The sequence below is a fragment of the Mesorhizobium sp. M0047 genome (assembly GCF_040323315.1).
GTDB lineage: Bacteria > Pseudomonadota > Alphaproteobacteria > Rhizobiales > Rhizobiaceae > Mesorhizobium.
The window spans coordinates 57,672-115,342 of record NZ_JAMYUW010000003.1; the positions used below are offsets into that span (position 1 = coordinate 57,672).

Annotated in this window: 49 protein-coding genes and 1 pseudogene (1 of these 50 only partly in view); 17 read left to right on the top strand and 33 right to left on the bottom strand. The window is 58.7% G+C overall.

What is annotated here, in order from left to right; genetic code table 11:
• Nucleotides 1–47: 47 nt before the first annotated feature.
• The 4 genes from NKJ89_RS03555 to NKJ89_RS03570 form a co-directional block, all read right to left on the bottom strand.
• The gene (locus tag NKJ89_RS03555; RefSeq protein WP_352599916.1) at nt 48–2,201 is read right to left on the bottom strand and encodes a caspase family protein; all 2,154 of its coding nucleotides are present in this window, start codon (nt 2,199–2,201) and stop codon (nt 48–50) included.
• 9 nt (nt 2,202–2,210) lie between these two features.
• On the bottom strand, nt 2,211–5,753 hold the full coding sequence (locus tag NKJ89_RS03560; protein WP_352599918.1) for a ComEC/Rec2 family competence protein: 3,543 nt from the start codon (nt 5,751–5,753) through the stop codon (nt 2,211–2,213).
• A gap of 3 nt (nt 5,754–5,756) precedes the next feature.
• Entirely contained in the window at nt 5,757–6,878 is a 1,122-nt protein-coding gene (locus NKJ89_RS03565) for a patatin-like phospholipase family protein (protein ID WP_352599920.1), read from the bottom strand.
• A 107-nt stretch (nt 6,879–6,985) separates the two neighbouring features.
• Entirely contained in the window at nt 6,986–7,678 is a 693-nt protein-coding gene (locus tag NKJ89_RS03570; RefSeq protein WP_352599922.1) for a hypothetical protein, read from the bottom strand.
• Between the two features lie 1,625 nt (nt 7,679–9,303).
• Between NKJ89_RS03570 and NKJ89_RS03575 the strand changes: the two genes are divergently transcribed.
• Nucleotides 9,304–10,995: a phospholipase D-like domain-containing protein gene (locus tag NKJ89_RS03575; RefSeq protein ID WP_352599924.1), complete on the top strand. Its 1,692-nt coding sequence runs from the start codon at nt 9,304–9,306 to the stop codon at nt 10,993–10,995.
• On the opposite strand, the gene gloA2 is transcribed toward NKJ89_RS03575, so the two are convergent.
• The 5 genes from gloA2 to NKJ89_RS03600 all read right to left on the bottom strand — a co-directional run bounded on the left by gloA2 (nt 10,992) and on the right by NKJ89_RS03600 (nt 16,455).
• A complete protein-coding gene (gloA2, locus tag NKJ89_RS03580; RefSeq protein ID WP_352599926.1) occupies nt 10,992–11,408 on the bottom strand; it encodes an SMU1112c/YaeR family gloxylase I-like metalloprotein in 417 nt (138 codons plus the stop codon). The two genes, NKJ89_RS03575 and gloA2, sit on opposite strands and share 4 nt — an antisense overlap.
• Nucleotides 11,409–11,941: 533 nt before the next feature.
• On the bottom strand, nt 11,942–14,299 hold the full coding sequence (locus tag NKJ89_RS03585) for a hypothetical protein (RefSeq protein ID WP_352599928.1): 2,358 nt from the start codon (nt 14,297–14,299) through the stop codon (nt 11,942–11,944).
• 92 nt (nt 14,300–14,391) lie between these two features.
• Nucleotides 14,392–14,625, bottom strand: a complete 234-nt coding sequence (ligD, locus tag NKJ89_RS03590) for a non-homologous end-joining DNA ligase LigD (protein WP_352600315.1) — start codon at nt 14,623–14,625, stop codon at nt 14,392–14,394.
• A gap of 232 nt (nt 14,626–14,857) precedes the next feature.
• Nucleotides 14,858–16,093: a LysR substrate-binding domain-containing protein gene (locus tag NKJ89_RS03595; protein WP_352599930.1), complete on the bottom strand. Its 1,236-nt coding sequence runs from the start codon at nt 16,091–16,093 to the stop codon at nt 14,858–14,860.
• 146 nt (nt 16,094–16,239) lie between these two features.
• Entirely contained in the window at nt 16,240–16,455 is a 216-nt protein-coding gene (locus tag NKJ89_RS03600) for a tautomerase family protein (protein WP_352599932.1), read from the bottom strand.
• Between the two features lie 281 nt (nt 16,456–16,736).
• Here NKJ89_RS03600 and NKJ89_RS03605 point away from each other — a divergent pair, with 281 nt between their 5' ends.
• Nucleotides 16,737–17,627 carry a LysR family transcriptional regulator gene (locus tag NKJ89_RS03605; protein ID WP_352599934.1) on the top strand — a complete coding sequence of 297 codons (891 nt, stop codon included), beginning with the start codon at nt 16,737–16,739 and terminating at the stop codon, nt 17,625–17,627.
• A gap of 142 nt (nt 17,628–17,769) precedes the next feature.
• On the opposite strand, the gene NKJ89_RS03610 is transcribed toward NKJ89_RS03605, so the two are convergent.
• The 14 genes and pseudogenes from NKJ89_RS03610 to NKJ89_RS03675 form a co-directional block, all read right to left on the bottom strand.
• Nucleotides 17,770–18,126 (bottom strand): putative quinol monooxygenase, encoded by a 357-nt coding sequence (locus NKJ89_RS03610; protein ID WP_352599936.1) that lies wholly within the window; start codon nt 18,124–18,126, stop codon nt 17,770–17,772.
• A 225-nt stretch (nt 18,127–18,351) separates the two neighbouring features.
• On the bottom strand, nt 18,352–19,563 hold the full coding sequence (locus NKJ89_RS03615; RefSeq protein WP_352599938.1) for a substrate-binding domain-containing protein: 1,212 nt from the start codon (nt 19,561–19,563) through the stop codon (nt 18,352–18,354).
• 73 nt (nt 19,564–19,636) lie between these two features.
• Nucleotides 19,637–20,605: an ABC transporter permease gene (locus NKJ89_RS03620; protein WP_352599940.1), complete on the bottom strand. Its 969-nt coding sequence runs from the start codon at nt 20,603–20,605 to the stop codon at nt 19,637–19,639.
• Between the two features lie 13 nt (nt 20,606–20,618).
• Nucleotides 20,619–22,271, bottom strand: coding sequence for a sugar ABC transporter ATP-binding protein (locus tag NKJ89_RS03625; RefSeq protein WP_352599942.1), 1,653 nt, complete (start codon nt 22,269–22,271; stop codon nt 20,619–20,621).
• 277 nt (nt 22,272–22,548) lie between these two features.
• Complete coding sequence (locus NKJ89_RS03630) at nt 22,549–23,982, bottom strand: aldehyde dehydrogenase family protein (RefSeq protein ID WP_352599944.1); 1,434 nt, start codon at nt 23,980–23,982, stop codon at nt 22,549–22,551.
• Nucleotides 23,983–24,192: 210 nt separating this feature from the next.
• Nucleotides 24,193–24,894 (bottom strand): class II aldolase/adducin family protein, encoded by a 702-nt coding sequence (locus NKJ89_RS03635; RefSeq protein ID WP_352599946.1) that lies wholly within the window; start codon nt 24,892–24,894, stop codon nt 24,193–24,195.
• 51 nt (nt 24,895–24,945) lie between these two features.
• On the bottom strand, nt 24,946–26,418 hold the full coding sequence (locus NKJ89_RS03640) for an aldehyde dehydrogenase family protein (protein WP_352599948.1): 1,473 nt from the start codon (nt 26,416–26,418) through the stop codon (nt 24,946–24,948).
• A gap of 135 nt (nt 26,419–26,553) precedes the next feature.
• Nucleotides 26,554–27,462 (bottom strand): NAD(P)-dependent oxidoreductase, encoded by a 909-nt coding sequence (locus tag NKJ89_RS03645; RefSeq protein WP_352599950.1) that lies wholly within the window; start codon nt 27,460–27,462, stop codon nt 26,554–26,556.
• Entirely contained in the window at nt 27,443–28,495 is a 1,053-nt protein-coding gene (locus NKJ89_RS03650; RefSeq protein ID WP_352599952.1) for a 4-oxalomesaconate tautomerase, read from the bottom strand. Before NKJ89_RS03650 ends, NKJ89_RS03645 begins: the two co-directional genes overlap by 20 nt.
• Nucleotides 28,488–29,162 carry a 4-carboxy-4-hydroxy-2-oxoadipate aldolase/oxaloacetate decarboxylase gene (locus NKJ89_RS03655; protein WP_352599954.1) on the bottom strand — a complete coding sequence of 225 codons (675 nt, stop codon included), beginning with the start codon at nt 29,160–29,162 and terminating at the stop codon, nt 28,488–28,490. The genes NKJ89_RS03650 and NKJ89_RS03655 overlap by 8 nt, the downstream gene beginning before the upstream one ends.
• Nucleotides 29,162–29,890 carry a PIG-L deacetylase family protein gene (locus NKJ89_RS03660; RefSeq protein ID WP_352599956.1) on the bottom strand — a complete coding sequence of 243 codons (729 nt, stop codon included), beginning with the start codon at nt 29,888–29,890 and terminating at the stop codon, nt 29,162–29,164. Before NKJ89_RS03660 ends, NKJ89_RS03655 begins: the two co-directional genes overlap by 1 nt.
• Nucleotides 29,887–30,858, bottom strand: coding sequence for a VOC family protein (locus tag NKJ89_RS03665; protein WP_352599958.1), 972 nt, complete (start codon nt 30,856–30,858; stop codon nt 29,887–29,889). Before NKJ89_RS03665 ends, NKJ89_RS03660 begins: the two co-directional genes overlap by 4 nt.
• A 299-nt stretch (nt 30,859–31,157) precedes the next feature.
• Nucleotides 31,158–31,343: pseudogene (gene ligD, locus NKJ89_RS03670) on the bottom strand (non-homologous end-joining DNA ligase LigD); the annotation flags it as partial.
• 16 nt (nt 31,344–31,359) lie between these two features.
• Nucleotides 31,360–31,947 (bottom strand): RBBP9/YdeN family alpha/beta hydrolase, encoded by a 588-nt coding sequence (locus NKJ89_RS03675; RefSeq protein ID WP_352599960.1) that lies wholly within the window; start codon nt 31,945–31,947, stop codon nt 31,360–31,362.
• A 164-nt stretch (nt 31,948–32,111) separates the two neighbouring features.
• On the opposite strand from NKJ89_RS03675, the gene NKJ89_RS03680 reads away from it, so the two are divergent.
• From NKJ89_RS03680 to NKJ89_RS03740, 13 genes are all read left to right on the top strand, one after another.
• Entirely contained in the window at nt 32,112–32,300 is a 189-nt protein-coding gene (locus NKJ89_RS03680; protein ID WP_352599963.1) for a hypothetical protein, read from the top strand.
• Between the two features lie 308 nt (nt 32,301–32,608).
• The gene (locus NKJ89_RS03685) at nt 32,609–33,262 is read left to right on the top strand and encodes a GntR family transcriptional regulator (protein WP_352599965.1); all 654 of its coding nucleotides are present in this window, start codon (nt 32,609–32,611) and stop codon (nt 33,260–33,262) included.
• Between the two features lie 210 nt (nt 33,263–33,472).
• Complete coding sequence (locus NKJ89_RS03690) at nt 33,473–34,234, top strand: SDR family oxidoreductase (protein WP_352599967.1); 762 nt, start codon at nt 33,473–33,475, stop codon at nt 34,232–34,234.
• A 33-nt stretch (nt 34,235–34,267) separates the two neighbouring features.
• On the top strand, nt 34,268–35,584 hold the full coding sequence (locus tag NKJ89_RS03695) for a 4Fe-4S dicluster domain-containing protein (protein WP_352599969.1): 1,317 nt from the start codon (nt 34,268–34,270) through the stop codon (nt 35,582–35,584).
• A gap of 13 nt (nt 35,585–35,597) precedes the next feature.
• Entirely contained in the window at nt 35,598–35,921 is a 324-nt protein-coding gene (locus NKJ89_RS03700) for a 2Fe-2S iron-sulfur cluster-binding protein (protein WP_352599971.1), read from the top strand.
• A gap of 27 nt (nt 35,922–35,948) precedes the next feature.
• On the top strand, nt 35,949–37,157 hold the full coding sequence (locus tag NKJ89_RS03705; protein ID WP_352599973.1) for an NAD(P)/FAD-dependent oxidoreductase: 1,209 nt from the start codon (nt 35,949–35,951) through the stop codon (nt 37,155–37,157).
• Nucleotides 37,158–37,178: 21 nt separating this feature from the next.
• Nucleotides 37,179–38,054: a dihydrodipicolinate synthase family protein gene (locus NKJ89_RS03710; protein WP_352599975.1), complete on the top strand. Its 876-nt coding sequence runs from the start codon at nt 37,179–37,181 to the stop codon at nt 38,052–38,054.
• A 185-nt stretch (nt 38,055–38,239) separates the two neighbouring features.
• Entirely contained in the window at nt 38,240–39,553 is a 1,314-nt protein-coding gene (locus NKJ89_RS03715; RefSeq protein ID WP_352599977.1) for an MFS transporter, read from the top strand.
• An 85-nt stretch (nt 39,554–39,638) separates the two neighbouring features.
• On the top strand, nt 39,639–40,553 hold the full coding sequence (locus NKJ89_RS03720; protein WP_352599979.1) for a phytanoyl-CoA dioxygenase family protein: 915 nt from the start codon (nt 39,639–39,641) through the stop codon (nt 40,551–40,553).
• A gap of 134 nt (nt 40,554–40,687) precedes the next feature.
• Nucleotides 40,688–41,410: an amino acid ABC transporter ATP-binding protein gene (locus NKJ89_RS03725; RefSeq protein ID WP_352600317.1), complete on the top strand. Its 723-nt coding sequence runs from the start codon at nt 40,688–40,690 to the stop codon at nt 41,408–41,410.
• A 23-nt stretch (nt 41,411–41,433) separates the two neighbouring features.
• Nucleotides 41,434–42,123 carry an amino acid ABC transporter permease gene (locus NKJ89_RS03730; protein WP_352599981.1) on the top strand — a complete coding sequence of 230 codons (690 nt, stop codon included), beginning with the start codon at nt 41,434–41,436 and terminating at the stop codon, nt 42,121–42,123.
• 39 nt (nt 42,124–42,162) lie between these two features.
• Nucleotides 42,163–43,005: a substrate-binding periplasmic protein gene (locus NKJ89_RS03735; protein WP_352599983.1), complete on the top strand. Its 843-nt coding sequence runs from the start codon at nt 42,163–42,165 to the stop codon at nt 43,003–43,005.
• Between the two features lie 88 nt (nt 43,006–43,093).
• Nucleotides 43,094–44,257 (top strand): M20 aminoacylase family protein, encoded by a 1,164-nt coding sequence (locus tag NKJ89_RS03740; RefSeq protein WP_502904082.1) that lies wholly within the window; start codon nt 43,094–43,096, stop codon nt 44,255–44,257.
• Between the two features lie 252 nt (nt 44,258–44,509).
• Here NKJ89_RS03740 and NKJ89_RS03745 read toward each other — a convergent pair whose 3' ends face one another.
• Nucleotides 44,510–44,845 carry an EthD domain-containing protein gene (locus tag NKJ89_RS03745; RefSeq protein WP_352599987.1) on the bottom strand — a complete coding sequence of 112 codons (336 nt, stop codon included), beginning with the start codon at nt 44,843–44,845 and terminating at the stop codon, nt 44,510–44,512.
• A gap of 111 nt (nt 44,846–44,956) precedes the next feature.
• Between NKJ89_RS03745 and NKJ89_RS03750 the strand changes: the two genes are divergently transcribed.
• Complete coding sequence (locus NKJ89_RS03750) at nt 44,957–45,868, top strand: AraC family transcriptional regulator (RefSeq protein WP_352599989.1); 912 nt, start codon at nt 44,957–44,959, stop codon at nt 45,866–45,868.
• A gap of 170 nt (nt 45,869–46,038) precedes the next feature.
• Here the strand turns inward: NKJ89_RS03750 and NKJ89_RS03755 are convergent, their stop codons facing one another.
• From NKJ89_RS03755 to hisD, 4 genes are read right to left on the bottom strand one after another with little or no spacing between them, the layout of a single operon-like run.
• A complete protein-coding gene (locus NKJ89_RS03755; RefSeq protein WP_352599991.1) occupies nt 46,039–47,541 on the bottom strand; it encodes an NAD(P)(+) transhydrogenase (Re/Si-specific) subunit beta in 1,503 nt (500 codons plus the stop codon).
• A gap of 9 nt (nt 47,542–47,550) precedes the next feature.
• Nucleotides 47,551–49,125, bottom strand: coding sequence for a Re/Si-specific NAD(P)(+) transhydrogenase subunit alpha (locus NKJ89_RS03760; protein WP_352600319.1), 1,575 nt, complete (start codon nt 49,123–49,125; stop codon nt 47,551–47,553).
• A 20-nt stretch (nt 49,126–49,145) separates the two neighbouring features.
• A complete protein-coding gene (locus NKJ89_RS03765) occupies nt 49,146–49,916 on the bottom strand; it encodes an SDR family NAD(P)-dependent oxidoreductase (protein WP_352599993.1) in 771 nt (256 codons plus the stop codon).
• Nucleotides 49,917–49,956: 40 nt separating this feature from the next.
• Nucleotides 49,957–51,267 carry a histidinol dehydrogenase gene (gene hisD, locus NKJ89_RS03770; RefSeq protein WP_352599995.1) on the bottom strand — a complete coding sequence of 437 codons (1,311 nt, stop codon included), beginning with the start codon at nt 51,265–51,267 and terminating at the stop codon, nt 49,957–49,959.
• 133 nt (nt 51,268–51,400) lie between these two features.
• Here hisD and NKJ89_RS03775 point away from each other — a divergent pair, with 133 nt between their 5' ends.
• On the top strand, nt 51,401–52,342 hold the full coding sequence (locus tag NKJ89_RS03775) for a LacI family DNA-binding transcriptional regulator (protein ID WP_502904078.1): 942 nt from the start codon (nt 51,401–51,403) through the stop codon (nt 52,340–52,342).
• A gap of 226 nt (nt 52,343–52,568) precedes the next feature.
• Here the strand turns inward: NKJ89_RS03775 and NKJ89_RS03780 are convergent, their stop codons facing one another.
• The 5 genes in view from NKJ89_RS03780 to NKJ89_RS03800 are tightly spaced (at most 57 nt apart) and all read right to left on the bottom strand, a layout consistent with a single transcriptional unit that may run on beyond the window.
• Nucleotides 52,569–52,988: a VOC family protein gene (locus tag NKJ89_RS03780; RefSeq protein WP_352599999.1), complete on the bottom strand. Its 420-nt coding sequence runs from the start codon at nt 52,986–52,988 to the stop codon at nt 52,569–52,571.
• 11 nt (nt 52,989–52,999) lie between these two features.
• On the bottom strand, nt 53,000–54,004 hold the full coding sequence (locus NKJ89_RS03785; protein ID WP_352600001.1) for an ABC transporter permease: 1,005 nt from the start codon (nt 54,002–54,004) through the stop codon (nt 53,000–53,002).
• Nucleotides 53,991–55,517 (bottom strand): sugar ABC transporter ATP-binding protein, encoded by a 1,527-nt coding sequence (locus NKJ89_RS03790; RefSeq protein WP_352600003.1) that lies wholly within the window; start codon nt 55,515–55,517, stop codon nt 53,991–53,993. Before NKJ89_RS03790 ends, NKJ89_RS03785 begins: the two co-directional genes overlap by 14 nt.
• Before the next feature lie 57 nt (nt 55,518–55,574).
• Nucleotides 55,575–56,642: a sugar ABC transporter substrate-binding protein gene (locus NKJ89_RS03795; RefSeq protein WP_352600005.1), complete on the bottom strand. Its 1,068-nt coding sequence runs from the start codon at nt 56,640–56,642 to the stop codon at nt 55,575–55,577.
• Nucleotides 56,642–57,671: the 3' portion of a sugar ABC transporter substrate-binding protein gene (locus NKJ89_RS03800; RefSeq protein WP_352600007.1), read on the bottom strand. 44 nt of this gene lie beyond the right edge of the window; 1,030 of the gene's 1,074 nt are visible here — the last part of the coding sequence; its start codon lies off the right edge, out of view; its stop codon occupies nt 56,642–56,644. The genes NKJ89_RS03795 and NKJ89_RS03800 overlap by 1 nt, the downstream gene beginning before the upstream one ends.

Here is a 57,671-nt window from a genome sequence, read left to right on the forward strand (position 1 = left end):
AGGCGTGCGCAACATTGATTATCAATCTGTCCTTGGCATTGAGTAGATTATTGGGTTTGAGGCGTGGCCGGAAAGGGTGACCCGAACTCGCTGGCCGCTTCCGCGAACCAGGAATCCGCCCAACCGCCGGCTTTCAGTACCGAGCCGTCCGCTCCCAGATCATCACGGAACACGCAGGGCGACTGGCGCTTGGCCGTCGGGTTGCCGCGTGCGGCGGCGCAAGCCGGCTGCGACGGATGGCAAGCCACCAGATAGCGTGTGTCCGCGCTCTTCAATGGATCATATTCCTGATAGCACCACGCGTATTGCGGCCTCTGATCGACCCAAAGAGCCAGCGGCGTCGAGATATAGATGTCGAGTTGCGACCCGGCGCCGATTGATGCATTGGGCCTGGGTATGAGAGTCAGACCCTGCACAGCGAGATCGTCCGACAACGCCACCACGTCCGGGCCGGCTTGCCTCTGATTTCCATAGCGGATTTCATTAAGGCCGGCCGCGCCGCCGTCGCGCTGCACACCGCCCAGATTCCAGCCGAACGACACCAGCCTGTCCATGATCGCCCGCGCGTTGCCGCGCTGGAAGTCGCCGGCGAACTGAAGCGTGACCGGGGTCGCCGGCCGCGATCCAAAGCCCAGATTGCGTTTGAGCAGGTCGAGAGCCTGGCGAGCCGCGATTTGCTTGGTGGTGAATTCCGCATCGAAATCAGCCGCGGCCAAACGAGCCGTTTTGGCTTGCTGGGCAAATGTCGAATTGGACCAGAGCGTCTGCGGCAAGGCGGCGAGCATCGATATCAGCCGTTGCTGAGCGGGCAGATCGAGCCCAGCACAGACGAGTGTCCTTATCGGATCGCCGGGGCGCAACACTGGAGCAGGGGCATGACAACTGTCCGGCACCGGATCGTTGGGGCCGACTTGCAGAACATGAAACTGCGCCATCGCTGCCAGCGTATCAATCACGTCGCGCTTGAAATTGTCAGGCGCAGCGCCGCCAACGAACACGGCAACATCATGTTGCAGACCCTGAGCCCAGTCATCCGGCGAATCGATCTGCGCGACCAGCTTTTGCGAAACTTCGGCATAGTTTGGGGGCGGCACGAAAGGCAATTTAGACAGCAGCGCGCTGAACTGATCCGGGAAAGCGAATATTGCCGCCACAACAACGACCGCCAAGATTGCCGACAGCACGATTCCGATGCGCTTGGCGTCCCACACCCGGGGTGGATATTTGGGCAGATCGACAATGTCCGTTTCGGTTGGGCGCGGGGGCAAAGGCTCTTTTTCCGCTTTTGCTATTCCAGCGCCGACAGGATCGATGACAGCCCCACCCGTTATCGCGCGGTCGCCCGCATGCCCTGTTTGCCCATTCACCGGCGGTGGCGAACGTGCCGCCTCAGCCACAATCTGTGCGAGCTTCGGCGGTGGCAAAATCGCTGCCTCGCTAAGCAGAGCTGATGGCAAAGGGTTGAAACTGAACCTTCTGCTCAGCGACGAATTACACCAGGGAAGCTGCTGGTTGTCCGTCGCGGCCAAAACCGCTGATGTGACATCGGTCATGATGTCGTTGATCGACATTCCAGGTGATTCGATATGATCGAGAAGTGCGGCCGTGAAAGGGCTGTGCCCACCTTCACCGTCCAATGCGACAGTGCCGGGCGCCGTTGCGAAGGCAATGAAAGAGCCTTGCGTGATTTCCATCCTGGCCAGGCCGCGGGTGACGCCGAGACTCTTTGTCTTACCGGGCTGGCCCCGGTAGAGCGACCGCACGAACGGATTGTCGCGACAGCAATCGAGCAGAAGAATGCTGATCTTTGCCCTTTGGTCCATCATATCGAGCTGGTCCTGGAGCTTGATCGTCTGCCGGTTGAGCTGACCTTCGTTGTCCAGCTCCGCGTCCACCGGAACCAGGTAATTCTCGCCGTTCACCTGTAGCCCATGGCCTGCATAGAAAAGGAGTGCCGCATCCGCACCTTTGATCCTTTCCGCGAAGACACTGATCTTCTCGTCCATTCCGCTGACGGTTAGATCCAGCCCTTCGATCACCTCGAAGTGCAGCTCCGTCAACACCTTGACGATGGCGCGCGCATCCTTGGGCGGATTGGTCAGCGTGGAAGCATTCAAATAGCCACCATTGCCGATCACCAGCGCAACGCGCCGTTCCTGCGCCGCGTCTGCCTTGGCTTTCCCTGCTTCCTGTATAGGCACCTGGGTCCCTCAGATGTCGAATTCTAGGCCAGTTTTCCCTGCCTCGGGAAACAGACACTCGTAGTTCCAGCACTTCTTCAGCTCGGCGTCATCCCATTGGTTCGTGCTGTTTTGCCGGAAATTGAAGATCAGCGTCTTTTTGCGTTCTGGATCGGCCTTCAGGATGCGCGCGATGGTTTCCGCGTGCGGATGACCGTGCCGCGAGCCGTCGGTGGAAAAGGCAAAACGCGTGCAGTCGATGATGTTCAGAAGCGATGGCGAGGTGTTGGCCCTGCTGCCATGGTGGGAGACCTTCAGGCAGTCGAGCCTGTAGCGATCCGTTTCGGAGGCTCCCAACTTGCGAAGCGAGGCTTCGACGATGTCGGGATGGGAATCCGCCCCCATCAGCACGCGCTTACCGCCAAATTCCGCGACGAAGGTTATGCTGGTCCCGTTCGGCTTCGTGGTGTCGATGGCGAACTTCCGGGCCGCTAGGTCGTCGACATTGAGACTTCCAAGATGTTCCCGCCCCTCAACCAGCGCAGCGGTCAACTCGTCCGGATCGACGGTTCGCAGACCAGCCTTCTCCAGTTCAGCGTCCCAGACCGGAAGAAGCTGCGATAGTTTCATATCGGATGGCGACAGTATAGTTAGCTTGAGACCGCCTTCGAACGTCAGTGGCGCACCCGCTTCGGGACTGTCGAGCGAAACGATGCCGCTCGCGAATTGCGCGTTCCACGGCCATTTGCTCGTTACAATGCCGGCGGTCACCTTCTCGGCCTGGGCGGCGCCCAGAAACTCTCGGTCCAGCGGTGCGCTTCGGATCTTGGCATCGACTAACTGCGCATGCGCGTTGAACCAGACATTCTTGGCCTTGATGGGCAGCGTTTCTTCCTGAAAAAGCGGCACCGCGCCTTCGATGTGGTCGGCGTCGATATGGCTGATGGTGAAAAGTTCGAAACTGCCTATTTTCTCAAGCAGCGGCTTTAGCGCCCGGTAGTCACCGGTGCGTCCGACATCGACGAGCGCGTGATGCAGAGTGTCTTTGCCCCATGTGAGCATCAGCGCGTCGCCTTCGGAGGCCGGATGCATGGCGAGCTTGAACGTCGGCAAGATCTTCTCCTCATCGTCAAGGCGGATGACCGTGAAGGCGCGCGCCGGGTCGACGCGGTTGGCGAGCTGGCGGGCGGCCTTGCGTCGCCCAGCGAGTTCGGCATCTTCACCCGCGATGCTTTCTAGCCCACGGGCCAGCCATTCGACCGACAGCGAATAGATCGGCACACCTCGATCAAAGCCCTCGAACAGCCATTTTTTCGCTTCGGCGATCTCCTCGGCATTGCGCGCGCGCACCAGCAGCCGGCGGCCGAGGATGATCGGGCCATCGGGAATGCCGGGAAACCAATTGGCCAGGTTCCTGAGCCACGGATCCCACCGCTTCTCGACATCGGTACTGGACGTTGCTACAGCCACCAGGGCGCCTGCCAGTGCTGCCAGGGGATTCGTTCGCTTGCCGGACATCGCGTCCACTGCCTTGTCGGTCAACCCGCTGTCGAGCAGTTTGTCGGCAGTAATCATGTCGCGCGAGGCTATGAAGCCAAGCAGGCCCCCCCAGATCCGGTCCTCGACGATGACGGTGCTCAGCATCGCCTCGCTCGACGCCGCCCTGTCCACGATGAGATAGGGGTTCCAACCACCCTTCGAATAAAGGCCATCAAAGCCCAAGCTTGGAATCACGGCAAATTCCTGACGCTTTGCCACTTTGATCAACGCAAACAGCGGACGATCTTCTGCCCATCTTCCACCTGACTTGAACCGCACCTGGACATTGTCTTGGATGCCGAGCCGCATCACTCGCCCATCGTCACCGCCATTGGCCATCTCCAGCCGCGGCTCCACCACCCGTCGCTTTAGAAGGTTGATTTCGACGTGCGAGAAGACATTGGCCGCGACCGGAGCAAATTCCGGCGCGCTTTGCGTGGCGGTCTCCGTTGGAAACAAACTCTCAAGGGCTTCTGTTTCCTTCCCATGCGCCAGCGTTAGGACTGCACTAACCCCGCCCATGGCTCCGGATACAATCGCCGGTGCCAGCCATTCCTGCGGCGAGGTCTGCATGGAAAACTCGACCCTCAGGATCACGTCCTTGGCCAGTTTGACATCTTTCGTCTGCGTGTGGCCGTCCGGGGTGCGAAGCACGATCGTATAGTCGCCGTCCTGAACCTCCAGCGACGCTTCTCCGCCAATTGGAACGGTGAGCTGCTTGACCGGCTTTTTCGCCTCGCCGCGCCAGATAATATCGGCGACACCCCCGGCCACGATTTGTACCGTGCTATTCAAAGCGATGACGAGTTCTCCCCGCGTTATCAGGCTGCGTCCGACGTCCAGCTGGCCAATCACGGTTCCGGCCGCCTGAGGTGCCTTCCTCAACTCAAGGAATATCGCCGGCGCATAGGCTCTCCTTTTCGCACTGCCGGCAGCCTCACCGTTCCTGACAGCCGTGGCCTGAACGTCCGCCAATATCGGCACCGTCATCATCCGATATGGCGATTCACTCTCCTCGCCTTGGATAGTGGCGCCTTTTCCAGGATCGGCGGTAACGGTGATTACGCTGTCCGGCCATTCCGCCGGATCCTTAAAAGAGACAAAAACCGGCACCTGCTGCTTTTCGCCGGCAAAGGTGATGTCAAAAGAACCGGCCATTTTCCCGCCCGGTGTCTGTGCCCTCTCGTCCTGCCGGCGGTGCAGCGCAAGCAGGCTGTCGATCTTGTCGACAAGTGTTCCAGGTCGCACCGGCCAGCCGTCCTCGGCGGGATCGCTCGCGACGCCGTCGAGCGCGTTGATCAAGGCATCGGCGAAAAGCGTGGTCTTGTTGGTGCGCCCCGTCGCAACCTCACCGAGCGAGGTGGCTGCGATCACCCACTGCTTTCTGGGTTCGCCGTGGTCGTCCTCGGACCGGCTCAGAGAAATCAGCTTGGTACCCAGTTCTTCATCCCAGGGCAGGCGCATTCCTGTCGGAACACGACAGCAGTCGAAGAGCAGGAGCTGAGCGATAGGTGTCGCATTCTCGAGCGCCCCGGCGAGTTGTTCGATCTTCGACATGCCCGAGGTTTTGTCGAGGTCATCGAGACCATAGTCCTCGAGCAGGAAAGCGGTCTGATTCCTGAAGCTCTCTCCATGGCTGGTGACATAGAGGATGGCGAGATTGTCCTTGTTCGTATTGATGCGTCTCACCCAGGCCTTCACGGCCTCGGCAACCTCCTTGAACGTCGCTCTCGGAACCTCGCCGCCGGCATAGGACGCCAGCCCTGTGCCGCCGTCTGCTTCGGCCTCCGACAGCAGGATGGCGACGCTACCGAGGGGACACTCATCGTTCCGGTAGCGGGCGTTCGCTCCATCGACAAACCAGTCGGCAATGGCACGGGCGGAGACCGTCGTGCTGGTGAGCATACCCAGCTTCGACGACTGATAGGCACCGACGCCAACAATCAGCACATGGGCAGCCGGGTAAGCCGCTCTCGCAGCGTCGAGGTAGACAAGGCCAGTTTTGCGGAGCGGATCACCGGGTGGAAGCAGCATCGATCACGCCAGCGCAAACTTGGGAAAGGGAAATTTCTTCGGCGCAGGCGCCGCCGTGGTCACATAGCTGCGCATGGCCACGTCCATCATCAGCCAACCCCAGTTGATCAGTTGTGCCTGTTCCTGGTCGGAAAAGGGGTCGAGCCGGGTGCGCATGCGCGCAAGCCGTCCGGTCAACGCTGGATCGGCTTGCAGGACCTGAACGGCGGGATATTCTGTTGGATTGCAGTCGATGCCGCTGAAGGCCGGCACGCGCTGCTCAGCCGCGCATTCTGCGAACAGAAGCCGCTTGCGCAATGCCCGCGCCTGATCGGTGGCGATATCGAGCGCCCGCAGAGCCTGCTTGGGCCAGAATGCCGTAGCTGTTTCTTCGGTGCCGAAGGGAGCACCTGCGTCGCTGACGATGACCGGGTTGAAATCGTCCACCGTTTCCAGCCCGAGATTGTCGTAAGCACCGCCGTCCGTGAGCGAAAGGGTACGTGTGTAAGTTGAATCGCCGTAATGCACGGCTCCCTTCCGTTTCACCCAGCTCTTGGCATCCACCGTGATTTCGACCGGCGACAGGACAGGTGGAAATGCGCTGGAAGCCGCGACGGCCACGGCAAGCCGCACCTTCGGCCTGACGATCTCCCCGATGCTGAAATCGGCCAGCCGTACCTTCATCAGCCGAACCAGACGGCCGGTCTGCAGATTGGTGGCGTTGAACACGAATTGCGGCGTGTCGGGCAGATCCTGCAAAGTGATGCCCTTGAACATCTCGTCATACGCGTCAGCTAACACATCTCCGATTGACTTGCCGGGAAGCACCGTACCCCAGCCGACTGCCATGGTGTCGAGGGACCGACGGCAGAAGATCCGCAGCGGCGCGATGACTTCCGTATCGAGATTGGTAACGACTCCCTTCTCGACGTTGAGGCGTGGCCATGCGGCCGCCAGCATGCCGCTGGCGATCGAACCACCGGAGACGCTGGATATTCGGGTGACTTTGGACAGGTAGCCGAGTTCATTGAGCCGCATGAGCGCACCGCAATGATAGAGTGTTGCCCTAAATCCGCCGCCCGAAAGCGCCAGCGCCGGTGTCTTTCTGTCGACCGACTCCGCTTCGGCCTTGACGTTTTTCGCCACGTTCTCGTCTCCATTTCGATCGCTCCGCTCGTCAGCGCTTTAGCGGCCAGGCTCGCGAAGCTTCAGGACATTGAAGGCGAATGCCACGACTGCCGGCGGGGCGGTCCTCACCAAAGCCCCTTCGTGGCCTTCAGATTGGTGTCGATATGTTCGCCGTAGAAGACACCTTGGGCGTCCTTGTAGCCCTGCTTGAACTTCTTGGTGACCATGTTCTTCTTGGTTCTCGACGCTCCCTGGTTGTAAGCGATGGCCACATAAACGCTTTCATCATACGTCAAATTCTTCTTGCCCGCCCCATAGAGGGCTTTCGTCTGCGCTGTCAGCTCCGACATCCCCCTGCTGAGTGTGCCTTTCCAAGTCGCCCACTTCTCTTCGAGGAAATAGTCCTTGTCGCCGTCGAAAAACTGGATGTCGTACTGAAACATCCCGAATCCATGGCAGAACTTGCTGGGATTCTTCACGACGGTCTTGAAACCGGAATTGACTGCGGCGATGCGCACCAGCGCGGCGCGCGCGACCTTGAACATCTCCTTGCCTTTGACGTGGCTTTCCAGGTCGGTTCGGTTTTTCGGCCAGGCAGAAGCACGCTTGGGAAAGTCGAGCGTATCCCCAACGCACACGGCAAGCACCTCCTCCGGTTTTGCCGTTTTGTACATTTTCGCCCAGATGTAGAAGGTCTCCTGGATGCCGATAGAGATGAGAAGGTTCTTGGTTATCGGTGTTCCGGCCACCGCAGCATCGATGTCCGTACCGAAGTTCTTGTTCATCCAGATCATTGCATCCTGCATAGCACTGGTCATCACTGCCTCCTCAGTTAGCAAGCGTCACAATTCACACTGACATCGAAGATCGCGCGCGTGGCAAAGCTGGGTGTTTGTACGATTTCGGAACCCGCTCGGTGACGGTGCCGGCCAATGCGGGATCTGTCCGTTGTCCAGCAGGCCCCGCGCAGCGATAGGCATCCATTCCATAACGCGTTGGCACACCCCCGCCCCCATAGCTGCCAAGTCGGCGCACTTAGTTCGTTTTGTGCAGATGCTCGAAAACCCCAAAAGTAAGTGCACCATTCATCATGGAAAGCAAGAAAATACCAACTTTTATATTTTCTGACCGATTCCCCCCTCTCTATAAGTCCTCTCTATAAGTCCTCTCCATGGCAATCCATTTCGCTATCTTTCGCGGGAAATCCGATAAGGAACGGTCGGGCGAAGGGCAATTACGGTTGCGGCAGTGTTGGCGCTCGCAAACGTACCGTGCACAACGTCGCAAAAAGAGCTCCGAGCCAAAGAACCACCTTGTTATCCAAACCTCAGTTCTTTTGCGGGCATGCTTAGCCGAGGCAAGTTGCTGCCGACTAGGGAGGCGTAGTTCCACATGTCCGCTACCGCTCAGAGCCAGCTCCAGCTACCACAACCGCCAAGGCCGCTCCGAGCGTCACCGGCTGGACCGCCAACGCAAGGTGCCAACTGAGTCAACGGGAACGCTGTCGCCTACGCATCAATAGTAGCGAACGCTCAGCCATCGGCGACTATAGCGACTGGATCCACATCACCGACCAGGCATTTCCAACCTGTCCGTCCCGCAAGACCCCTTCAAGGTGGCAACGAAGATCGACGTCTACCGGAAATTCCAGATGAACGGCGGGAACGGGCAGCTCTTCAAAGAGCTCACCGGCGGCGAGATCCAGGCCTTCTCTGACGACCACCTCTGACTACTTGGCGCACTGCATGACGGCAGGTTGGTTCTCCCCCTGAACCCGCCGACGGGAAACATTGAGAGCCCGTTCGTTGAAGCTCTGATCGCGGAAAAACCAACCGCGCGGAAGCTGATGCCCACTTTAAGCGTCATATCGCGCCCGTGAGCTTCATGGCCGCTGTTTTCGGGTCGCCGAAGAAGATCGGATCAACGTGTTTCATAATGCGGCGCTTACGTCGAAGAAATTCCGCGTGTTCTCGATTGGGCTCGCGAGCGAGAGTCCTAGCTTCGGAAATGCCTATAGCAGGCCTTTCGCCTGGCGCAGCCGAAATCGGCCCGGAGAGGTGATGGTCGCCAAGCCATCCTTTGCTGCAATTTGGCCGGCGACGGCTGGGGGCTTTTGTCAGAGCTGGCGATCCTCTGCCCAAGTGAGTGAAGAAACTGACTGCGAGGCTCCCCACTGTTTCCATTCAACTGCTCCTCCTTAGTCGGCGCAGCGAATTGCTCTACAAATGGGCTGAACGGAATTATTAGAATTTCATCTTGGCGTGGAGCGGCACTTATACCCGCCCGGAACAGTTGAGTGACACACACATACCCTCAAATGTATAACGCGACTTCAATGCCAACTTGCCTCGTGCAGCATATACTTTATTGGTGCAATGAACACCGATTGCACTTTTCGATGAAACAAGTCACCATGCTCACGGCAGGCTGAGGGGAGACGGCCATGGCGAATGATTTCCAGGCGATAGGTGGCAATGCCAATGCGGCATTCACGCTCAAGATTCATCGGGGCGAGAGAATGGCCCTCGTAGCCATGAACTGGCGAAACGGGAAGCCACCGACCAATTTCGTTGGATTTGCGATTCAGTACCAGGCGCCGGGCGCACCCAAGCCGTCGACCGTCTACAATCGCCTAAATTTCGAAGGGTCACCAAACCCCGAAGGATACAAGAGCTTCCCGACCACCAAGGCGCCGATTCAGAAATTCAGGTGGGTGGTTTTCCCTCACGACGATCCGCAGCCTGGCCCGTACGCGTTTACAGTCATGCCAATGTTCATGGATCCGGCCGGAGCCATTGCTCAGGGAGAAGCCCAAACCGCGGCGATCGATCTCGGCAAAGAGACCTATCCTGGCCAGATCAATGTGGCTTTCACCAGGGGCTATGTCGCCTCGCAATCATTCGTTGATAAGTATCAGGAAGGCGGCTCTCTCAAAACCCTCCTGCCCGCCCGAGTCGATCAGGGCACCACATTCGTTCCGACACATCCAAAAGCGACCGAGGCCTACGAGTGGATGGGCCTGGAAGCCCGAAAAGAGATATTTGCCCTGCTGGATGCGGCCGTTGCTGATCCCGCCGCCAAGGTCAGCATGGTCGCCTACGACATGAGTGAAAGTGAGATTATGGACCGCCTGCTGGCGCTTGGCCCGCGCCTCAGGATCATCATCGACGACAGCGACAAGCATGGCCTGAAGACCAGCGGCGAGACGCAGTCTGAGACTCTGCTAATCGCCTCCGCCGGAGCAGCCAACGTCAAGCGCGAGCACATGGGCGGCCTGCAGCACAATAAGATGATTGTCGTCGACGCGGCGGTGCCACGCGCCGTGTGTGGTTCGACCAACTTCAGCTGGCGCGGGCTCTACGTCCAATCAAACAATGCCTTGCTACTCACGGGAGCTCAAGCGGTGGCTCCGCTCAAGGCTGCATTCGAAGCTTATTGGAAAAAGGATGAGTTCGCCAATGGCCCCTCTCCCGACTGGCATTCTCTCGGCCTGGCGGGAATTGATGCCAACATCACCTTTTCGCCTCATGATAAGGCCCGCGCGCGCCTGGCCGAAATCGGCAAGGATGTCGAAAAGGCTCAATCGTGCCTTCTGTATTCACTGGCCTTCCTGAGCATTACGCCTGGTGCAGTAACCGATGCGGTGGAAGCCGCCACCAACAGCCCGATATTCACCTACGGCATTTCCGACAAGAACACCGGTGTCGTCGTCCACAAGCCCAATGGCAACACGGCTCCGGTCTACTTCGCTCGCCTCAACAAGAACGTGCCGACGCCGTTTAAGGTCGAGCCTTCCAGCGGAATCGGACCAAACCTGCACCACAAATTTGTGGTGATTGACTTCAACACGGCCGATGCCCGGGTCTGGACTGGATCGTACAACTTCAGCGGCGCCGCCGACCTCCAAAATGGAGAAAACCTGTTGCTCATACGCGATCGAAAAATCGCAACATCTTACATGGTGGAGAGGCTGCGCATCTTTGATGAGTATCATTTCCGCGTGACCCAGGATGACGCGGCAAAAGCCAAAAAGACCCTGTCTCTACAAAAGCCGCCGATCGCCGGAGAAGACCCTTGGTGGACCGCAGATTACACAGATCAGGTCAAGATCCGCGATCGTGAGTTGTTCGCTTAGACTCCCCGCGAAAGCGGCAAAACCGTTCCTTGTGGCACTTCATAGAGCTCCAGCGGCAATCCATCTGGGTCCCTGAAAAAGGTAAACCGTTGGTCTGTATACGGATCGATCCGGATTGGCTCAACGGCAACGTCGGCGGCTTCCAGCCGCGCAATTACGGGATCGAGACTTACCACGGCAAATGCCAGATGTCTCAGGCCTGTCGCCTCTGGATGGGATGGCCGCATCGCTGGTGCGGGGAAGGAGAACAATTCCAGTTGGACCGATCCGATCCGCAGATCCGCCTTCCATGACTGCCGCTCCTCCCGATAGACTTCCCGGATCAGATCGAGGCCGAGGAGCTCGACATAGAACCGTCGCGACCGGTCATAGTCGGTGCAGATGAGCGCGACGTGGTGAATGGCGTTCAGCATGCTGCTAACTCTATAGGCAAGCCGCGCTTACCGGCCAAGGTCACCAGCGGGTACGGGGTCACTTTGTTTATGTCACCGTTCGCAAGGCCCGCGTCCTCCATACGGATTGCGCGCAATCGGTCACATAAAGTTGCCGCCAGACGGCAATCAAATGCGCCGATGTGGCCGGCCCTGAGATAGACTGCTTCGTAAGCCATTGACGACTAATGATTCTGTTAGTCGCTGAGGGATTAACGTGATGCCCAGGCGGCCCTCAGCCCTGGATGTCGATCTGGGTCGATTTGCAGCACATCGGATGCCCGCAATTGACGTGCATGGTTTCGCGGGCGACGAAGGTGTCGGCAATACTCTCCAGCCTACATGACGGAGATCGCTTCAGCGTGTTAAATCACCCGTTCGAAGTTTCTAGAGCGTCAGATTCAGTCTAAATCGGAGGACAACGAATTGCCAGAGCTAGCCGAGCAGCGACCCCCTCACAATTCACGACTGAGCCCCATCTCAGTGTGAAATTACTCTTTCACGCTGATGCTGTTTTACGCGGCCTGCCAAACTTGGTTCAAAATCCGCGCGGCGAGCGCAGCCTTGTCTTGCGGCAAGAAACGACCGTAGTGGTGCGCCACCATGTCGGGTGTGTCCTGAATCGCGTAGCTTGCCTGCTCATATGACCCGGTCTGCTTCAGGATGTGCGTTGCCAGCACGTCACGAACATTGTGCGGGCCGTGAGGGAGAAGGCCGGCGATCGCGCCGCGCTGCGTATATGGATTGTAGATGCCATATCGCTGAATAGTCAGGCGCCATGCCTCATAGAACGTGTTTCGATCGTATGCGGCGTCCTTGCTGGTCGCCTTCACCGTTTTGATAAAGAAGGTCCCGGGGTCTTCGGCTCCTCCAAGCAGCACTCCGCGATGGCGGTCGATATACGCCTCGATGTGCTCGTAGAGACCGCCCAGGTTCGGCAGCACGAGCCGAAATGGCTTGCTCCCGAAAAAGGATGAGTTCGCGTTCTTGAAAGCGACTGAAGGAATTAGGACCTCCCAGCCCTTTTCGCGTTCGCTCCAGCGGAGTTCACCGCGCTTCATGTCGGCAAGCTGGCGCTCAGACCGCGGCAGTCTCCCGCGTTCACTGACCATCAGCTGACGCAGGTTCTTCTGCCGCAACCCAAGATGCAGCCCGAACCGAAGCATCAGGAACGAGCGGACTGCCTCGGCGGCAGGACGGCGATGAATGCGTTCATCTGGCATGAGCCGCAGTATCTCTTCGGTAATCTTTCGATACTCGCCCACTGGGCTATCGGCCTCCAGCACAGGCATGATTGGTTCAAACGGATCACGATGCACGCGCGCGATCCGCTGAATCTCCTTCACGCGGGAGGACGCATGCTTGAAGTAGACATCGCAGGCGTCCTCCCAGTCATCGCGGGCGCGGTCAATGTCGGTCTGTGAAACCAGTCCTGCGATGGGTCGGACTCGCGACGCCAATTGAGGTTGCTGCCTCAGCCAGCCCGTCTCCTTGCGGGTGAGCGCGAGGGAAATTCGCAGCATGTCCACCTCCCATGTAGTGTAGAACCCGCGCCGCCTCTCGCGCCATTGCACGTACCAGTCCCAGACGGAAGGGAATACGAGCAGGCCGAAGGTCAAATGCTGCGTTGGCACGCCGTAGCCGCGTACTGGTCGGCGCGGATGCGCAGCCACCGCACCGAACATCAAACCGAGGTGCTCGACCTTCTGCGATGCTGTCTCCTCGCCCCAAACACCGTTGCGCTGCAGACCGAACGCAGTGAGTGTCGCAGTCTTGAAGCGGATCAGATCCGCCATTTCCATGGCAAGCGCAGGAGGGGCGTCTATGACGCCTGACATAAGATCGGGGTCGGTGAACAAAGCCCCATCGTCATGCTGATCGCTTCGAACTCGATAGCCGTCATTCGCAGCATCTGACTGACCATATGTGATACCTGGGAAACGAATGGCGTAACGCTGTTTCAGCGCAGCCGCCTGGAATCTCCGGTAGTCCGTTGACCCACTGATAATCACACGCCGAACCCATTCCAGGATCTCCTCCTGTTCCTCGGGCGAACGCGTGTTGAAATTGTCAGGCAAATGCCACGCAAGCCGACGGCGTTCAGCCGAGCCGATGTCATCGAGGATGTGGCCGGAGGCGGAACGCGTCTGAAGCGGGAGTTTCGCTTTAAAATACCCTGCCGAAAGACGATAACGGCGCTCGATCCGAGCTAGCACTTCCATGCTCGCCACGCTGCGCGGCGATTTTGATCCCTGCAGCCAATGACGAATTGTGGAGCGGTCGAAACTCTCGTCGTCTCGGACAACAGCTCGATGGAGGTGCCAATAGCTGTCGCCGTGACGGCGCATCTGGAAATCCAGCGCCGTCTGAAAGGTCGGTGGATCAAACCGTTCCTCGAAAAGAGGCGCCGGGAACTCCTCGATATCGCGCGGTTTGATGCCGGGCTTCTGCCGGGCCACTGCCGCCATGGCCCCTGGCTGGTCGACGTTTCTGTCGCGGCTTGCTGTGGACGCCTTCGTAGGTGTGAACTGTGGGCGGCCTCGCTGGGGACGTTCCGTTTTGGCATTGCGGGAACCGCCGACGGTCGCCCGCATCGGCGAAGCGTTCGTGTTTCGAACGATTGCATCAAGCGCCCGCTCGATTGCAACTTTGGCAGTTCGCATCGCGCTGTCGTCGAGGCCGCATTGAAAGCTGATTTCTTGCCAATCATAGCCGCGGAGTTTTCGGGGCGGAGTTTGAGCGCTGGAGATGAGCTGGAGTAGAAACTCTCTGACGCGCGCGCTTTCTTGAGGAGGGAGCACAGGGTCAAGACGGAGACGGCAGAAATCAGAGATTTTTCGGGAGAGCAGTCTGGTATGCGAATTTTCAGTCATGCGGGTAGGCTATGTGGTTTGTCGGGTCGGCGGCGAAGGAGTACGCGCACATACCCGATTCTTGTCGCTTGGGAGACTCGACGGAATGACGCCTAACAGAAATGTCGCAACCTGTTGAAATGAGCTGAATCGAAACACCCGCCGGGCTGCGCCCGTGGCGAGAACGCGCCGACCGCAGTGTTGCCGCGCCCATCGCGAAGATAGTCAATGAAGATGCGGCCCTTTCGGGCTGCCGGCGCGGCGGACAGCAGATAACGATCAGGATGCGCTTCGGCGAGCCGATTGGCGAAAGGCCGGGCAAGGAGCCGGGCATTGTCGCGCGTGATCTTCGCCCCCGAGCGGGGCCATCAGGTGAATGCCTTTGCCATCGGTCACCTTCGGCCAGCCCTTAGCCACTGCCAGCGGCCCCGCCCTATAAGAGACCGACTGTGAACTGGTCGGGATCATCATGCACCGAGCGACGCCTCACGGTCAGTTCGCGCTGGCCTCCGTTGGACTTGCCACTCGAGAGGCGATCCATCCACCATTGTGAACTTGGCACATGTATCAAGACAGCGCTCAGTTTCGCCGCCGAGAATTGAAGCTGGCCACGCGCGTATCCTTCGACTGGGATGCGGAGAAACTCACCGATTTCAACGCGGAAAGAAAATTTCGCTGCGGCTCAGTTGGCGACCATTGCTTGCGTGTCGATACTCCAATGGTGCGTCTTGTCTCCTCAAGCTCGATATCCAGCACCGACAACTGACCCGTGAACTGTTCGAATTCGATTTGATGGGCCGACAACAATGCCAGCATATCTGAGTTCAGCAGGAGGCTGCGGCTCGTGATCTGACATCCCACTTCCAATATATTTCTTGGCTGCTGTATGCCCCTGGTCTGAAACATCTTTTCGAAGAGATGACGAGCCGGCGATCCATCTCGACTAACAATCCAAGGATATTCAACGGTGTCGCCTATCGAAACGTTTCCGCGCTTACACAGCGGATGGCCGCTACGAGCGACAATGGAAAGCGGAAGCTCGATGAGCCCGACGCAATCAAACTCATCCTCCCGATGCTGATGCCGCAGTGCCCCGACCATGAGATCGATCTCTCCGGTCCGCAACTGTTGTAGCAGATCGTCGTAGGCGCCATCGGCAATGATCACTTCCAAGTTGGGAAAGGATCTCAGCGTCAGCAAAACCGCGTCGGGTATGAGTTGTGCCCGAGCGAAGGGCATCGACCCGATACGGAGCGTCCCGCCACGAGTACCGCACCCAATGGCGATTTCGTCGGTGCCAAGCTCCAGTTCGCGGATCGCGAGGCCGATCGAAGTCGCGAAACGTGTTCCCGCGTCGGTAAACAGAATTCCTGTGGAAGTCCGATGCATCAGCAGGCACCCGATGGTGAGTTCGAGCGCCCGGATCGTACGCTTGAGCGAAGTTGCGGAAACGCCAAGGGCAGCCGAGCTCGATTCCCACTCCCGGGTTTTTGAAAGAGAGGCGAGCGCAATGAACTGAACAGAGGATATCTGGTAGAAATGATCGGCCGAGAACGAGTCGGGCCTTGCCGACCAATAGCCACGTTCCAGCTCGCCGATTGCTCGATTGACGCGATCGATCAACTTTGACCCGGCCGACGTCGGAAGCATACCTCCTCGATGGCGCACAAAAAGCTCCTCGTCGCACCATTCCTCCACGCATGCGATGGCCTGTGAGACAGCTGGCTGAGTAACGAACAATTCGCATGCCGCCCGGTTGACGCTTTGCAAGCGCGCAACTGCGCTAACGGCCCGCAGATGCCGGATATTGGGCATGCTATTCGCTCTCATCTGCCACCCCATCCTCGGAGGACCGTTCGAACTTCGGTAAGGAGCCTGCTTGGTATCGCCCCGCGTGAGCGCAGGGCGATACCTCGGTGTGGTGCGCCAAAGCAGGGAGCCGCGGCTGCATGAACGTTGGATCAATCAGGCTTCGCCCGATATGCGTCTGGCAGGATCATGACCTCGTCAGCACGGGTGTAGCCGCCGTCTTTGACTTCCTCGATGAGAACCATCGTGAAAGGGCGTGCCCCTTCGCCGAAATAGCCTACGAAGAGCTCGGTGACGGAATGGGCCAGTTCGGCTTTCTGCTTTCTGTTCAGCGCGGCTTCGGGGAGTTTGATATTTGCAAAGGGCATCGAGAATTCCTTTTGTCATTCCTATATTTGCTTCGACTGATCATTGAAGGATTGCCTGTGACGCCCCCCAGGTGCGACACGTTGCGTCAAACCCAAGGGCTCGTGAGCAAAGCCAGCTGATGTCGCATTGACGCTGGCTATTCCACTTCGTTCGCATTTGTGGCGTCTTGGGTCGGGGTGTCGACTTCTCCTTCAATGCCTGAATGTGATAGCCGATAAACGCGCGCCGATAATCCAGCCGCCTTTGCATTCACTGTTTAATGGGTGCTAACAATGACCGCATGGATCACCTTGATAGTATGCGCTTGTTTGTGAGGGTTGTTGATCGTCGTTCGTTCACGATGGCGGCGTCAGACCTCGGAATTCCGCGCTCGACGACAACTGTAGTGATCCGCGAACTTGAGCGGCATTTGAATTGCCGACTCCTCAATCGAACAACGCGCGTCGTTAGTCCGACCGTTGATGGCCAAATATACTATGGACACTGCGTCGCTGTGCTTGCGAGCATAGACGAAGCCGAAGCCAGTTTTCGCAATCCTCAACCGAGCGGTTTGTTACGGATTGACGCCCACGGAATGCTGACCCGCACGTTTCTGCTGCCGAAACTGTCGGAGTTTCTTGCCCGTTATCCGCAGATCGACCTGGACATCGGTCAGGGCGACCGTTTGGTTGACTTGGCGCGTGAGGGAATTGACTGTGCTATTCGTGTCGGCGAGCTAACCGACAGCACGCTAATCAAACGCCCTCTGGCAAGCATTCCGGAGATCACCTGCGCCAGTCCGGCTTATCTGGCTCGACACGGCACGCCGCAAAGTCCGGATGAGTTGAACTCTCACCAGATGATTGGTTTCATTTCCTCACGGACGGGGACCATGATGCCACTCGAGTTTCGGGTCGGCGGCAAGACGATGAAAACAACTCTCCCGAGCCGCGTGACCGTCAACGACTCAGATACATCAGCCGAATTGGCTCGTCTTGGCTTCGGTCTCGTGCAGGCGCCGCTTTATCGCTTCTCAAAGGACCTGGTCAATGGCACGCTGGTGGAGGTGCTAAAGCCGTACAGGCCTACGGAAACCATCGTGTCGGCTATCTATCCGCAAGCGCGTCAGACCTCACCCCGCTTGAGGGTGTTCCTCGATTGGACAAGCAAGGTGTTCAGCAAGATTGGCTAGACAGATTGCTTGTGAATGCCGCGGCCACACCCTTGCCGGAAATTTCTGAGCCGCAAGCGTCGCTCGCCAGGCCACTGCCCGCCCACAAGCAGGCGAGCGACCGGAGGCGCAGACGAACTGACCAGCAGGGGCGACTTTCGATTCAGGCGTGCATGGCGCCGCACGGGCTCAGAAACACCATTTCATTGTCCATGGCCAAATAGGGCTGCAGGGCAATGAGAAGGGTTCGGATATAGGGCGTCGCGAGATGTGCCAAAAACGCGTCGCGGTTTTTGTAGACTTCGTAGAAGTGGAAGATGCCGGGATTAACAATGTCGCGATTGAGTTGGTAGAACACGCAACCTGGTTCTGCTCGCGTTGGTTCAACGACCGACATCAGCAGCCTTTCAAGGGCGTTCTCCATTCCCGCCACGGCATGCAGTTTGACAATAAGCGCATATCCCTGTGCCCCCCAGGGGGAAGCCTGCGGAAATTGTGAATCAACAACTCTGGTACTCATGCCGTCCTCACTTACTGTGTGTTTTTGAGCTAACAATCGTGCTCGTTTCAATCCGTATTTGATCGCTTTGCCGCCCCGGTGAAGGATTTGATAAAAGGTCTCCGAACGAGCCTTTCGCCATGATGCGGACGGTGCAAATGTGTGGTCAATTTCATCTGGAATTGAATTTTCCTCACGCCGGGAAATCAAAGGGCATGGCACTTGTTATGTGCCATGCCCTCCAGATCAACGAGCCCACATTTTTTTGTATTGGTCTCTATAGTTGTTGCTTGGATCGTAGACTCCCTTGTCACCACCTTCGACACCAACGTTCTCGGCCGTAACGAGGTGAGGATAGGAAACGAAGCTGCTCGGTTCCTTGCCGTTCAGGGCTCGCACGATTTCGTCCGCAATCTGCCAACCATGGGCCTGCAGCGGTTCGGCCACTGTCGCTATCTGATGTTCGTGGTTGCGGATCCGGTCAAAGGCGGCCGGGCTGCCGTCGCCAGCCGCAATCATGTAGGGTGCAGCATCGGGCTCGACGCCGACGGCGCTGAGTGCTGGAATAGCCGCATCCCAGTACAGATCGTTGATCGAAAGCATGTATGTCAGCTTGCTGCCGAGCTTTTGATAATCGGCGACCGCGACAGCGCCCATACGCTGCTGAATTTCCTCAAACGGGAAATTGTTAATCGCCAGGATCGCGGCCTTGGAGCTTTGCTTGATGACATTTCCCATCGCGTCTTCCTTGATGCGGCACAACGCGAATTGATCGCCGCAACTAACAAGCGAGACGGCGGCCGCTCCTTTGCTTGCCACAAGGGCGCAGGAGGCCGCGACCTTAGCAATTTCAACCGGATCACTGCTGATATTGGTGAACAGCCCCGGATATTTCGACTGAAAACCGGAGGCTTCGCCCGTATGGTTTCCGACAACGATGATCCCCGCAGCCTTCGCTTCATCAATCAGTTGACCCGCTGATTTCGGCTCATAGCTGCTGACGACTATAGCTTTCGGCGAAAGGGCGATGGCTTGGGACAGGGCGTCCAGATTGGTGCTGGGAGAATTTTGACCGTCGATCAGCTTGACGTCCCAGCCGAGCGCGGCGGCCGCTTCCTTCAAGCCGTCATACACCCCGATATCGCCGGGATTGTTCGCGTTGGAGGCGATATAGACGATCTTGACGTCTTTCGGCGCTGTGAAGCTGGACGTTGGTCCATCCCATGTCGAACTGACGCCGGCTGCGTGATTGACGATCTTCTGAGCTTCAGCCAATACGGGATCCGCCGGAAGGCTCTGGTTTACCTCGCAAACGGCGCCTTCCGGCAGCGCTTCGGCCGCGTAGGCCATCGGTGCGAAGGTGGCAGATGGCATGCTGGACAGTGTCGTCAGCAACGATGTGGCTATAAAACACGGGCGGATGAATCGTGAGACCGGCCGTCTTTTGGAATGTGTCATGTTCGCTCCTCTCTCTTTTTCTTTGACATCATCCGCCGCGGCATGACGGCCGCTGCGGTGAATTTCCTTTGTGTTATCGATTGCCCCCGCGGCCGGACGAGTATGTCGCCAGGCCGACGCCAAGGATCAGGGTGACGCCGTTGAAGAGCGGGACCACGAAAAACTGTGCTCCCAACTGCTGCAATCCTGAGATACCTATCCCGAGCAGCATCACGGCAATCACCGTCCCCCAGGGGTTAGGCCTGCCCGGATTGATCGTCGTTGAGCCAAGTATGGCGCCGACAAAAATCGGTAGAAGGTAATCTGGGCCAGTACTGACGGACCCAGTCCGCAGTCTGGATGCTAGGATGATGGCGGCAATAGCAACGATGAGGCCACCGAAGACATAAGTGCCGAGGACGATCTTTCGCGATGAAATGCCGGTCAGTTCGGCAGCCCGTCTGTTGGCGCCTAAAGCATAAAGCTGTCTGCCGGTCTTGGTGTATTCGAGTACAAACCATGCCAGCGAGGTGATGACAATCACGTAGACAGCTGCGACCGGCAGGCCGAAGAGCTTGGCCGAATAGATATTGGTGAAGCCCTTGGGCAAAGATCCGAATAGCTGCTGACCGTTGGTGTACCAGTTGGACAAACCGTATGCGATTGTCCCGGTTCCCAACGTCGCGATGAAGGAATTGATCCGGAAGTAGTAGACGAGGATGCCGTTGACCAAGCCAATCACCGTGCCGATGCTGAGCACCAGAACGATCGCAAGGGGCCACGGAATGTTCTGCTTGACGATAAGACCAATCATCAAGATGTGAAGAAGTCCGACGACGAAGCCGATCGACAGATCATATTCGCCAATGATGATGATCAGCATTTCAGCGATGGCCAGTATCGTGACGATAACCATCGCATCAAGAATCGAGCGTGCTGTAGTGACCGTGGGAAAGGTGTCCGGCACCAGCACGGAAAAGGTGACAACCAGGAGCAAGGCCAGCAAAAGCAGCAAGTACTTCGATAAGACCGTGCGGGCCGTAGACACAATAAATTCTTGCATGAGATTTCACTTCTTAGTTTAAGGCGCCACTCGCCGCGTGCGTGATCGTTGCGACGGACAAGTCAGCTGCGGATATTTCTTGTGCGATGATGCCCCGATCGAAGGCGAGTACGCGTCCGCAAATCATGGCGAGTTCCTCGAAGTCACTTGAGATGACAATGACGCCCAGACCCCGTGCAGCGAGCTCATAGATCAAGCCATAGATTTCCGCCCTCGCCCCGACATCGATGCCGATGGTCGGGTCCTCGAGGACAAGGACGCGCAAATCCACATTTAGCCATCGCCCCAGCACCACCTTCTGCTGGTTACCGCCTGAGAAGAATCCAACCATGGTTTCGGGCCGCAGTGGGCGCAGCATCACCTGGCCCGCCAGCTCCGTGGCGCTGAAACGCTCGCGCTTCTTCCCGATAAGCCAGCCGGGATGCCTTTTTGAGATCTTCGGATTGATGAAGAGATTTTCTCGCGCCGTGAGCGTCATCGCCAGCGCTTCCTGTTCGCGCCGACTCGTCGCAAAGCCAATTCCTAAGGCGATAGCGTCGCGCACGGATTTGAGGGAGGTGGCGATGCCAGCGAGCTCAATCTTGCCGGCGGTAAAGGGCTCTATACCGGCGATTGCGCGGCCCACCTCTTCGTGACCTGCGCCGCGAAGACCAGCCAGTCCCAAGATCTCGCCGCGCCTCAGTGCCAGATCGATCGGCTTGATCGCGTCGCCAATTAGTCCGCCCTGGATCATGAGAACAGGGCCTCCATCCGTCAGTTCCACCGGGTCGCGCCGGTGTGCGACCTGGCCGGTGCCGACAATTGCCCTGACGACCTCGCTGTCGGAGATGTCGTCGATGGAGCGATCGGCCACGACTTGGCCGTCACACAGGATCGTCACCCGGTCCGCAATTCGCCTGACTTCATCAAGGCGATGGGTAACGAAGATGATGCTGATGCCCTGGGCCTTCAGTCCAGCCAGGATCTCGAAGAGGCGGTTTACGTCTGAATCTGGCAGGCTGGCAGTGGGCTCGTCCAACACCAGAACACTGCATTTGTTTGCAAGTGCTCGCCCGATCGCCACTAAGGACTGCTCGGCACGGCTGAGATCGGCGACCTTTGCGTCGACATCGATCGAACCGGCGACCCCGGCGAGGGTTTCGATCGCCTGCTTCCGAACGTCGCGCCAGGAAATGCGGCCCATCCGCTTGGGATAGCCGCGCACCAAGGCAATGTTTTCCGCGACGCTAAGACTATCCACCAGGGCCAGGTCCTGATGAATGAACTCGATGGTCGACTCTGCCTGCAGGTCGTGGTTCGGTACCAGCCGGGTCTGACCACTGTCGCATTTATGATAACCAGCCAAGATCCGGATCAGCGTGGACTTGCCAGCCCCGTTTGCACCGAGCAACGCATGGATTTCACCAGCATTCACGTTGAAGGTGACGCCGCGTAGCGCCTGGAAATTGCCAAACTGCTTTACGACGTTGTCAATCATCAGACGGGGCGTTGGGCTTGGCTTTTCGGCTTCGGCAGACGCAGCCAACAAAGCGATTGACGGGGAACCGGCTAACGGTAGGTCGCCCGCCTTGCTTGCCTCATCTTGCATTTGCATGAACGGGACCATTTGGCCTTGCTCCTCCCCTGCGGCAACTCGCGTGGCGTACACATCTGCCGCACTTGCCATGCGATCCCGCCTTCGGCGATCCAACGCTCCCTTTGGATCGAACGGCGATTTTTCGACATGACCGGCAGGCGCTTAGGCCTCTGGTTGTCCTTGCAAAATTCTTACAGCATCCAGTGTTCCAGGCTGAATAAATAGTCCTAGCAGCGCCATAAGTTTCTTCGCCGGCTTCAGGTGACGCGCGGGACTCTCAAGCAAAAGATCCGCTGTCCTTGCGAACGGCGGATCTTTAAAATTCGGTCTGGCTGTCACTGCTTTCGGACGTCGCTCAGCGCGGTTGTCAACTGTTGATCGTGACCCATTTCAGATCGGACATTGCCTCGATGTCGGCCTCAGTGCCCTCCTTGCCGAACCCGCTGTCGCCGGTCCCTCCGAACGGCACATGAGCTTCGTCCTGCAGAGCGCTGGTATTGATGTGGCACATGCCCGCCTCGACATGTTGCGCAAAGTGCAGCGCCTTATCGATGTTGCTGGTGAAGATCGCCGATGAAAGACCAAAGTTGGAGTCATTGGCCAACCGCAGCGCCTCTTCATAATTGGAGACCGAATAGACCGACACGACCGGGCCGAACGTTTCGTCGCGGGCGCACAGCATGCCATCCTTGACGCCGGCAAGAACAGTCGGTTCCATGCGGTTGCCATGCCACTTTCCGCCCGTGAGCAGTTGAGCGCCATTGTGGACCGCGTCCAGGATATGCTCCTGAACCCGCTTGCGCTGGCGCTCGGAAATGATGGGTCCGATCACCGTCTCTGGGCTTCGAAGATCGCCAATCCCAAGCCTGGAGACGAATTCGACGAACTTCTTTACGAACTCGTCATAAACGCCTTCCTCCACATAAATGCGGCTGTTGCCCATGCAGACCTGGCCTTGATAGGTAAAGATGCCCATCGACCCGGCTGCCACCGCCTTCGGAATATTTGCGTCGGCCAAGACCACCATCGGATTTTTGCCGCCCAACTCCAGGGTCACGCGCTTGTTGTCGCGCGCGCAGATGGACTGGATGTGCTTGCCGACCCGGCTGGAACCGGTGAACGTGACCATCGCCACATCCGGATGCCCGGTCAGTGCATCGCCGATATCGACACCGTAGCCGGTCACGAGGTTGAATGTTCCGGCGGGAAAACCTGCATCCTCGTAGACCTTTGCCAGCATGCCGCTGATGATCGGTGCTTCTTCCGAGCAGAGAAGGACGACGGTGTTCCCCAATGCCAGCGGATTGGCCGTCAGACGCACGCCTTTGATCAGGGGAACATTGAAAGGTGTGATCGCGGCGACGACGCCGAGCGGCGCCCGCATCGACATCGAAATGCGTCCCGGGACATCGGACGGAATGGTTTTGCCGGTCGCCGTCCGGACCATTCCCGCAGCAGCGCGCATGAAGGTGAGCGCGCGGCCGAATTCGTGTTCGGCCTTGCGCAATGGTGAGCCGATTTCATCGACCAGAGCGTCGACGAATTCAGTTTTTCGCGCAAGCAGCAATTCTGAGGCCCGGAACAACAGGGCCTCGCGTTCTGTGACCGTCGTGCTTGCGTATTTCGGGAAAGCGGCCTTAGCGGCGGCAACGGCGCGGGCGACATCGCCTGCCGCCGCAAGTGCGGCACGACCATAAAGAGCACCGGTCTCCGGATTTAGGTCATCGAACCGTCGCCCACTTTCGGCCTCGCTCCAGGCACCGCCGATAAAAAGTCTGGTTTCCTTCAAATTCTCAACCATCACTGCATTCCTCAATCAGTTCGTTATTTGGACTGGATGGTTGCAATGAATAAGCCGAACAACGCAGGACGGGGTTATAAGGAAAACCGTATCGGCGAATAATTTCGTGCGCGGTGACGCCGATCCCGGCAAGCGCGAAATTGGGACGGGCCGGGATGTGCCCGCATCTCTGGTACAGAATACGGCGGAAGCCTTGCCGTGTGGACGCGGTCAGGGCCGTTGTCGGGTCCGTCCCGCCCACAGGTTCCACGCGCGATCGACCTGGCCGGAATTGGTTTCGTCCGCCAACGCGGCCTCACCTTCGGTTAACGCGGTGTACTCGCCCATGGTGATGGCGGTCATCTGCACCTTGGCGTTTTGCTCGGCGTAGACTGCCCGGAAAACGGCCTGACGCACGTCGCGGCCCACGACTGTTATGCCGTGGCCTCGCATGAGCACCAGCGCCTGCCGGCCTAACGATGCTGCGAGATCCTGTCCCATCTTCAGATTTCTCACCAGCATGTCGCAGTCACACCCTTCAAACACCGCCGAGTCGTAAACCGCGGCACAGCGCCCGATGAATCCAGCCATATGGGTGACAGCGGCAAAACGCTGCGATTTGGAAATTGTAAAAGGAAGTACAGCGGGGGAATGGGAATGGACAATGCCGTACACATCGCTCCGTTCCTGATAGATCGCAGCGTGAATGAACCGCTCCACGTAAAGATGATTGCCGCTCCCGCCGATTTCATGACCCTCAAGGTCCAGCGTGACGAGATCGTCCAGGCTCACCTGCGCCGGCGCCAGACTGCGCGAAATGATAAACTGGCCCGGGGTTGCCGGGTCGCGCCCGCTGACATGACCAAAGCCGTCCAGCACTCCTTCCTGGAACAGGATGTGGTTTGCCATGACCACGTCTTGATGCAGTTCCATTCGCTCTCCCCCTGCCAGCCGCCTGCCGGCTCGTCCACTTCAGGCCCCGGTCTATCGCAGCCTGATATGGATGTTCTTCTCCTGGGTGAACGCCAGCAGTTCGCCGAGGCATTCCTCTCGACCGATCCCGGATTGCTTGAACCCGCCGAACGGTGTGCCGAGGAAATGCTTGGAGACTTCGTTGATCCAGATAAAGCCGGACTTGATCCTGGCGGCCGTCAGATGCGCAAGATTGAGATCGTTGGTCCAGATCGAACCCGTCAACCCGTATTCGACCGAATTGACGTCGAAGATCATGGAGGCCCAGTCACTCCAGCGCAGAACCGATAGGATCGGTCCGAACACTTCTTCACGGGCAATTCGCATGGACTGCTTCACGTCCACGAAGATCGTCGGTTCAACGAAAAAACCGTTCTTCAGCTCTTGCCTGTCTGGCCGCTTGCCGCCGTGGAGAAGCGTTGCGCCTTCTCCCTTGGCCACATCGATGTAGTCCAGAGTTTTCTTGTATTGCACCTCGCTGACCAGTGCGCCCATCGTCGTTGCTGGATCGGTGGGCAAACCGGGCTGGAACCGCGCGACGTGGTCCTTTATCCTGCTTACGACTGCATCGTGGATGGCGTCGTGCAGGAACAATCGGCTGGTCGAGCCGCAGGACTGACCACACCAGGTGAAGTTCATCCCGCGCACTGCCGCCTCGGCAACCTCATCGGGATCGGCGTCGGCAAAGGCGACAAGCGCGTTCTTGCCTCCGAGTTCAAGCAGGATCGGCTTCAGACCCTGCGATGCACCTCTCATAACGGCGCGCCCTGTCGGCACGCTGCCGATCAGGGTGACCATTGCAACATTCTCGTGCGATGTCAGAGCGGCGCCCACGACCGCCCCGCCCGTCAGCACGTTGAAGACCCCGTCGGGAAGTAGATTGCCGATGAGTTCGGCAAGCCGCAAGGCCGAAAGCGGTGCCTGCTCCGGCGGCTTCATGATGACGCTGTTGCCAGCCGCGATCGGGGCGGCCGCCTTAGCGGCCGTAAACATCAAGGGATGGTTAAACGCCACGATGCGGGCCACAACACCCATCGGCTCGCGGACACTGAAATTGACCGCATTCGGTCCCACCGGGATCGACGCTCCCTTCAGTTCCGTAACCAGTCCGGCGAAGAAGTCCCACTGGTTGGCTGCATTCAACACATCTCGAGTCATTTCCGCGACGGGGTTGCCACCATCGGCTGCGTCCAGAAAGGCCAAATCTGCACAATTTGCCCTTATGACACTGGCGACCTCACGCATGATTTTGGCGCGCTCGAGCGGAGCGACCTGCGACCACTGCTCGAATCCGGACTGAGCTGCTTCGACTGCCCGATCGACATCGGTGGGGCTTCCCCAACTGAATGATCCCACAGCCGTGCCATCAGCTGGGCTTAGCGATTGTCCAATCTCGCCGCCCTGGGTCTCATACCATCTACCGCCATAGAACTGGTCCTGATGAACAGGCAAAGTGCTGGCAAGTGTTTGTTGGATGCTGGTCATTTCGCAAATCCACCTTCTTCGAAATTGTTTTGCAACATTAGTCGCATGAAGGCCGGTAGACGCATTGCGAATGCGTGCTCTGTGATTAGATCTCTGTCGGCCGGCGGCCGATCAGGGAAGCTCGCTAGCCGGATATCAAACCACCGTACGCTTGAGGCGATGGTCCAGCGCTTCGGAAACGAGGTCGTTAAGAATTCGATGCGGCTTGCCTGCCCTTGCTGTGTGGGTGCGCGCATGGACGGTGGCAATCTCGCGTGCCAGATCGCCATTGAGCCCCAAGGCATCCAGTGTTTCCGCGCTCATCATCATTTCCTCGGAGCGCCGCGTTCCGTGCTGCGTCAACCGGTCGAAATGGTACGACGCGATCTTCGGCCAGCCGAGCCCGGGGTAACTCGAAGAGAGCGAGGTGAGGATGATGTCTAAGCATCCTGAGGCTTCGGCAGCGAGAAGTGTCTCAACCGTAATCGCCTCCAAACCCTTTACGAACAGGGATCGGACCATCTTGATGGCAGCGGCGGTGCCCGGCCCTGTGCCAACTATCTGGCCATTGAAACCAATGGCCTCGAGCAGAGGCCAGAGCTTTTCCACTGTAGGTCCGGCGATACACACAGGCGTTCCATGCCCATTGGGATGGACTGGCGCCATGACGGCCATATCGAGGTAAGCGGCACCGCGCCCGGTAATGACCTCCGAGGCTTGGCGCTTAACTGCCGGTGCAACGGAGTTGATGTCGATGATGGTCTGGCCGGGCTTGATGTCTTGCGCGGCGGATTCAATGGCGGCCAGACACTGCGAAGCTGTGACGGCTGAAAAAATCCAGTCACAGCCGTCATAGCCATGAGGACCCGACAGGATCGCGATACCACGCCCGTCCATTGCTTCGCGCATGCCCTGCGATCGGTCAGGATCGGTCAGGACAACATCCCATGCAGCAAAGTGCATCCCGGATTGCCTTGCGGCGAGTGAATCGGCGAACGCCCTTGCAGCCTCGCCAAATCCGAGAAATCCAATTTTACTGGGCCGCTCAGGTGAATACGGTTCCATCCATCAACTTTCTCGCGGTCGAGATGACGGCTGCGCTCTCAAAACCAGCCTCACCGATCCTCACAGATAGATCGAGTATCCCGGATGGGTGGTCGATGGTGACTACCTTTTTGTCACCCGATGGCAGAACGGCGATGTCGCTTCCAACCGCCCCCGGTAACAAGCAAGCCGTCGCCACTGACACAGCCCCGAATACACCAATGGATTTATGGCATCGATGCGGAATGAATGTGCGTGTCGAGACGCTGGCGCCCGACCGCGAGGGGCTGACCAAAGTCATCTTGGGAACCGGCCGGTCCGAGACATCGCCGAGCTTCATGAGTGGCCCCGCCTTCAACCGGATGGCCTCCAAGGCAGTCCGAAGCTTTTTGTCGGCCTCCAGTTCGGCCGGTGCTTCATGTCCGCTGATCCCCAGGTCCGCAGCTCGAATTATGACGCACGGCATTCCATTGTCGATGAGGGTGACGCTGATGCCGTCGATCACATCAGTCACGTTGCCAGTTGGCAGAAGGGCGCCGCAGGTCGAACCCATCGTATCGCGAAACTCGATCCGGACGCCGGCGGCCGTGCCCGGCACACCATCGAGCCGCGTTTCGCCTTCGTACTCGACCGTCCGGCCGGGCGTTGACACCCGGACCACCGCCGTCTGCTGCGTGTTTTCCAGAAAGATCCGAACCTGCGTTTCGCCATCTAGCGGCTTCACCAATCCTCTCTCCAGCGCAAACGGTCCTACACCCGCGAGGATGTTGCCGCAGTTCTGGCCATCCGAGACAATCGGTCGATCTACAAAAACCTGGAGAAACAGATAGTCCACATCGATGCCGGGACGCTGCGAGGGCCTGATAACCGCCACCTTTGACGTTAGCGGGTCAGCACCGCCCATCCCGTCGATCTGGCGGACATCCGGCGATCCCATGATCCGCAGAAGCAGGCGGTCCCGCTCACCCTGGTCCGCAGGCAGATCGTCAGCCAGGAAGTAGCCGCCCTTTGAGGTGCCGCCGCGCATCCACATCACCGGGATCGCACTAGACATATTTGATGCCCTTCGCAGCCAGGCTTTCCCGCATGCCATAGATATCAAGGCCAAGCTCACCTGCTGCCAGCCGCCGCCGTTTCTCCGCCTCGTTTACAAGGCGCGTTTTGGCCGACTGCAGCACACCGTCTGCTTCTTCGCGCGCCACAATGCAGACCCCGTCGTCATCGGCAATGACAACATCGCCGGCATTGACCAACTGACCTGCGCAAATGACGGAAACATTGACCGACCCGAGCGTGGCCTTGACCGTACCTTGGGCGTGGACCGTCCGCGACCAGACCGGGAAGTCCATTTTCTTCAGATCACCGATATCCCTGACGCCTGCGTCGATTATCAGGCCCACACCACCCCTCGCCTGCATCGATGTCGCCAAAAGATCGCCGAAATATCCGTCCTCGCATGCCGACGTCGGCGCCAGCACCAGGATGTCACCCTGCTTGATTTGCTCGATGGCGACATGGATCATCAGATTGTCGCCGGGCGGGCATGAGATCGTCACGGCCGATCCCGCGATCGCGCTGCCGGGAAAGATTGGCCGCAAATGGGGTGCGAGCAATCCTTTGCGGCCTTGCGCTTCGTGGACAGTCGCCACCCCGCATTGCGCCAGTGCCTTTATCGTTTGAGGATTTGCACGGCTGATATTTTGAACGACGATGCCACTCATCACAGTTCGTCCCTGGTTTCGGGAAATACCGCCTGGAAGCCTTCCGCATACTGGCAGTCCCGTCCGCCGGACTGTCCTCCCGAATTACGCGTAAAATGGTTGGCGCGATTGATGGCCACCCGAGTATAATATTCCCAGAGATGCTCCTGGCCTTCCATGCACTCGATGGCGCGACGCTTCTTGTCCCACACAGCGGTGATGTCGAGGAAAACCGAGGGCTTCCAACCCATTTGTTCGGTCTGGTGAGGTTCAAAGAGATAGAGCTGTGGCGAGCCAAGAACCTTCTGCCCGGGATTGTGTCCCCAGGCCTGAGCAATCATGCGCGTTTCAAGAGCGACCTGGGTCGCATACATGTGATCGGTATTGTACGGATCATATTGCGAATGGGAGAGCATGAATGCGGGCTGCACGTCGCGAATGATGTCAACGAGCTGATATTTATCCTCCTGCGACATCTGCAGCGGATAATCACCAAAGTCCAGGCAGATCAGGCTCTTGACGCCAAGGACCGTCGCAGCTTTCTCGGCCTCCCTACGTCTCGCGCTCTTGACCTTCTGGAGATCCATTCCCGGCTGTTTCCACAGCTTGGCGCTCTCACCTCTTTCGCCAAATGACAGGCACACGACTGTCACGTCATACCCTTTGTTGGCATGGAGGGCGATGGCACCACCACATCGCCAGACAAAGTCTGCGGCGTGCGCTGAAATGATCAGTGCGGTCTTCGTCATTCAGGATTCTCTCTATCGCTGGCAGGCGTTCCGTGCGTGTGGAACGTTTCGATCGTCTTTAGGCCCCAAGCCTGGCCGCGCTTGCGTTCGCTCTCGGTCCAGACCACCGGGGTCCAGTCGGGTGCCAGGATCAGCCTTGCACCGGAATTGGCCAACTCGACCCGGTTTCCAGCCGGCTCCCAGACATAGAGAAAGAAGGTTCCTTGAACGGCATGCTTGTGGGGGCCGGTTTCGATATGAACCCCGTTCTGCAGGAACACGTCGGCGGCTCGCAGGACATCTTCCCGCTGATCGGTCGCGTAAGTGACGTGATGGAGGCGGTTCGAGCCTTTCCCATGCTCTTCAGTGCAGGCGAGATCATAGGTCTTGTTATTGACTGTAAACCAGCTGCCGCCGAGGCGACCATTATCAAGCAGGATTTGCTCGGTGACCCTTGCCCCCAGGCAGGTGATCATGAACTCCTCGAATTCCGCAACATTTTCCGCGAGCAGGTTGACGTGATCGAGGCGGCGGGGGAACGCTCCGGAAAAATGGCTTGCGGTATTTTTCAGTGCCGGCACATCATCGCCTGTTGGCGTGTACCAGCTTGTCTCCCAGTAGATCTCGAACATATGGCCGAACGGGTCGCGAAACCGAAAGGCAGGACCATGTGCCTCGTTTCCTTCCGTCCACCCCAGGCTTTCAAACCGACTGTCCTCGATCGCGGCGACACGGCGGTGAAGCGCCTGTTTTGAGGATGCCCGGTAGGCCACATGGCCTATGCCGGCTGTCTGATGGCGCGTCAGTTTCACGGTATGGAACTCATAGTCGTCCCATGCCCGCAGATAGGCGCCGTCATCGGCCAGGCGGCTAAGCCGGAGCCCATAGATCCTCGTAAAAAAATCAAGGCTTTCGTCGAACCGGTCTGTGTAAATCTCGACATGGCCGAGATGGGCGATGTCAAAGCAGGGTTCAGCGTCAACACTCATCTCACCCTCCGATGCAACGCTACAGAAGCAGCGGCTGACATGCCGGTCCTGCCCTGTTAGCTGGATAATGCGACCGTGCTACCGTGCCCAATTAATTTGCAGCGACATCGATAAGTTTCACGGTCGGCAGATAGCTTCCGGTGTTCGCCTTCTCACCGGTGGCAAGGTGGGGAGAGCCCGCAAAAGCCGCCCGTTTTTCGCGTTCCCAACTCGTCGGGCTGCTTGCTGGTGCTTAATGTCCAGGGCCGGACGACCGCATACAATTGGCAAGCAGCCGGCGTTTCAATGAACTCTATGGTTCACGCCGCCTTTCTGGAAGCCCTGAATGGACGATCGATCGTAAATGCATCTGGTCGGATGCGTCCCTCAACCTGGCTCCAGGTCACGGGATGGGCAATCGGGAAGCCGGGTCGCGCCCGTGGGGAGAAGGGGCAAACCGCAGTGTTGTCGCGCCCGTTGCGGAAGTAGTCAATGAAGATGCGGCCTGTAAGAAGTGCACGCTCACCCCGCTTGGGCGGCGAGAATAGCGTCCCGCATCTCCGGGAAGGTATCGAACCTCGTCTCGCTGCTGAGATGGCCTCCGCCCGGCACAATTTCGAGTGGGGACTCCAAGGATGTCGCAACGTCCTGCGAGCGAGACAACGGGACGTAGGGATCATCATCGCTTGCCCAGCAACGAAACGCTCGTCCTTTGCGCTCACGAATTGATGACCAGTAGAATGGCGTCTCGAAAAACGAATTATTGATGGGGTCGTAATCTGGAAGACCCAGCGCCCCAACAAAGCCCGCCGCCAGAAAAAGACCGTGGACCGGCTTGACTGACCGCTCAACGAGGCGGAGCGCGAATGCTGCTCCTAGACTATGGCCCACGAGAATGGTCGAGGCCGGCGGAAGCGGTTCAATCGCTAGATCGTAGACCTCGAACCAAGCCGAGAGAGATTGACCTTCCGGGGTGGGGAAATGAGGACGGACTACTTCGATCCCCTCCGCGTTAAGCTCTTGGTGAAGCCAAGGAAACCAGTTTGTCTCCGGTCCGCCATGCGCGCCATGTATTATGATCGCCCTGAGCGGCGTTTCGATCTTAGTCATTCAATCTCTCCCAATGCAAATTGACATGTTAAATTGATATGTCAACGTGGCATCAAAGTGAAAACCTTTAATATCGCCCGGGGTCCGAGGTTGCGAACTGGCTATTGATCCAGGCAGAGATGTCCGCCCTCCAGTCATCCGGCGTTGGGCACGGTGTTTTCTCGATGAAGTTTATGCTGCTGCCACTGCCGTTGCCGGCAAGTGCCGGCGAGGCGCATCCTGGTCATGAGAAGCCACCAAAGTGCGGCAGCACCCACCAGGCGACCAAAGGGGCGGTTCAATTCGGCCATCAAGCGCTGCTGATCGTCGCGGTCGGTGCATGCGCCCCAACGATTTTTGACATGCCAGATTGACATGTCAGTTTAATAGATTTAGCTTTTTGGTATGAGCTACTCGATGACGATCCAACGGCGCCAGACATCGACCGACCCGAGCTGTAAATCTTGGGTGAGCACCGGCAAGCGCGGCGGCCGCGCGACAGCTTCGCGTCTATTTTTGACGGGATCGGATCACCCTATCAGCCACGGCTCCGCACAATTATCGTTGATAGCAACGCCTCCGGGTATCGGCCCGGCGGATGCTCGGCTAGTCTGCCGGGCGCAAAATAATACCGTTCCCCTGACGATAGCGTCGCGGACGCCTGGGATAGAGCCGGTCGATCATGGACAACATGCCAGACACCACTGCCAAGGAGCTCTCCGCAGTCGACCTTGCTTACAATGGCATCATCGATCTGGTGTTGAAACGCGAGTTGCGGCCCGGGGAAAGAACCTCGGTGTACTTGTTGGTGGATCGGCTGCAGATCGGAAGAACTCCGGTCAGGGAAGCAATCAATCGCTTACAAAGCGAAGGCTTCTTGTCGGTCGCCGGGCGGAGCGGAACGGTTGTCAATCAGATCGACCGGGTCCAAGCAAGTCAGCTCTTTGCCTTGCGCCTGACGCTGGAAACGTTTGCCGCCGACTACGCGGTGAGGAACGTAACGGGCGAGGATCTTCAAAATCTGACCGTCGCCGTAGAGAAGTTGGGCTCGGCAGGTTCGAGCGCCGATTTTGTGCGTGCGAACACAGAGTTTCATTCCGCAATTGTGGCTCTTGCCGCCAACCCGACATTGATGAGGTTTTATGCACAGTTGCAGATCCAACTTCATGTCGTGAGTTACCTGGCAGAGCGCGGCCCGGATGCCGAGGCAGCGACTGCCCGGCATCGGGAGCATCTGGACATTTTAGCAGCTCTCGTGGACCGCGATGCGGATGCTCTGAAGGCTGCTTTGAAAAGCCACATCCGCACGACGGAACGAGCGATTCTCGGCAAATAGCCTGCTGTCTTCTTCCAACGGAAAGACAACCACTTCGCAGCGTCTTAGTCGGCGGAATATTGAATCATTGTTATCGTCGCCGCACGCTGGTTCCAGCTGTGCGCTGCTTCTGCGCGGCATATCGGATCGATGTCAGCGACACATCATGGCCGAATACCGTTCACGGGCAACCATCCGATTCAACCCTTTTCTGAGATCCGGAAGCTCCCAATGCGTTTGACAAACAAGACAGCAATTATCACCGGCGGTGGCTCGGGGATCGGCCGCGCGACCGCGATCTCCTTTGCGAGAGAAGGAGCCTTCGTCTGCATCGCCGACCGAAGTGAAACAGACGGTTCGCGCACCGTCGACGAGATCATCGCTACGGGCGGAACGGCTTTTGCCGTCACGACCGATGTTTCAAAATTCGAAGACGTTACGATGATGGTAGACCGGGTCAAGGCGACCTGGGGCCGCATCGATATTCTGGTCAACAATGCCGGCTATGGCATTGGAGGGACTGTAGTCGATACTACCGAGGCTGATTGGAATGCCCTGATGGCGACGAACGTCAACGGCGTATTTTTCGGCTGCAAGGCCGTCATTCCGATCATGGCAGCCCAAGGGGGCGGATCAATCATCAATACCGCATCGGCCGTCTCCGTGGTTGGCATCTACGATCGGGCTGCTTACGTGGCGTCGAAAGGAGCTGTTGCGGCGCTTACCCGCGCAATGGCTCTCGACCACGCGGACCAAAAAATCCGCGTCAACTGCATTGGCGCGGGCACTGTTGAATCACCCTATTACGATCGCTTGTTCGCCGCGAGCCCGGAGCCAGACAAACTGCGGGCTCATCTTGAACAGCGGCAGTTGTTCAATCGCCTTGGCCGCCCCGAAGAAATCGCGGCGGCGATGCTATTCCTGGCTAGTGACGAGTCGTCCTTCTGCACCGGATCAACGCTGTTTGCGGACGGCGGCTGGACCGCGCGATAGGCATTCGTCCGTTAATAAAAAAGGTGACCTGTTATGGACTTCGTTGAAGCCCTCGGCCAACGCATGGGCGAAATAGCCAACGCCTGTACAGCTTGCGGCAAGTGCTTCACTGCCTGTCCCATGACCAAGGCAATCGGCATCGATCATGCCGAGCCGACCGGCGTGCTGCATGGAATGATCGACCTGCTGCGCGGCGGCGAAGGAACGGAAGAGGCTGCGCGGTGGGGAGCCGCCTGCTCCAGCAGTGGTCTGTGTGGCGATGCATGCGATTATGGGGTCGATCCACGGATGCTGGTCCGGCTGGCGAACTATGCGCATAGCCAGAAACGCGATGGCTCGGCAGTCAAGGCTAATGCCATAAAGTCCTTTCGAGCCATGGCAAAAACAGTCCGGGTGGTGTCGCGTCTTCAGTTGCCGAAGGGTGAAATTGAACGGCTACAGCCGACCACTGCTGCGAACAAACCACAGGTCAGACCGGACGTGGCGCTCTATACGGGCTGCAATATTCACAAAACACCGCATATCCTGATCCTCTGCCTCGATGTACTTGAGCGGATCGGTGCCACTTATCAGGTGATCGGTGGGACATCGGCATGTTGTGGCATCAATCAGTTTCGCGCTGGCGACGGGGAAACTTCCGGGCGAGCTGGCCTGAGCACGCTGTCGCAAATTCAAGAAATCGGCGCTCAGACCAAAGTATCCTGGTGCCCCAGCTGCCAGTCTCAGTTCGACGAGATCATTATTCCGAACTACGAGAAGATGACGCAGGATCGATCCTTCACCCTTCAACCGTTCTACGAATATCTTGAAGAGCGGCTCGACCAGCTCCGTCCACATTTCAGCCATGTCGTCAACAAGACCGTCGCATTGAACGAACGTCCTGGTCTGCCGGGCGTGGCAAGGGCGGTCAAAAATATCCTCGGGGCGATACCAGGTGTCAAACTCGTCGAACTTGATGTGCCCCACGTTGGGCTGATGTCGAACTATCTCACGGTGACACCGCGCTTCAAAGAAGAGTTACGCGAAATGGAATTTCAGGCGGCCGCGGACGCCGGCGTCACGACGCTGGCGACGGTGTTTCACGCCTGTCACCGCGAGCTCTGTCATTTCGAGAAAGACGTCTCGTTCGAAATCATCAACGTCATGGAGATCATCGGCGAAAGCATGGGGCTTCACGCCGACGACATCTACAAACGTATCAAAATGATGGATGGCGTCGACCGGATGATCGCCGAATGCGGCGACATGATCATCGAACATGGGCTGGACCCCGACGAAGCCCGCGACATCCTACTCGCCGACCAGCTTGCCGCCAAACCGGTCCAGGGCGCCGTGATGGAACGCGATTGAGGAAGGAAGAACAATGCCAAGCGTAGTCTTTATCTCATCGCGTGGGCAGCGCCACGAACTGTCTTTCGATCGTCCAACCTCGGCGATGCAGGTGGCTCGCAGCCATGCCGTCGCGGGCATCGAGGCCGAGTGCGGCGGGACGCTCTCTTGTGGGACCTGCCATGTCTATGTCGACGAGGCTGATGCCGGACGGGTCGGCGCGGCTTCGCAACAGGAAAGTGACATGCTGGATCTCGTCGCCGCCGAGCGCACCCCGACGAGCAGGCTGTGTTGCCAGATCGAATTGTGTGACCAGCTCGACGGTGTGGTTCTTCACATCCCCGAGACGCAATTCTAAGCGCGAGCCCGAACAAAGGACAATAGGATGAACAGGATTGTCATTCTTGGGGCCGGCCATGCGGGATGCCAGCTGGCATTTGCCTTACGGGCCTGCGGCTATCAGGGCGAAATTAGCCTCGTCAACGGAGAGGACGCGCTCCCCTATCACCGTCCTCCCCTTTCAAAGGCGTTCCTTAAATCAGGTCGGGCAGATGAATTACTGCTGCGCGGGGAAAGAGCGTTCGTCGAAAACCGCATACAGCTCTGCCGCAATACGGCGCAGGTGATCAATCGCACCCGACGCGAGGTCACGATGGCCGACGGCATGTCGCTGCCTTACGACCATCTGGTCTTGGCGACCGGCACGGTCAACCGACGCCTGCAGGTTCCAAGCGGTGACCAAGGTGTGTTCTATCTGAAGAACGTGAGCGACGCAGAGGCGCTGCGAGCGGCATTGCCGCGCGCCCAGCGGGTTGCCATCATTGGCGCGGGCTTTATCGGTCTCGAGTTTGCCGCGTTCGCAGCTGGCGCCGGCAAGTCGGTCAGCGTCATCGATCTCGCTGACAGGGCGATGGCGCGCACTGCGTCGCACGAGATATCGGCATTCTTTGAAAGACGCCATTTTCAGGCCGGTGTGCAGTTTCGGTTTTCCCGCAAGATTGTTGACGTAGTTCGAAAAGACGGCGCTGCCTGGGGACTTCTGCTTGATGGGGAAGACTTAGTCGAAGCCGACCTTATCGTTGCCGGCATCGGTGTAATCGCGAACAGCGACCTTGCCGAAGCCAGCGGTCTGGAAACCGAAAACGGGATTGTAGTCGATCGCTATCTGACGACGTCCGACCATTTCATCTCGGCGATCGGCGACTGCGCACGTTTTCCAACCAGTTATGCGCCGAATCGGGTTCGCCTAGAAAGCGTGCAGAACGCCAACGACCAGGCGCGCAGCGTTGCCGAAAAACTCACCGGCAATAAGTGTCCGTACACTGCGGTGCCATGGTTCTGGAGCGATCAGGGCTCAGACAAATTGCAGATCGCTGGCCTGACCGGCGCGACCGATCACCGCGTCACACGCGGATTGCCCGACGAAAACAAATTCTCGGTCTTCAGCTTCCGTGAAGATCGTCTGATCGCAGTCGAGTCCGTCAACCAGCCAGCCGACCACATGCTAGCTCGACGCCTGATCGCGGCAGGAACTCAGGTCGATCCAGCACGGGCGGCAGACGCGAACTTCCAACTGAAAACGCTCATCTGCTGAGCACCCGACATGGAATGATCAATGTTACAGTTCGAAGGGGTTTTCCCCTATGTCGTATCACCTGTCGACACCGGCGGCACCGTTCGACAGGATGTCCTGCACCGCTTATGCGACGACCTAATCGGCAAAGGCGTTCACGGTCTTGCCGCACTAGGATCCACCGGTGAGTTTGCCTATCTGAACCGCTCGCAAAAAATAGATGTCGTGCGGGCGGTCGTGGAGGCTGCGGCCAAACGCGTGCCGGTGATTGCAGGTGTTTCATCGACTGCCACCGACGACGCAGTCGAAATGGCAAGGGCCTACGAGAGGCTGGGTGTCGATGGCATCATTGCCGTCATCGATTCTTATTTCCCCTTGGCATCGTCACAAATCGAAGGCTACTTCCATGCTATCGCCGATGCGGTTGAGGTCCCCATCGTCATCTACACGAACCCGAACTTTCAACGAACCGATCTTGGTCTCGACCTAATCGAACGCCTCGCGGAGCACGACCGCATTCGCTACATCAAGGACGCTTCGTCCAATACCGGGCGGCTGCTTTCGATCTTGGAACGCTGTCGCGGCAACATCGACGTCTTTGCTGCCTCCTCGCACATTCCCGCGGCGGTCATGCTGATTGGCGGCCGCGGCTGGATGGCCGGTCCTGCCTGTCTGATCCCTCAGCAATGCGTTCGGCTGTTCGACCTCTGCAAGGCAAAGGACTGGGAGGCGGCGCTTGCCCTTCAGGTCAAGCTTTGGCGGCTCAATGAGATCTTCAATCGTTACAACCTGGCCGCCTGCGTTAAAGCGGGCCTCGCCATCCAAGGCTACGACGTCGGCGATCCCATCCCGCCGCAATCTCCGATGGGAGTGGCTGAGCGCGCGGATCTTGAGGCGCTGCTGAGCGACTTTGAATAGATGGTTCCACTGGGCACGGCCTGGGAGCCATATTTTCTCTCTTTTCTGACATGTCAGATTGACATGTGAAAAATACCTGTCAGAGTTTACAAAAGCCGCTCGGAGAAAGCGGTGCGAACAAGCCGGGGACAAACGCGATCTTTTGACCAGTCCCCATCCTGTCAAACAACCTAAAAGGGGACACTATGTCGGACATCGCGCAAGTAGTTGGCGTCGAAGAGGAAATATCGCCCGCCTCGTCGAGGACCCTCGTCGCCTTCTCCACCATGATCGGGACCACTATAGAGTGGTACGATTTCTTCATCTTTGGGACAGCCAGCGCCATTATCTTCAGCAAGGTCTATTTCCCTTCATTCGATCCGGCCGTGGGAACCTTGCTGGCACTGACGACCTTTGCCGCCGGGCTTTTTGCGCGGCCGTTCGGCGCTATTCTCTTCGGTCATTTCGGAGACCGGATCGGTCGTAAAAAAATGCTCGTTGCCGGCTTGCTGCTGATGGGGATCCCGACCGCGTTGATCGGAGTTCTTCCGACCTATGATCAGATTGGTATTTTGGCACCCATTTGCCTCCTTCTCATCCGCATCTGCCAGGGTGTCGCCCTCGGTGGCGAATGGGGTGGAGCTGTGCTGATGGCCGTCGAGCATGCGCCCACAAAGCGTGGCGGTCTATTTGGAAGCTTGCCGCAGATGGGATGTCCCGCGGCTCTGATCCTGGCAAGTGCTGCCTTTTCCCTGACCGGCTCGTTACCAGCCGAGCAATTCGAGGCGTGGGGCTGGCGGTTGCCCTTCATTGCAAGTTTCACCCTCGTCGTTGTCGGTTTTTTTATCCGACGCAAAGTCAATGAATCGCCAACCTTTAAGAAGCTTGGCGCGTCCGGCGGTATTATCCAGATCCCCCTCGCCCGCGTTTTCTCGAAGCACCTCAGGGCCGTCCTGCTAGGCACCGCCGCAAAGCTCGGCGAAATCACGCTCTTTTGGCTGTTTGCAGTTTTCGTTCTCTCTTATGCAACCAACAAGCTTCAGCTGCCACGCAGCACAGTCCTAAGCGCCACAACCGTCGGAGCCGTAATTCAATTCGTCCTGATGCCCCTCTGCGGGATCCTGAGCGACAAATTCGGCAAGCGAATGGTGTTCAACATCGGAACAGCTCTTCTTACGATCAGCGCGGTTCCGATGTTTCTCCTTATTGATACCGGACGGGTCGAACTCGTCTGGCTGGCGATCATCTTCGCCCTTGGGATTCTCTATCCAATAATGTACGCCCCGGAAGCATCCCTTTTCGCGAACCTCTTCCCGGTCGAGGTGCGCTACACAGGCCTTTCCCTTTGCGCCAACATTGGGGGCGCAATTGGTGGAGGAATCGCCCCCATCGTGGCCAACATGCTTCTCGGCCATTTCGGTTCGGCAACATCGGTTGGCGTCTACCTCGCAGCCATCTCTCTCATCTCACTTCTGAGCGTTCTAGCGATGAAGCCACGCTATGACGCATCGACGGAGTGATCCGTCTTCATCCGTAGACGCTTCCCATTGTTCATGGACGGCGCTTCGCGTCCATGAACCTCCCAAAAGCGTAGGAGATCGAGCCATGTTGACACCTGAAATGCCATCACGCCTGCTTACTGAGGTTGAGATTGAACGCTTCTGGACTGACGGCGTCATTATAGTACGCGATTTTTATCCCGAAAACTGGGTCACTACCGTTCGAGATGCCCTTAATGAGATTTGCGGGCTTCAAGACGAAGAGACCGAGTCAGCAAAAGATCCGCGGTTCCGGGCAGATGCCTATACCTGGCACACAAACGATCGGTTGAGAGACTTTTCCCTTTTTGCGCCTACCGCGCATGCGGTCAGACAGGTGTTGCGGTCCGAGCGTATCAATCTGTTTTGCGACCAAATCTTCGTCAAGCAGGCCCATAACGTCGAACGCACACCCTGGCATCACGACTTCACGTTCTTTCCGCTGAGTGGTGATCAGATCGCATCGGTTTGGACTTCTACCGATCCTGTGACGACAGCAGAATCCGCTCTGGAATTTGTCGCGGGGTCCCATCGCTGGCCGCAGCGCTTCCGACCCCTTGGTGTCGGCGGCGTCGTCAAGTCAGTCGCGCCCCTCTCGCAGACGCCCAATTTCGACGCGGATCGTGAGCAATACCAGATCATGAGCTGGGACATGCAGCCTGGCGACGCGGTCATTTTCCATGCGTTGACCCTTCATGGCGCGCGCGGCAAGCCAGCGGGAAATCTCAATCGCCGTGCTATCGCCACGCGTTGGTGCGGTGACGACGCACGATTCACCCCAACAGGCAAAGAACTACAAATTCCTTGGTCGCACGGTCTCAAGGCGGGCGATCCGATCGGTGGGCCGGTATTTCCGCAGGTTCTTCCGCAGATCAACGAAGAAGAAATTTCTGCAAGGATGAATGGCCCTATCCCTCCAGACAAAGACCTTGTGCGTCAAAATATGGAACTTGCTTCCCGCTTCGAGAAAGTGGCCTTGTAGTGTCATTTACGCAGTAGTTCGCGTTTAGCAAGTAAGCAAGCAACTGCACTTCGGGATCGCCAGGCCTTGGCAATGGCCTTGCCGATAAAACAACAAGCCGGAACGAACAAGTGTCATCAGGTTTAGAAAAATTCATATGCTTGGACTCTGTCAGGAAGTCCTTTGGCGCGAATGAAGTGATCAAAGGAGTAGATCTTGCTGTAAGGCGTCAGGAGGTCTGCGTCATCATCGGTCCCTCTGGAGGAGGGAAAAGCACGCTCCTGCGCTGTATAAACCTCATCGAGCCCATCAACAGCGGCACGATCTCTATCGACGGGCTGATGATCACAGCCCCCGGGACAGATATCAACCTGATCCGCCGCCGGGTCGGCATGGTGTTCCAGCAGTTCAATCTTTTTCAGCATCTGACAGTCATGCAGAACCTTACGCTCGCGCCGCGCAAGTTGCTCGGCCTTAGCGCATCCGCCGCTCGAGAGAAGGCAACCGGGTTGCTGCAGCGCGTCGGCCTTGTCGAGAAGGCCGGCGCCTATCCGAAACACCTGTCGGGCGGCCAGCAGCAGCGCATCGCAATCGCCAGGGCGTTGATGATGGACCCCGAGGTCATGTTGTTTGACGAGCCGACATCATCGCTCGACCCTGAACTCGTGTCCGAGGTGCTCGACGTAATGCGGGACCTCGCATCCTCTGGCATGACTATGCTCTGCGTCACCCACGAACTGGGCTTCGCGAGGGAGATCGCCGACAGGATTATCTTCGTCGAAAGCGGCACCATCGCCGAGGCAGGCACTCCAGACGAGGTGTTTAAAACGCCCCAGCGGGAGAGGACGCGCCATTTCCTGAAAAAAGTACTTCGATAGCCTCTGACGGAGCGAGTTTTTCCATGGATGCGTTTCTCCACACTTTCTTCGATTTTTCCGAGATGAAGGCGATCTTCCCAACCCTTGTCGAAGAGGGATTGTTCAATACCTTCACGATTGCCTTTCTCTCGGTCAATATCGGCATGCTGATCGGGATCGTCCTGGCAGCTATGCTTTCCTCTTCCAATTCGTTGCTGCGTATCCCGAGCCGGATCTACATCGATATTTTCCGTGGGCTGCCCGCTATTGTCACGGTCAGCCTTATTGGCATCGGATTGCCAAGCGCCGGTTTCACCTTCTTCGGTCGTTCACCCACCGCCTATGCGGTGCTGGCTATCGGCTTGATCTCCGGATCCTACATGGCTGAGGTTTTTCGGTCTGGGATACAGAGTGTACCGAAGGGACAATATGAGGCCGGGAGATGCCTGGGCTTCACGGGTTGGCGAACGATGCTTTACGTTATCATCCCACAAGGGGTGAAGAACGTCCTTCCCGCGTTGGCGAACCAATTTATCATCGCCATAAAGGAAAGTTCGTTGGTCTTCGTGCTTGGATTGGCCGCAGGTCAACGTGACATCTACTTCATTGGCATGCAGCGCCAGGAATTCACCTACAACGCCTCGGCGACCGTTGCTGCCGCCCTGCTTTACGTAGCCATCACGGTCCCACTCACCTACGCGGTGAATGCCTGGGACAAACGCCTTCAACGCTAGTGCGAACAGTCAGCCGGTCTGACGTGAAAGGGAAAACGGATGTCGTTCATGATTGCAGTAAAAAGCGTAACCAAGTCGCTCTTCGGTTTGAGTATGGTTTTCTGCCTGGGCCTGGATGGTGCCGCCCAGGCGCAGGAACTGGACGTCGAGCTCGCCAATAAAGGTACTATCTCAGCAGTTTACATACAGCAGCCGCCATTCATATCCACCTCCGCTGGGGGAGAGCCGGTGGGCTGGATTGTGGATCTTAATGAAGAGGTCTCCAAAGAGCTCGGCATCCCCTTCAAATATTACACGTCGGACGCCAGCCGGGCCATGCAGGCAACTGTCGCCGGCAGCTACGATATCGTTTCTTCCATTCTGTACGAAACACCCGAACGCAAACAGCACGTAGCCTTCACGAGAAGTATATTCGTCGGCGGCTCCGCCGTGCTGTCGCGGCCGGAGGAAGCAATTGCTTCAAGCAAAGATCTGGCCGGAAAGAGAGTCGGAGCGACTCTTGGCACGCTGCAGCTGAAATGGGCCGAAGAAAAACTGACGGACGCGCAGGTTGTAACGCAGAGTTCCGATGCGACAGCAATAGGTCAGCTCATTACCGGCAACATCGATGCGTTCGTGACCGGCGCACCGCAGGCGGCTGACATCCTGCTCAAGCAGGGATCGAAGCTCAAGCTCGCATTTCCGGTGCCTGTGGAGTTCCCGAGCGCCATGGCTGTGGGGAAAAATCGGCCGAAGCTTTTGGCCGCCATCAACAAGGCGCTTGCGAAGATCGTCGAGGATGGTCGTTTCATGAAGATCTACAGCAAGACTTTTGGCGACTACCCGATACCGGAGGAGATGATGACCGAATGGCCGCAACTGCGCGCGCAGCTTGCGCGCTGATCGACCCCCATAGCACCGTGATGGTGGTCACCGCCCTTACCCACAACGATCATAATCATCAGATATTGGCGTGAAAGGCCCGAAAACATTGATGGTCATCGATGACGTTTATGCATTCCAAGGTGAGGTCGAGCAGTGGAGACGTCAGCTGCACAGCAGGCCTGGCATTCTCTACGAGGTCGAGGAGACCGCGGAGTTCGTCAGGCAGAAACTGGAGAGCTTCGGTGTGGACCAGGTGGTCTCCGGAATCGGCCGCACGGGGGTGGTCGGCATTATCAAGGGTCGGCATGAAGGCAATAAAGTCGTGGGATTGCGGGCGGAACTGGATGCGCTGCCACTATCCGAAATGACGAACGCACCGTGGAGATCCATTTATCCTGGGAAGATGCATGCTTGCGGGCACGATGGTCATACGGCCATGCTCTTGGGGGCTGCCCGACATCTAGCCGCTACACGCGAATTCGCCGGCACGGTTGCCCTCATCTTCCAGCCAGCAGAAGAGGGTGGCAAGGGCGCCGCGGCCATGATCGACGACGGACTGCTTGAGTGCTTCCGGATTGCCGAGGTATACACAATGCACAATATGCCTGGCCTGGCCGTCGGCAAATTCGGCATACGGGAGGGTGTCGTCCTCGCAGCATCTGACAATTTCCGGCTCACGATCAATGGGCGAGGCTCCCACGCCGCCGAACCGCATAAGTCGAGCGATCCGATTGCGATCGGTGTTCAAGTGGTGAGTATGCTGAACAGCATCATCTCCAGAAACATCGATCCGCTCAAAAGCGCCGTACTCTCGGTCGCCAAATTTCATTCCGGCACCACCTATAACGTCATTCCGGAATCGGCAGAGATCATGGGTACCGTGAGAACGCTTGATGAGGAGGTGCGCGAGGTCGTTGAGGCAAAGCTGCGCAATATTTGCAAAGCCGCTGCGGTTGCGCATGACGTCGTGGTCGATGTTGAGTTCGAACCATATTGCTCCGCTACTATCAACGGAAGCGAAGAGACTGGATACGCAACAGCGGCGGCGCGTGCCGTGGTTGGAACGGAGAATGTGATAGACGATATCGATCCCATGATGGGGGCCGAGGATTTCGCCTATATGCTGGAAAAGAGACCGGGTGCCCTCATCTGGATTGGCAATGGCGAGAGTCCAGCATTGCACAGCCCGCTCTACGACTTCGACGACCGGGCACTTCCATTCGGCGTTTCGTATTGGGTGACGCTGGTTGGGTCGAGACTGTCGGGCTGAAGCGAAGTGTTGTGGAGGCTGGCCGCTCGCGCGGGCATCCTGCCCCCCCGACCCGGCCTTCGCGCAGCGCTGGATCGCGACGGGCACCACCTTCACCAAAGTAGCCATCGACATGGGGATCCTGACGGCTGGCCCCGAAGCGATCGCGAAACAGTTCCAGGCGCTTGAGCGGCGCCCGCATTGCACATACCACTCGAGCCGGCAGGATCGGCGCCTTTGGCAATCGGAAGCGACGCGACCTCGACTTTGGCTCTATTCGACGACGACGGTCTCCTTGGAGATGATCCGTCCGACAGTCGACATATCGATGAAGTTGACGTGATCGGGATCGACCTTGGTCCTGAAATTCTCGGACGAATAGAGCGCATCTATATCCTCGAGGCTGTCGAACCAGCCTTCGACCACCGCATCGTAGCTCGGTTCTGGAAAACCCGGGGCTGGAACCGGGTAGGAAACGACGAAGCGGCGGATGAGCTTTGCTTCAGGAATATTGAAAAGAAGCGGTGCGTGCACCTTGCGGCGATAGTCCATGAATTCTTGCTGGCTCATCCCCTGCCGGCGTTTGAAGGTTATGACGATCTTGAACATGAAAGTCTCCTCTTTGAAAGATAAAGCCCTCGCGGGCTCATCGAGGAGATAGCAAAATAGGCCGGGACGACCCATATTCAGATATCCCTAAAACTTTCGCGATCGTCCCCAATGCCTGTAGATCCCCTTTCTGATGTCATCTCGCTTTTGAAGCCTCACACCTATGTCGCCGGAGGGTTGGACCTCGGCGGCGACTGGGCTTTGCAGTTCAAGGATCATGCCGGCGTCAAGTATTTTGCCGTCGTCAGAGGCGGTTGCTGGCTCGCCGTGGAAGGAGAAGTAAAGCCCCTTCGGCTCGACGCCGGCGACTGCGTGCTTTTGCCGAGCGGCAAGCAGTTTCTCATGGCAAGGGACCTCACCTTCAGCCCGATGCGCTTCGATGAGGTGCCGGAAAGCCATTGGCGCGGCGGCATCGCGACGTTGAATGGCGGTGGCGAAACCCTGGTGCTCAGCGGTCACTTCGCCTTCACTGGCGAGCATACCGACATGTTGCTGGGAGCCATGCCGCCGATTGTTCGATTAAAAGACGACGATGAAAAAGTCGGCTTGCGCTGGTCTCTCGAAAGGATGCGACGTGAGCTCATCGATGCGCAGCCGGGCGGCGTTCTCGTTGTGCAGCACCTCGCCCATCTGCTCCTTGTGCAGGCTCTGAGGCTTTATATGTCGCAAGGGGTCGGACGCGGTGTCGGCTGGTTGTTTGCCCTGAGCGATCCGAAGATCGCGGCGGCGATCGCAGCCATCCACGCCGATCCCGGCACTCGCTGGACGCTGCCGCTTCTTGCCGAGAGGGCTGGAATGTCGCGATCGAAATTCGCACTCCGCTTCAAGAATGTCGCCGGGTCCTCGCCGATCGACTATCTCAGGCGTTGGCGCATGCATCTGGCCAGCACCCTCCTGAGCCAGGGGCGCCAGCCGGTCTCGGTGATCGCCACTTCCCTCGGCTATGAGTCCGAAGCGGCGTTCAGCACGGCCTTCAAGCGCACCATGGGTTGCTCGCCGGGCAGATATTCGCAGCAGGCCTGACGGCCGCTCCCTCCGTCCCTGCGAGACCAGGCGTGAGCCCAGCCGAGGCATGCCTGATCCTGGTGCACCTTGCTGTGTCTGTGTCTGATCGCGCTTACCGAAGCGTTTGCGGCAGAGCCGCCCTTGAGTCTGTCACCTGTTCTGTTGTCTCCTTCGCCCCAAAACGCGGATCAGTTGATCTTAGGCAGGAGTTCGTCGATGCTCTGTTTGGCGTCGCCATAGAACATCCGCGTATTTTCCTTGTAGAAGAGCGGGTTCTCGATTCCGGAATAGCCGGTACCTTGGCCGCGCTTAGAGACGAAGACCTGCCTGGAGTTCCAGACTTCGAGGACCGGCATGCCCGCGATGGGCGAGTTCGGATCCTCCTGCGCGGCTGGATTGACGATGTCGTTTGAGCCGATGACGATGACCACGTCCGTGCTTGGAAAGTCGTGGTTGATCTCGTCCATTTCAAGCACGACGTCATAGGGCACCTTGGCCTCGGCGAGCAGCACGTTCATGTGGCCGGGAAGACGGCCAGCCACCGGATGGATGGCGAAACGGACGGTCTTGCCGGCGGCGCGCAGCTTCCTCGTAAGCTCGGAGACCGACTGCTGCGCCTGCGCTACCGCCATGCCGTAGCCGGGGACAATGATGACCGAATCCGCATCGTTGAGCGCCGACGCGACGCCGTCGGAGCCGATAGCGATCTGTTCGCCCGCGATGGCCTGCGCCGGCCCGGTCGTGTTGCCGAAGCCGCCGAGGATAACCGAGACGAACGAGCGGTTCATCGCCTTGCACATGATATAGGAGAGGATCGCGCCCGACGAACCGACCAACGCGCCCGTGACGATCAGCAGATCGTTGCCGAGCGAGAAGCCGATGGCAGCCGCCGCCCAGCCGGAATAGCTGTTCAGCATGGACACGACGACCGGCATGTCGGCACCGCCGATCCCCATGATCAGATGGTAGCCGATGAAGAAAGCCGCGAGCGTCATCACGGCCAGCGCCCAGAGATTGCCGGTCTGCAGATAAATGACCAGGAGGACGAGCGACAGGATCGCCGCGCCGGCATTGAGGACATGCCCACCCGGAAGCTTCTTCGCCTTGCTGTCGAGTTTGCCAGCGAGCTTGCCGAAGGCGATGATCGAGCCGGTGAAGGTGACCGCGCCGATGAACACGCCGAGGAAGCTCTCGACGCGCAGGATGGAGATCTCCGCAGGCGTCTTCTGCGCCAGCGTCAGGGCGAAGCCCGACAGATGCTCCAGTGGCTCCAGCGCGTTCGCCATCGCTTCGGGATTGCCGACAAGGGCGGCGAGCTGGCCAAGCTGAGCAAGCTCGAAATGCGTGTTGAAGCCGATGAAGACGGCGGCGAGACCGACGAAGGAATGCAGTGCCGCCACGAGTTGCGGCATCTCCGTCATCTGCACGCGGCTTGCGACGACAGAGCCCAGCCCCGCGCCGACGAGAAGCATGATCGCGATCAGCCAATGATGAGCGACGTCCGGCGTCAGAACCGCGGCGACGACCGCCAGCGCCATGCCGGCAATACCGTACCAGATAGCGCGCTTGGCGCTTTCCTGCCCCGATAGGCCCCCAAGGCAGAGGATGAACAGGACGGCGGCCACGATATAGGCCGCGATCACGATGCCCGGGTTCGAGGCGTGCGCGCCCAAATTATTCAGATTGATCATTTCCCGGCCTCAGGACTTCTGGAACATGGCGAGCATGCGCCGGGTGACGAGAAAGCCGCCGACGATGTTGATCGTGGCGATCAGGATGGAGAGCGCGGCAAGGGCAGCGACCAGTGCCGAGGACGATCCGATCTGCGCCAGCGCGCCAAGGATGACGATACCCGAGACCGCATTGGTCACCGCCATCAGCGGCGTGTGTAGCGAGTGGCTGACGTTCCAGATGACCTGGAAGCCGACGAAGCAAGCGAGCATGAAGACCACAAGATGGCTCATGAAGCTCGGTGGAGCGTAGTAGCCGGCAAGCAGGATGAGGACCGTGGCGACGGCAAGAAGCATGACCTGCGTGCTGGTCGCGGCCTTGAACGCGGCTGTCTCCTTCGCGCGCTTCTCTTCCGGCGTCAGTTCCTTCACCTTCTCCTTCGGTTTCTGCGCGGCGATGGCCGCGATCTTCGGCGGCGGCGGCGGGAAGGTGATCGCGGCTTCGAAGGCAACGGTCGCACCGCGGATGACATCGTCCTCCATATTGTGGACGATCCTGCCGTCCTTGGCCGGCGTCAGATCGGTCAGCATGTGGCGGATGTTGGTCGAATAGAGCGTCGAGGATTGCGATGCCATGCGGCTAGGGAAATCCGTATAGCCGACGATGGTGACGCCGTTGTCGGTGACGATCTTCTGGTCAGGCTTCGTCAGTTCGCAATTGCCGCCGCGCTCGGCGGCGAGGTCGATGATGACCGAACCCGACTTCATCGCCTCGACCATGTCCTTCGTCCAAAGGACAGGCGCGTCGCGGCCTGGAATCAGCGCTGTGGTGATAACGATGTCCATCTGCGGCGCGAGTTCGCGGAACTTTTTGAGCTGCGCCTCGCGGAACTCGGGGCTCGACGGGGCGGCGTAACCGCCGGTCGCCGCGCCATCGACCTGCGCTTCGGAGAAGTCGAGATAGATGAACTGCGCGCCCATCGATTGGATCTGCTCGGCGACTTCGGGACGTACGTCGAAGGCAAAGGTCATCGCGCCCAGCGAGGTTGCCGTGCCAATGGCGGCGAGACCGGCAACGCCGGCGCCGACGATAAGGACCTTCGCAGGCGGCACCTTGCCGGCGGCGGTTACCTGTCCGGTGAAGAAGCGGCCGAAATTCGCGCCGGCCTCGATGACGGCGCGGTAGCCAGCGATGTTGGCCATGGAGGACAGCGCGTCCATCTTCTGAGCCCTGGATATGCGCGGCACCATGTCCATGGCGATGACGTTGCCACTGGTGCCCCTGGCCTGCTCCAGCAGATCCTTGTTCTGCGCCGGATAGAAGAAGGAGATCAGCGTCTTTCCGGGCTGCAGCCGCGCTATCTCGGCAATCTCCGGGGGCCGCACCTTGGCGATGACGTCCGCGGTCTCCCACAGCGCGGCTGCCGTCGGCGCGATATGGACGCCGGCCTTCGCATAGGCCTCGTCGGAGAAGCCTGCCGCAACGCCCGCGCCTCTCTCGATCGCGCAGGCATAGCCCAGTTTCTGCAATTGAAGCGCGCTATCGGGCGTCATGGCGACGCGCGCCTCGCCCGCGGCTATTTCCCTAGGCGTGCCGACCCTCATCTTTTCCACCTGAAGTCCCTTCAACCCGCTGTCCATCCGCCATCAACCATTAGAGCTGTGCCAGTCACGAGGGCCGAGGCGTCCGAGGCCAAGAACACGACGGCTCCCATGATATCTTCGACTGTGCCCAGCCGTCCGAGCTTGATCTTCTCGAGAACCCATCGAGCGCGATCGGGATTGGCGAATGTCTGGTCGGTGAGCGGCGTGCGGATGAATGTGGGGCAGATCGTATTGACCCGGATGCCGGACGATCCCCACTCGATGGCCATCGACTTGGTAAAGCCTTCGACCGCGTGTTTCGTGGCGCTGTAGACGGCGCGATCGGGACCGCCGACATGGGCCATCTGCGAGGAAATGTTGATGAGGGAGCCGCCTCGGTCCGCCGCGATGAGGCCCTTGGCCACGGAGCGGGTGAGGAAGTATGCGCCCCGCACATTCGTGGCAAGCACCGAGTCGAAATCTGGTTCGGTTGTCTCCAGCGCCGGCCCATGACGCGCAATGCCCGCGCTGTTGACCAGGACATCAAATGGGCCAGCCGCCGTAACCGCAGCTTCAGTGGCTGCTGCGTCGGCGACATCAAGGGACAGGGCCTTGGTCGCATGACCGGCTGCGCGCAAAGCGTGTACAACAGGGTCCAGTCTTTCCATCGAGCGCGCTGCCAGCACAACCTCGGCGCCAGCTCCGGCCAGGGCCACGGCCGCTCCTACGCCGATGCCGGAAGAGGCGCCCGCCACAAGCGCCCGCTTACCGTCCAAGCGGAAAGACGGCATCTTTGGGAGATCATCGATCATCTGTACCAACCTGTTAAGCGCTCTGATCGGGACTCCCGAACTATTGCGCGGCTCCGCCGTAGGGGACGTTCTGGCCGCCATAGCGGCGGACGCGGACATTGGCCTGTTCGGCATGCCCAACGAAGCCTTCCAGCAAACACAGACGCGAGCAGTAGGCGCCGATTTCCGCCGCCGCGGCATCGCTCGTCACCTTCTGATAGGAATGGGTCTTCAGGAACTTGCCGACCCACAGTCCGCCGGTATAGCGACCGGCCTTCTTTGTCGGCAGCGTATGGTTTGTGCCTATGACCTTGTCGCCATTGGCAACGTTCGTCCTCGCGCCGAGAAAAAGTGCGCCGTAGGAATGCATGTTTTCAAGGAACCAGTCGTCCCGATCGGTCATCACCTGCACATGTTCGGAGGCAATCTCGTTGGCAACAGTCAACATCTCTTCGTATGTATCGCAAACGATGACCTCGCCGTAGTCGCGCCAAGACGCCGAAGCAGTCTCGGCGGTCGGCAGGATCGCGAGAAGGCGCTCGATCTCAAAGAGCGTTTCGCGTGCCAGCTTCTGGGAGTTTGTGAGAAGAACTGCAGGCGAGTTGTAGCCGTGCTCGGCCTGTCCGAGAAGGTCAGTTGCGCACAGTTCGGCATCGACCGTCTCGTCGGCAATGACCATGGTTTCCGTCGGGCCCGCGAAGAGATCGATGCCAACGCGGCCGTAGAGCTGTCGCTTGGCTTCCGCGACGAAGGCGTTTCCCGGGCCGACCAGCATGTCGACCGGACGGATCGTCTCGGTCCCGATCGCCATGGCGCCGACGGCCTGCATACCTCCAAGCACATAGATTTCATGAGCGCCGGCCTTGTGCATTGCCGCAACGATTGCCGGGTGCGGCTTGCCCTTTTGTGGCGGGGCTGCTGCCACGATCCTTGGCACGCCAGCTACGGTCGCCGTCAGCACGGACATATGCGCCGAGGCGACCATCGGGAACTTGCCGCCTGGCACGTAGCAGCCCACCGACTGCACCGGGATGTTGCGGTGGCCTAGCGTGACGCCGGGCAGCGTTTCGATCTCGATGTCGCGCATCGATGCCCTCTGCGCTTCGGCAAACCGCCTGATCTGCGTTTGGGCGAAGTCGATGTCCTCCATGTCGCGCGCTGAGACCATCGAGATCGCCGCGTCGATCTCCGATTGGCTGAGCCTGAAGGAAGGCGGTGAGTAGCCGTCGAACTTTGCAGACAGTTCGCGCACCGCTGCGTCGCCTCTCGTCTCAATGTCCTTCAAGGTTGCTTCGACGGTGGCACGAACCCGTGCATCGTCCTCGGATCGCAGGACTTCAGACTTGCCGCTTTTCAGGATGGTAACAGCCATGGATCAGATCTCCCTATTGCCGGGGAGAATATGATGCTATGGAATGAGTGCAAGTTATCATGACGTTTTTGAAAAAGTTTCATTACAGGTCTCCGTGAAACCCACTGCAAAACAGGTCGCGCATGCCGCCGAGGTGTCGCTCGCCGCCGTATCGCGGGCGTTCACACCGGGTGCCTCACTAAGCTCCGAAAAGCGAAGGCGAATCCTCGCCGTTGCAGAAAAGCTCGGCTATGTGAGCCCAGCGCGTCGGACAGCGAATGCGATTGCAGCGGGAACGATCACCCTTGTCGCAGGCGATCTTCTCAATCCGTTCTACCCAACCGTGCTCGATACGCTCGCAAGGCAGCTGCAGGCCAGCGACAGGCAATTGCTGGTCTATACGATGGCGGCCAATGCGGACGTGGACGCGATCACACCGCAGATCCTTGCCGCACGGCCGGCCGCCATTATCGTGACGTCGGCTTTCCTGACGTCGACGATGGCGCGTGCATGCCGGCAGCAACAGATCAAGGTCGTGCTGCTCAATCGCATACAACGCGACATCCGGGTGAATTCCGTCGCCTGCGACAACTATCAGGGGGGCCGCGATATTGCGCATCATCTTGTCGCCGCCGGCCACCGGAAGATCGGTTTTATACGGGGCCTCGCCAACACCTCCACGAATGCCGAGCGCGCTCGTGGGTTCCGCGACGCTCTGGCCGAATCCGGTATTGCGATCCATGTCGAGGCGGCCGGAGATTTCAACTATCATACAGCCTACAAGGCGAGCATCGACATACTGTGCGGCGCCGACGCACCTCAGGCTCTTTTTTGCTGCAATGACATTATGGCGCTCGCCGCCATCGATGCGGCCCGGGAACTGGGTCTGGCCGTTCCTCGCGACCTCGCGATCGCAGGTTTTGACGACATTCCAATGGCGAGTTGGAACGCCTACTGTCTCACCACGGTCCGCCAGCCCGTCGAGCGCATGGTTCATGAGGCATTGAACCTCATCGATGATACCACGATCAGGCCTTCCGACGGCGGGATCATCCGCACGCTTCCTGGAACGCTGATGGTGAGGAAGAGCGCATGACGTTGTGTCGTCGCGCCTGGCCCGCCATGTTCGCCTGCCCGCAGCTTCGCGCCGATCCTCGTGTAAATCGGGTTATCGCGATCGCTATGGCCAACCTGAGCGTTGGTCCTGCGGTTGCACCGATCGTATCGGCGGCAGCCGCTGCTCGCCTTGGGAGGCATCACTGCCTGGCGGCGGATCTCTTTTCGCCAGTCGCGGAACCCGACTCGCTGTCTCACTCAGCTGCTCACACAGCAGGGGACGTTTCGCGGCCACAGGACTTGACCTCGACCAGTTCGATCCAGTTGCCGCTGGGATCGCGGACAAACACGTAGTCAAACCCCAAGCCAGAGGAAGCCACATCACCTTCGACTTCAGTTCCCGCCGCACGCAGGCGCTCAATTTCGGACGCCAGGTCAGGCACCTGCAACGCGAAATGCTTCGCGCCTATCTGGTGGAGATCGGTCCGCAACGAACCCATTTGGTCAGAGGCCATTACCGGCCGGCCTGAACTGAACAGCTCCAGTCGGCCATGTGGTCCGGCAAGAACGGTCAGTGTGAGTTCGTCAGCCCACAGTTCGCGTTGAGCTTCTTTTTCCAAACCGAAGCCTGCATAGAAGGCCAGGCTGGCACCGAGATCGCGGACACTGATGGCAATGTGATGCATGACGCACTGCCTCATCGCCGGGTGCGGGCATAGGCATCCAGTGCGACAGCCGCGACTACAATGGTGCCCTTGATGACCAGCTGATAATTGGAATCGACTGCCAGCGAATCCAGCAAGTTGGTCAGTACCGCCACGATGAGCAGTCCTATAGCGCTGCGCCAGACGGCCCCCTCGCCGCCCATGAGCGATGTGCCGCCAATCACGACTACTGCGATTGCATCAAGCGCCATGGTCGAGCCAATGTCAGCCTGTCCGATGGAAAGGCGCGAGGCGATGATCATGCCGGCGACAGCCGCGCAAGCGCTGCAAATGACATAGGACGAGGCGCGGATCAGAACGGTGCGTAGCCCGGCGAGCCGCGCCGCTTCGTCATTTCCACCTATGGCATAGAGCGATCGACCATAGGTGGTCTTCGACAGCACGATTTCACCAACGACAAAGATGATGGCCATGAGCCAGACGCTGACCGGAATTCCGACCACGGCGCCTCGACCAAGCCATGTGAACGCCGCGTCCGACACGACGAAGGGGGAAGATTTGGAATAAAGCAACGCCAATCCAGAGAACACCGACGTCGTTCCAAGCGTCGCCACGAATGGGTTCACATTGAGCCGGGTAATGGTCACGCCATTGACCAGGCCTCCAAGCACACCGATTGCGATGACCAAAGCCGCCGCCAGCGGCAGGGGCCAGCCGGCCACGGCCAAGCTCGCAAAGACGGTCGCGCCGGCCGCATACATGGAGCCAACGGAAAGATCGAAGCCCCGGGTGATCATGACGAGTGTCATGCCGACCGCGATGATCCCCAGCGGTGCGTTCTGGCTGAGGATGTTGCGGATGTTCAATGGGTTGAGGAACCGCGGATAGAGGAGCTGCGAGACGATGATGAGCACGGCGAGTACGACGAGAAGCCCATACTTCATCGCAAGATCGCCCCAGGAAATGCGGAGGTCGCGGATGTCTGTCGCTCCGCCCAGCATGGCTTTGGTACCAGTGACTGACTCATTGGTGAGCATGACGGTTTCCTTCTACTCCAAAGGCGCAATTCAAGATGGCATGGACGGAGAGTGGTTTTTGCGCGTGATTGAGTTCGCCAACCAGCCGGCCTTCCGACAAGACAATGACGCGATCGGCCACCGCGACGATTTCCTCAAGTTCCGAGGAGACGATGATGACGGCGATGCCCCGCTCCGCGAAATCGCGCAGCGCATCCAGGATTTCCGACTTTGCGCCGACATCGATTCCGCGGGTCGGCTCGTCGACCATCAGCACCTTGGGCTGCTCATAATCCCAGCGCGAAAGCAGCACCTTTTGCTGATTGCCACCGGAAAGATTGCCGACCGGGTCGCCGAGGCGGCGCGGATCGAGACCGAAACGATCGGTGGATTTGCGGCTGAGGCTCCTGAGCCGGGCGGTGTCGACGAAGCCGTGACGGCCCACGCGACCGTAATTGGCCATCACAACGTTATCAGCGCAGGCCATGCCCAGCACCAGTCCTTGAGATTTTCTGTCCTCCGGCACCAGGGCAATTCCGTAGTCGCGCGCCGCGCGCGGCGCAGTCGGCCAGGCAACTTCACGGCCATCGACTTCGAGCCTTCCACTGGCGCGCGGCTCCATGCCGGCAATCGCGCGAAGGAATGTCGTTCGACCGGAGCCGACAAGGCCGCCGATGCCGAGTATTTCGCCAGGCGAAATGCTGAGTGACAGATCGGTCACCGCCGAGGGGACCGTAAGCCCGCTGACCCGCAGCACGGGTTGGTCTGGCACCGTGGAGACACGATCGCGCCGGTGGTAGATATCGCCGATCGCTTCGCCCAGCATGGACGCGACGAGCGTGGACTTTGTCCACGACGATTTCGCTCTGGTTTCCACGAGTCTGCCATTGCGGAAGACGGAGATGTATTGGCTGATGTCGAGCACCTCGTCGAGATTGTGGGAAACGTAGACGAGCGTGTGGCCCTGATCGCGCAATTCGCGCATGACGGCGAACAAGGCTTCGCGCTCGGGTGGAGCGAGCGCCGTCGTCGGCTCGTCGAACAGGATGATATTGGAGTCGGCCTGCAGTGCCCGCATTATCTCGAGCATCTGCTGATCGGCTACCGACAGACGGCGGGCCTCCGTTGCCGGATCGATGCTGACCTTCAACCGCTCACATAGTGCGGCAAAACGTTGATGCATGGACCGCTCCTGAAGAAATCCCTGCCGCGCCACCGTCTGTCCAAGGAAAACATTGGCGGCGGCGCTCAGAGCAGGCACAATCGTCAGTTCCTGGTAGATCGCCGATATGCCCTGGGCCCGCGCCGCGCGCGGATCGCCCAGCGTTGCCGGCTTGCCAAAAAGAAGCACCTGTCCCGAGTTCGGCGCCGTGCGGCCGGCCAGAATCCCCAATGTCGTGGACTTGCCGGCGCCGTTCTGGCCGACGAATGCATGGATGGTGCCCGCCTTGATGTCCAGCCGGACTGGATGAAGAGCCATCACGGGACCGAAGGCTTTCGACACATCCAACAGCGAGATTGCAGGCGAGGTCATCGAAATTGCTCCACTGGAGTGATGCTGCGCGACATTGCTGTCGCGCAGCAGGATAGCTTAAGGGGACTGCGGCTCGTAAGCACCGGCATTGTCGAGCGTAACAATTCCGACTTGGCCCTCTTTCTGACCTGATATGAGCGCGTGCCCATCGTTCAGGATCACGTGAGGCGTCTTCTTGCCGGCCCGCGCATCCAGAATGGCCTGAACCGCCGTCTCGGCCGCGGTCTGCCGGTAGAAGCCCGTGGTCGCCTGGATCCAGCCCTTCCTGAGGGCATCCACCGACCAGGCCGTACCACCGGCCTCGTAGACCTTGACGCTGCCCAACTTGCCGGCGGCCTCCAATGCAGGGATCGCACCCTTCGACATGTTGGTGTAGGCACCGACGATGATCGACAGATCCGGATTGGCCTGCAGCATCGTCTGCGTCTTCACCTGGTTGTCAGGTGGAGAATAGTCGGTTCGATGGATGGCCACGACGTCGAAGTCCGGGTGCTCGGCCTTGATCTGCTCGAGCGCCTTGTCGAAGGCTACGGTGATCGGGTGCAGGTTCGGACCGGTGAGAATCCCAACCTTCTGCGGGCCGGGATTGTCGGCAGCCGCCTTCTCCATCACCGCCTTGAAGGCGCTCGGTGTTTCGTTGCCGCCGACATAGACAAGCGTCCCAGGCGACCAAAGCTCCTCGCCTTCATTCGACGAACGGCCGCAGGCCGTGCCGGTAGCCTGTGCGACGAGCACGTTTGCCTCCGGCGCCAGCTTGGTGACCGACTCGCAGACCTGACTGCCTTCGACGGGTACGACGATCCAGGCGTTGTAGCCGTTGAGAAGCGCATTCTGCATCTGGTTGACTTGAGTCGCGACGTCAAAGCGGGCGTCGAACACGTCGAACTTGAAGCCGTGTTTCTCGGCCATATTGCGAACACCCGTCACCGTCGACTGCACGGCGCTATTCGTGCCGATCTCAATGAACAGCGCGAGCTTCAAGGGTTCGTCGGTGTTGACGACAACCGGCTTTTGCAACCCGACATCGACGTCGACCGTTCCCGCTGCCGCAGTCATGGTGCCGGCCACGACGACGCCTAGGCTCAACAGGCTTTTCAGCCCGCAGTTTATCCCCGCGAAGCGCATTATTCGATCTCCGGCTTGAAGGCGTCGACATTGCTCCTGTCGAGGAGATACGGTTTGGTCGGGGGCTGTCCTTGCACCAGTGGCTCGCCGAGATCGCCGATCGCCCGGGCGACGTTTTCACCCTTCTGCGCTTTGGCCAAAGCCATGACCGCGTTGTATGCGTTGGACTTGAGGCGGTTGGCGCTCGAAACCGCGATCTTGCCGTCCTTCAGCGCCTGTACCGCCCAAGCCGTCGCACCATTGTCGTAGATCTTCACCTTGTCCAATTTGCCAGCTTCTTCGAGGACCGGCACAAGGCCCTTCGAGAGATTGGAAAAGGCCGTGTAATAAAGCGTCATGTCCGGATTTGCCTGAACCATCGGGCCTGCCTTCTCCAGCGCGCTCGGCGTGGAATAGTCGGTCCGAGCGATGGCAACCACCTGCACATCCGGGTACTTCTTCTTGAACAGCTCGAGCGCTGCCTCATGGTTCTTGGTGATCGGGTTGAGCTCAGGTCCGGTAATGACACCAAGTTTCTGCGGTCCGGGATTCTCCTTTCCCATCCGGTCGAGCACTTGGAAGAAGGCGAGCGGCGTCTCCGCTCCGCCGACATAGGCGAGCGTGCCCGGCGACCACAGCGCCTCACCCTCGTTGGAACCGCGTCCGCAGATGGAAAGGACGGCCGTGACGACGACGATGTTCTTTGCCGGAGCGTCCTTCGTGGCGACATCGCACATGATGTTGCCTTCGACGGCCTTGAGCACCCAGGCGTCATAATCCCGGGTCAGCGCATTCTGAAGCTGGTTTATCTGGGTCACCGGATCGAACTTGCCGTCGAAGACATCGATTTTCCAGCCGAGTTTCTTGGCGGCTTCAGTGGCGCCGTCGATGCTCGCCTGCATGGCGCTGTTGTTGGCGCCTTCCGAGAAGAAGGCGATTTTCAGTGGCCGATCCTTGGCAAGCTCGACAGTCTTGCCTTCGCCGACATCGACCGTGACAGTCTGCGCCAGTGCAGGCAGTGCAGGCATGGCAAAGAGCGTGCCCGTCAAC

Excerpts from the sequence above, each read along its gene's own strand:
- NKJ89_RS03790 (WP_352600003.1), bottom strand. The coding sequence starts at position 55,517 with ATGACCTCGCCTGCAATCTCGCTGTTGGATGTGTCGAAAGCCTTCGGT.
- NKJ89_RS03685 (WP_352599965.1), top strand. The coding sequence starts at position 32,609 with ATGGACAACATGCCAGACACCACTGCCAAGGAGCTCTCCGCAGTCGAC.
- NKJ89_RS03655 (WP_352599954.1), bottom strand. The coding sequence starts at position 29,162 with ATGAGTGGCATCGTCGTTCAAAATATCAGCCGTGCAAATCCTCAAACG.
- NKJ89_RS03570 (WP_352599922.1), bottom strand. The coding sequence starts at position 7,678 with ATGACCAGTGCTATGCAGGATGCAATGATCTGGATGAACAAGAACTTC.
- NKJ89_RS03720 (WP_352599979.1), top strand. The coding sequence starts at position 39,639 with ATGTTGACACCTGAAATGCCATCACGCCTGCTTACTGAGGTTGAGATT.
- NKJ89_RS03795 (WP_352600005.1), bottom strand. The coding sequence starts at position 56,642 with ATGCGCTTCGCGGGGATAAACTGCGGGCTGAAAAGCCTGTTGAGCCTA.
- NKJ89_RS03710 (WP_352599975.1), top strand. The coding sequence starts at position 37,179 with ATGTTACAGTTCGAAGGGGTTTTCCCCTATGTCGTATCACCTGTCGAC.
- hisD (WP_352599995.1), bottom strand. The coding sequence starts at position 51,267 with ATGGCTGTTACCATCCTGAAAAGCGGCAAGTCTGAAGTCCTGCGATCC.
- NKJ89_RS03610 (WP_352599936.1), bottom strand. The coding sequence starts at position 18,126 with ATGAGTACCAGAGTTGTTGATTCACAATTTCCGCAGGCTTCCCCCTGG.
- NKJ89_RS03680 (WP_352599963.1), top strand. The coding sequence starts at position 32,112 with ATGAAGTTTATGCTGCTGCCACTGCCGTTGCCGGCAAGTGCCGGCGAG.
- NKJ89_RS03585 (WP_352599928.1), bottom strand. The coding sequence starts at position 14,299 with ATGACTGAAAATTCGCATACCAGACTGCTCTCCCGAAAAATCTCTGAT.
- NKJ89_RS03575 (WP_352599924.1), top strand. The coding sequence starts at position 9,304 with ATGGCGAATGATTTCCAGGCGATAGGTGGCAATGCCAATGCGGCATTC.
- NKJ89_RS03690 (WP_352599967.1), top strand. The coding sequence starts at position 33,473 with ATGCGTTTGACAAACAAGACAGCAATTATCACCGGCGGTGGCTCGGGG.
- NKJ89_RS03665 (WP_352599958.1), bottom strand. The coding sequence starts at position 30,858 with ATGAGTGTTGACGCTGAACCCTGCTTTGACATCGCCCATCTCGGCCAT.
- NKJ89_RS03635 (WP_352599946.1), bottom strand. The coding sequence starts at position 24,894 with ATGGAACTGCATCAAGACGTGGTCATGGCAAACCACATCCTGTTCCAG.
- NKJ89_RS03675 (WP_352599960.1), bottom strand. The coding sequence starts at position 31,947 with ATGACTAAGATCGAAACGCCGCTCAGGGCGATCATAATACATGGCGCG.
- NKJ89_RS03630 (WP_352599944.1), bottom strand. The coding sequence starts at position 23,982 with ATGGTTGAGAATTTGAAGGAAACCAGACTTTTTATCGGCGGTGCCTGG.
- NKJ89_RS03615 (WP_352599938.1), bottom strand. The coding sequence starts at position 19,563 with ATGACACATTCCAAAAGACGGCCGGTCTCACGATTCATCCGCCCGTGT.
- gloA2 (WP_352599926.1), bottom strand. The coding sequence starts at position 11,408 with ATGCTGAACGCCATTCACCACGTCGCGCTCATCTGCACCGACTATGAC.
- NKJ89_RS03735 (WP_352599983.1), top strand. The coding sequence starts at position 42,163 with ATGTCGTTCATGATTGCAGTAAAAAGCGTAACCAAGTCGCTCTTCGGT.
- NKJ89_RS03625 (WP_352599942.1), bottom strand. The coding sequence starts at position 22,271 with ATGGCAAGTGCGGCAGATGTGTACGCCACGCGAGTTGCCGCAGGGGAG.
- NKJ89_RS03745 (WP_352599987.1), bottom strand. The coding sequence starts at position 44,845 with ATGTTCAAGATCGTCATAACCTTCAAACGCCGGCAGGGGATGAGCCAG.
- NKJ89_RS03645 (WP_352599950.1), bottom strand. The coding sequence starts at position 27,462 with ATGGAACCGTATTCACCTGAGCGGCCCAGTAAAATTGGATTTCTCGGA.
- NKJ89_RS03700 (WP_352599971.1), top strand. The coding sequence starts at position 35,598 with ATGCCAAGCGTAGTCTTTATCTCATCGCGTGGGCAGCGCCACGAACTG.
- NKJ89_RS03755 (WP_352599991.1), bottom strand. The coding sequence starts at position 47,541 with ATGATCAATCTGAATAATTTGGGCGCGCACGCCTCGAACCCGGGCATC.
- NKJ89_RS03600 (WP_352599932.1), bottom strand. The coding sequence starts at position 16,455 with ATGCCCTTTGCAAATATCAAACTCCCCGAAGCCGCGCTGAACAGAAAG.
- NKJ89_RS03780 (WP_352599999.1), bottom strand. The coding sequence starts at position 52,988 with ATGCATCACATTGCCATCAGTGTCCGCGATCTCGGTGCCAGCCTGGCC.
- NKJ89_RS03760 (WP_352600319.1), bottom strand. The coding sequence starts at position 49,125 with ATGAGGGTCGGCACGCCTAGGGAAATAGCCGCGGGCGAGGCGCGCGTC.
- NKJ89_RS03660 (WP_352599956.1), bottom strand. The coding sequence starts at position 29,890 with ATGACGAAGACCGCACTGATCATTTCAGCGCACGCCGCAGACTTTGTC.
- NKJ89_RS03595 (WP_352599930.1), bottom strand. The coding sequence starts at position 16,093 with ATGCCCAATATCCGGCATCTGCGGGCCGTTAGCGCAGTTGCGCGCTTG.
- NKJ89_RS03695 (WP_352599969.1), top strand. The coding sequence starts at position 34,268 with ATGGACTTCGTTGAAGCCCTCGGCCAACGCATGGGCGAAATAGCCAAC.
- NKJ89_RS03560 (WP_352599918.1), bottom strand. The coding sequence starts at position 5,753 with ATGCTGCTTCCACCCGGTGATCCGCTCCGCAAAACTGGCCTTGTCTAC.
- NKJ89_RS03750 (WP_352599989.1), top strand. The coding sequence starts at position 44,957 with ATGCCTGTAGATCCCCTTTCTGATGTCATCTCGCTTTTGAAGCCTCAC.
- NKJ89_RS03650 (WP_352599952.1), bottom strand. The coding sequence starts at position 28,495 with ATGTCTAGTGCGATCCCGGTGATGTGGATGCGCGGCGGCACCTCAAAG.
- NKJ89_RS03620 (WP_352599940.1), bottom strand. The coding sequence starts at position 20,605 with ATGCAAGAATTTATTGTGTCTACGGCCCGCACGGTCTTATCGAAGTAC.
- NKJ89_RS03715 (WP_352599977.1), top strand. The coding sequence starts at position 38,240 with ATGTCGGACATCGCGCAAGTAGTTGGCGTCGAAGAGGAAATATCGCCC.
- NKJ89_RS03605 (WP_352599934.1), top strand. The coding sequence starts at position 16,737 with ATGGATCACCTTGATAGTATGCGCTTGTTTGTGAGGGTTGTTGATCGT.
- NKJ89_RS03640 (WP_352599948.1), bottom strand. The coding sequence starts at position 26,418 with ATGACCAGCATCCAACAAACACTTGCCAGCACTTTGCCTGTTCATCAG.
- NKJ89_RS03785 (WP_352600001.1), bottom strand. The coding sequence starts at position 54,004 with ATGCTCACCAATGAGTCAGTCACTGGTACCAAAGCCATGCTGGGCGGA.
- NKJ89_RS03705 (WP_352599973.1), top strand. The coding sequence starts at position 35,949 with ATGAACAGGATTGTCATTCTTGGGGCCGGCCATGCGGGATGCCAGCTG.
- NKJ89_RS03765 (WP_352599993.1), bottom strand. The coding sequence starts at position 49,916 with ATGATCGATGATCTCCCAAAGATGCCGTCTTTCCGCTTGGACGGTAAG.
- NKJ89_RS03730 (WP_352599981.1), top strand. The coding sequence starts at position 41,434 with ATGGATGCGTTTCTCCACACTTTCTTCGATTTTTCCGAGATGAAGGCG.